Origin of the sequence: Variovorax stachyos (assembly GCF_051400855.1) — a bacterium.
GTDB lineage: Bacteria > Pseudomonadota > Gammaproteobacteria > Burkholderiales > Burkholderiaceae_C > Variovorax.
Genome location: NZ_JBLFFN010000002.1, coordinates 500,574 through 555,816 on the forward strand (window position 1 = coordinate 500,574; position 55,243 = coordinate 555,816).

Genomic DNA, 55,243 nt, shown 5'->3' on the forward strand with positions numbered 1-55,243 from the left:
AGGTGGCGCACGATGTTCTCGACCTCCACGATCGCGTCGTCCACCAGGATGCCCACCACCAGCGAGAGCGCCAGCAGCGTGACGACGTTGATGGAGAAGCCCAGCAAGTACATGCCGACGAAGGCCGGGATCGCCGACATCGGCAGCGCGACGGCCGAAACGAAGGTGGCGCGCCAGTCGCGCAGGAACAACCAGACCACGATCACCGCCAGCAGGGCGCCTTCGTAGAGCAGGTGCAGCGAGCCGTCGTATTCCTCCTGCACCGGCTCGACGAAGTTAAAGGCCTCGGTGAGCTGGATGTCGGGGTGCCTGTCGCGCAGCTCGGCGAGCGCCTTCTGCACCGCGCCGCCGACCTCCACCTCGCTGGCACCGCGGCTGCGCGCGACCTCGAAGCCGACCACCGGCTTGCCGTCGAGCAGGGCGGCGGCGCGCGGCTCGGCAATGGTGTCGGAGACGCGCGCCACCTGGTCGAGGCGGATGCTGCGGCCGTCCGACAGCGGGATCTGCATGTCGCGCAGCTCATCGGCCGAGCGCACGGTAGCGAGCGTGCGCACCGGCTGCTCGCTGCCGCCCAGGTCGGTGCGCCCGCCGGCGCTCTCGGTCTGCACCTGGCGCAGCTGGCGCGAGATGTCGGCCGCGGTGGCCCCCAGCGACTGGAGCCGGCCGGGGTCGAGGTCGACATGGACCTGGCGCGTGACGCCGCCCACCCGATTGACCGCGCCGACGCCGCTGATGGCCAGCAGCTTCTTGGTGACGGTGTCGTCGACGAACCAGCTGAGCGCCTCCAGGTCCATGCGCGAGGAGGCGATGGTGAAGGCCAGCACCGGCTGCGCCGCGAAGTCCAGCTTGTTGATGACCGGATCGCGCACGTCCGCCGGCAGGTCGGCGCGCACGCGCTGCACCGCCGAGCGCACATCGTCGACCGCTTCCTGCACCGGCTTCTCGAGCCGGAACTCGACGATCATCGTGGCCGCGCCGTCCTGCACCTTGGTCGTGATGTGCTTGAGGCCCTGCACCGTGGCGATCGAGTTCTCGATCTTGCGCGCCACGTCGTTCTCCAGCTGCGAGGGCGCCGCGCCGGGCAGCGAGACCGAGACGGTCACCGTGGGCAGGTCGATGTCGGGGAAGTTCTGCACCTTCATCGCGTTGAAGGACAGCAGCCCGGCGAAGGTGAGCAGCACGAACAGCATCACCGCCGGGATGGGGTTGCGGATGGACCAGGCCGAGACGTTCATCATGGGGCACTCCGCTTCGCCGGCAGCGCATCCACCACCCGCACCAGGTCGCCGTCGTTCAGGAAGCCGGCGCCCTGGACCACGATGCGTGCGTCGTCCGGCAGCTTGGTGGTGATCTCGACGCGGTCGCCCACGCGGCGGCCGGTTTCGACCTTCAGTTGCGCGACGCGGTTGTCGGGCTGCAGCACGAGCAGGTGGTTGAAGCCGTCGCGCGGCACGACGGCCGCCTGCGGCACCGTCAGCGCGCTGCTGCGGCCGAGCTGGAACTCGCCGCGCGCGAACATGCCGGCCTTGACGGCGCTCGTCTGCTGCACGCCGGGGATGTCGACGTAGACCAGCGCATTGCGCGTCTGCGGATCCACGGTCGGCGCAATGCTGCGCACCTTGCCATCGACCTGGGCGCCGCTGGCGCTGGTGATCACGGCCGGGGTGCCGACGGCGACGCGAGCGAGCTCTGCCGAGGTCACCTCGGCGCGCCACTCGAGGCGGCCCTGCCGGATCAGCCGGAACAGCTCGGTGCCGGCGCCGAGCACGCTGCCTACGGTGGCAGTGCGCGACGAGATCACGCCGTCGTCGGGCGCCAGCACCTGGGTGTTGCGGCCGCGCACCTGCTGCGCGGCCAGCATGGCCTCGGCCGCCTCGACGCGTGCCTTGGCGGTCTGCTCCGCCGTCTGGTACTGGTTGATCTGCTGCTGGCTCAAGGCGCCGGTCGCCTGCAAGGTGCGGGCGCGCGCGGCGTTCGCGGCGGCGTCGGCAGCGGTCGCCCTGGCCTCGGCCAGCGAGGCGCGGGCCTGGGCCACGTCGGCTTGCACCGTCTCTTGCGAGAAGGTGGCGAGCACCTGGCCCTTCTTCACCGCATCGCCCACGTTGACGCGGACTTCGGCCAGGCGCAGGCCGTTGGATTCGGAGCCGATGCTCGCTTCCTGCCATGCGGCAACGTTGCCGTTGGCAGCCAGCGTGATGGTGAGCTCGCTGGCCTCGGGCTTGGCCACCGTGACCGTCAGCGCGGGCCTCGGCTGGGCGGCGGCTTCCTTCGGCTTGCCGGCGGCCTGCTCGGCCGGCTTGCCGCGCGAGAACAGGAAGGCGGCAGCCGCAAGCAGCGCCAACACGGCCGCGATGATGAGGAGGGTGGAACGCTTCATTCTTGTCATAAGAGCTACTTCGCTGACTTCGCGATCGAAGAGGTGCTTGTCGTTTCGGTGCCCGGCCGCGACCAGCCGCCGCCGGTTGTGCGGTAGAGCGCAACCCAGGCCTCGGCGCGCTCGCGTTGCAGCGAGACGCGCGCGGTCTGCGCCGCGAACAGCGTGCGCCGCGAGTCTTCCAGCTCGAACAGGCTGGCCAGCCCGCTCTGATAGCGCGCGCTGGTGGCGTCGAAGGAGGCCTGGTAGTTCTGCACTGCGGCGTCGGCATCGCCGGCGCGCTGGTCGGTGCTCTGGAGGTTGATCAGGGCCTCCTCGACCTCGCGCACCGCCTGGCGCACGTTGCCTCGGTAGACCGCGACGGCTTCGTCGTAGCGGGCCCGCGCGGCGTCCACATTGGCGGCCAGGGTGCCGCCGTCGAAGATCGGCACGGTCAGCGCCACCGGTCCGATGCTCCAGGTGTCCACCGTCTCGCGGAAGCCGCTGGTGCGGAACTGCAGCCGCCCGATGGAGCCCTGCAGGGTCAGCCGCGGGAAGCGCTGCGCCAGCGCGAAGCCGGCTTCGGCGCTGGCGGCGGCCACGCCGAGCTCGGCCGCATACACGTCGGGCCGCTGGGCCAGCACCTCGGCGGGGACGCTGCCGACCGGGTGAACGGCGGGCAACGTGCGCTCGACCGGCGCGGCATCGAGCCGGGCCTGCAGCGTGGGCGCATCGAAGCCGGTGAGCGCGACCAGCGCTTGCTGCAGCAGGGCGCACTGGGCACGTTGCTGGGTCAGCCTGGCCGAGGCGTCCGAGGCGCCGGCGCGCGCCAGCGCGGCGTCGGCCGGCGCGGTGAAGCCGGCGCGCGCCGAAAGCTCGTTGAGGCGCGCGGTCTCGGCCCGCGACCGGGTGTCGTCGGTGGCCACGGCGAGCTGGCGCCGGCAGGCGCGCTCCGCGAAATAGGCGTTGGCCGTCTCGGCCGCAACGGACACCCGCGCCTCGTGCCACCTGGCATCGGCGCTGTCGAGCCGGGCCTGGTTGGCGTCCCGGGTGGCGCGCAGGCCGCCGAACAGGTCGACCTCCCAGTTCGACTGCAGGCCGGCCTGCAGCGTGGTGATCGCCGGGATCGAGGTGCTCGCCGCGCCGGTGCCCGTGCCGCCGGTGCCGCCCAGGCCGCTGAAGCCGCTGGTGGGCGAGTTGCTGCGGCTGGCCGAAGCATTGGCGCTGAGGTTGGGCGCCATCGCCGCACCGGCCGCCACGCGCGAGGCCCGTGCCTCGGCGATGCGCGCGGCGGCGCTGGCCACGTTGGGGCTGGCGGCCTGGGCCGCGTCGATCAGCTCGACCAGGAGCGGATCGTCGAGCTGGCGCCACCAGTCGGCGAGCACGGGCAACGAGCCGCCATGGGGCAGGGGCGTGCTCCACTGGACGGGCGTGGGTGCCGTGACCTTCTCGGGCGGGCGCGGGAGCGTGCAGGCCGAGAACGCCAAAGGGAGTGCAAAAGGAAGCGCGAAGCAGAGCGCGCGAAGCCGGGAGTTCCTCATGAGGTTCCGCAAAAAGTGGCGTGGCTGGCGATCGGGTGGATCGCGTTGCTGGCCGGATGCAGCCGGGTGGGCCTGGCAAGCCGCGCAGCATAGCAAGACTGCGCGCGCCGGCATTCAAGCCCCTACTGCAAATTGAAAAACCCTGCATCGTAGCCAGTCGCGAAAGTGCGATTGATGACGTTCGAAGCGTCTATTGATGCACAGAGGCTACGATTCCGCCATGTCTGCCAGCACCGCGCCCACCGCCGCACTGCCGCTCGATGCCGAAGGCATCCTGGCGCTGGCAGCACGCTCGATGTTTCACCTTTTCTCCAGCATCAGCCAGGGCATGTTCCTGGTCGATCGCAGCGGGCGCATCGTCTGGGTCAACGAGGGCTATCGCCGCTTCCTGCCGGCCCTGGGCTTCTCGTCCATCGACCAGTTCCTCGGCCACCCGGTGGAGGAGGTGGTGCCCAACACGCTGATGCATCGCGTGCTGGAGACCGGCGAGCCGATCCTGATCGACCTGCTCACCAACAAGGCCGGCACCTTCGTGGTCAGCCGCATCCCGCTGCGCGAGGAGCGCGAGGACGGTGCGGCCGGCGCGGTGATCGGCGCCATCGGCATCGTGCTCTTCGACCACCCCGAGGACACGCTGCAGCCGCTGATCAGCAAGTTCGCGCTGCTGCAGCGCGACCTGGACGACGCTCGGCGCGAGCTCGCGAGCCAGCGCAACAACCCGCTATGGCAGCAGTCGGCCGATGGCCAGAGGCGCTCCAAGTACACCTTTGCCAGCTTCATCGGCGCCAGCCCGGCGGCGGTGGAGGTCAAGCGCCATGCGCGGCGCGCGGCGCAGTCGTCCAGCCCGGTGCTGCTGCTGGGCGAGACCGGCACCGGCAAGGAACTGCTAGCGCACGCGATCCACGCCGCCTCGGCGCGGGCGCGCAACGCCTTCGTCAGCGTGAACATCGCGGCCGTGCCCGACACGCTGCTGGAGGCCGAGTTCTTCGGCGTCTCCCCAGGCGCCTACACCGGCGCCGACCGCAAGGCACGCGAGGGCAAGTTCAAGCTGGCCGACGGCGGCACGCTCTTCCTCGACGAGATCGGCGACATGCCGTTGCCGCTGCAGGCCAAGCTGCTGCGCGCGCTGCAGGAGGGCGAGATCGAGCCGCTGGGCTCCAACAAACTGGTGCCCTTCGACGCGCGCGTGATCGCCGCCACTTCGCGTGACCTGCCGGCGCTGGTAAGGGAAGGGCGCTTCCGCGAAGACCTGTTCTACCGGCTCAACGTGCTGCCGGTGCGCGTGCCGCCGCTGCGCGAGCGGCGCGCCGACATTCCCGCGCTGGTCGAAGCCTTGGGCGAGGACATGGCGCTACGCAGCGGCGAAGCACCGCCGGAGCTGATGCCCGACGCGCTGGCGCTGCTGGCAGCGCAGCACTGGCGCGGCAACATCCGCGAGCTGCGCAACGTGCTGGAGCAGGTCACCATGCGCAGCGACTCGCAGCGCATCGACGCGGCGCAGCTGGAGCGCATCCTGCGCGAGACCGGGCAGGAGAAGATCGCCGCGCCCGACCCGCTGCAACCGGCGCCGGGGACAGCCGCGGGCGACGACAAGGCCCTGCTGCTGCGCCCGCTGGCCGAGCAGGTCGCCGAGCTGGAGCGCAAGGCCATTGCGGCTGCGATGGCGGCGACCGGGGGCAACAAGCTGGCGGCCTCGCGGCTGCTGAAGATCTCGCGGGCGACGCTCTACGAGCGGCTGGACAGCGGGGACTGAGTGTTGCGAGCCCTTATGCACGGGCTTCGCGTCCGAGCATGAAAGGCTGCTATGCGTGGGTGATGCGTTCCACCGCCTTCCCGGGCTCATCGCAGCTTGCGTTGTACCTGCAAAGACAATGGCGAGTCTCTGGAAAACCCTGACTGAAAATCATGCATTTGCCTGAACGTCGGGCAAATCGAATGTCCTGATTTCAGCCTTTTCATTCGAAACGTGAGGGAAAGTCCTTGGCGGTCAACGCGATTGCAGTTGGCACGAACTGTGCAATATTCAGTCATCCATTTCAGGAGACAAAGAATGCACCGTCGCCACCTGGTCGCCCTCGCGGCCATCGCCACCTTGGGCGCCTCCGCGCTGAGCACCCCCGCGCTGGCCCAGTCCAACGAGATCCGCATCGCGCATATCTACAGCAAGACCGGCCCGCTGGAAGCCTATGGCAAGCAGACCCAGACCGGCCTCATGATGGGCCTCGAGTACGCCACCGGCGGCACCATGGCCGTCAACGGCAAGAAGATCGTCGTCATCGAGAAGGACGACCAGGGCAAGCCGGATCTCGGCAAGTCGCTGCTGGCCGCGGCCTATGCGGACGACAAGGCGGCATTGGCGGTGGGGCCCACCTCCTCGGGCGTGGCGCTGGCGATGCTGCCGGTGGCCGAGGAGTACAAGAAGATCCTGCTGGTCGAGCCCGCCGTGGCCGACTCGATCACCGGCGACAAGTGGAACAAGTACATCTTCCGCACCGGCCGCAACTCGAGCCAGGACGCGATCAGCAACGCGGTCGCGCTGGACAAGCCGGGCGTCACCATCGCGACGCTGGCGCAGGACTACGCCTTCGGCCGCGACGGCGTGAAGGCCTTCAAGGACGCGATCAAGCAGGCCAAGATCGTCCATGAGGAATACCTGCCGCAGAACACCACCGACTTCACCGCCGGCGCGCAGCGGCTGATCGACAAGCTCAAGGATCAGCCGGGCCGCAAGGTGATCTGGGTCGTGTGGGCCGGCGCAGGCAACCCCTTCAAGATCGCCGACCTCGACCTCAAGCGCTACGGCATCGAGATCGCCACCGGCGGCAACATCCTGCCCGCGATGGCCAGCTACAAGCAGTTGCCGGGCATGGAAGGCGCAACGTACTACTACTTCGGCATCCCGAAGAATCCGGTGAACGAGGCCCTGGTCGCGGCGCACTACAAGGAATTCAAGACGCCGCCGGACTTCTTCACCGCCGGCGGCTTCAGCGCGGCGATGGCGGTGGTGACGGCGCTCAAGAAGACGGGCGGCGACACCAGCACCAACAAGCTCATCTCGACGATGGAAGGCATGACCTTCGACACGCCCAAGGGCCCGATGACCTTCCGCAAGGAAGACCACCAGGCGCTGCAGAGCATGTACCACTTCAAGATCAAGGCCGACCCGGCCTTCGCCTGGGGCGTGCCGGAGCTGGTGCGCGAGATCAAGGCGTCCGAGATGGACATTCCGATCAAGAACAAGCGCTGAGCAAAAACGGACGCCGGACGCAGTGGATGCACTGCGTCCGGTACCCGCATCCTTCTTTCCTCCATCCCATGCTCGAAACCAAGGATCTGACGATCCGCTTTGGTGGCCATGTCGCGGTCAACGCGGTGAGCTGCGCCTTCGCACCCGGCACGCTGACCGCGATCGTCGGTCCGAACGGTGCGGGCAAGACCACCTATTTCAATCTCATCTCGGGGCAGCTCAAGGCGAGCGCCGGAACGGTGTCGCTCGACGGGCAGGTGCTCTCGGGCCTGAGCACCTCGGCGCGCACGCGCGCGGGACTGGGCCGGGCCTTTCAGCTGACCAACCTCTTTCCCAATCTGACGGTGCTGGAGAACGTGCGGCTCGCGGTGCAGGCCACGCGCGAGGGGCCGCACCGGCGCGGGCTCAACCTGTGGAGCATCTGGAGCGACCACCGCGAGCTCACCGAAAGGGCCGACCAGATCCTGGCGGCGGTCGCGCTCAAGGCCAAGGAGCATGCGACCGTGGCCAGCCTGCCGCACGGTGACCAGCGCAAGCTGGAGGTGGCGCTGCTGATGGCGCTGGAACCCAAGGTGTTCATGTTCGACGAGCCGACGGCGGGCATGAACACGGCCGAGGCGCCGGTGATCCTGGACCTGATCCGCGCGCTCAAGAAGGACCGCAGCAAGACCATCCTGCTGGTGGAGCACAAGATGGACGTGGTGCGCGAGCTGGCCGATCGCATCATCGTGCTGCACAACGGGCAGCTGGTGGCGGACGGGGAGCCGGCGGAGGTGATTGCCTCGCCGGTGGTGCAGGAGGCGTACCTCGGCTTGCCTGCGGCTGGCGCCGAGGACGCTTCGCAGCATGTGACCGCCCCCATCCCGGCCTTCCCCCGCACGGCGGAAGGAGAAATACGATGAGCCATCCAGCCTTGCTGCAACTCGAAGGCGTCCACACCCACATCGGCGCCTACCACATCCTTCATGGCGTCGATCTCGCCGTGCCCCGCGGCCAGCTCACCATGCTGCTGGGGCGCAACGGCGCCGGCAAGACCACCACGCTGCGGACCATCATGGGCCTGTGGCATGCCTCGCAAGGCCGCGTGCGCTTCGGCGAGCGCGACATCACGGCAATGCACACGCCGCAGATCGCCGAGCTCGGCATCGCCTACGTGCCCGAGAACATGGGCATCTTCTCGGACCTCACCGTCAAGGAGAACATGCTGCTCGCAGCGCGCGGCGCGAAGAATGCCGAGCAGATGGACGATGCACGCCTGAAGTGGATCTTCGAGCTCTTCCCCGCGGTCCAGAAGTTCTGGAACCACCCGGCGGGCAAGCTCTCCGGCGGGCAGAAGCAGATGCTCGCCGTCGCGCGCGCGATCGTCGAGCCGCGCGAACTGCTGATCGTCGACGAGCCCAGCAAGGGCCTGGCGCCCGCCATCATCAACAACATGATCGAAGCCTTCGGCGCGCTGAAGAAGAGCGGCGTGACGATCCTGCTGGTCGAGCAGAACCTCCATTTCGCGCAGCGGCTCGGGGATACGGTCGCGGTCATGGACAACGGCCGCGTGGTGCACGGCGGCAGCATGGCGGCCTTCTCGGCCGACGAGGAATTGCAGCGGTCGCTGCTGGGGTTGGCCATATGAAACTCGACTTCGACTGGAAGCCGCTGCTGCTGGTCCCCGTGCTCGCGCTCGTCGCGCTGCCGCTGACCGGCTCCTTCTCCACCTGGCTCACGCTCACCGTCGCGGGTCTCGCCATGGGCATGATCATCTTCATCATCGCCTCGGGCCTGACGCTGGTGTTCGGCCTGATGGACGTGCTGAACTTCGGCCACGGCGTGTTCATCGCGCTGGGTGCCTTCGTCGCCAGCACGGTGCTCGGCGGCATGGGCGACTGGACCGGCTCGCAAGAGGTCTGGCGCAACCTGGTGGCGGTGTTCCCCGCGATGCTGGTGGCGATGGCCGTGGCCGGCGCGATCGGCCTGGCCTTCGAGCGCTTCATCGTGCGGCCGGTGTACGGGCAGCATCTCAAGCAGATCCTGATCACGATGGGCGGCATGATCATCGGCGAGGAGCTGATCAAGGTGATCTGGGGGCCGGGGCAGATCCCGCTGCCGCTGCCCGATGGGCTGCGCGGCTCGCTGCTGGTCGGCGATGCGGCGATCAGCAAGTACCGCCTGGTCGCGGTGGCAGTCGGGCTCGTCGTCTTCGGGGTGCTGGCCTGGACGCTCGCGCGCACCAAGATCGGCCTGCTGATCCGTGCCGGCGTGCAGGACCGCGAGATGGTCGAGTCGCTGGGCTACCGCATCGGACGGCTCTTCATCGGCGTCTTCGTGGTCGGCAGCGCGCTGGCCGGCCTGGGCGGCGTGATGTGGGGGCTGTTCCAGCAGAACCTGATCCCGCAGATGGGTGCGCAGGTCAACGTGCTGATCTTCATCGTGATCATCATCGGCGGCCTGGGCTCGACCACCGGCGCGCTGATCGGCGCGCTGCTGGTCGGCTTGCTCACCAACTACACCGGCTTCCTTCTGCCGGTGGCCACCCAATTCGCCAGCATCGCGCTGATGGTGGCGGTGCTGCTGTGGCGCCCACAAGGCGTGTATCCGGTGGCGAGCAGCCGTTGAAGAGGGCGACATGATGCTGAAACGTCTTCTCTCCAACGACCTTCCGCGCAGCCGTGTCCTGGCCGTGCTGCTGGTGCTGCTGCTGGTCGGGCTCGCCTTTGCGCCCTTCATCTTCCCCGGCGTCAAGGCGCTGAGCGTGGCGGCCAAGGTGCTGGTGTTCATCGTGCTGGTCGCGAGCTTCGACCTTCTGCTGGGCTACACAGGCATCGTGAGCTTCGCCCACACCATGTTCTTCGGCATCGGCGCCTATGGCATCGCGATCTCCGCGACCCGGCTGGGGCCGGGCTGGGACGCGTTGCTGCTCGGCCTGGGTGCGGCACTCGTCGTGTCGCTGCTGCTGTCGCTCGCCATTGGGCTGTTCTCGCTGCGCGTGCGTGCCATCTTCTTCGCGATGATCACGCTGGCGGTGGCCGCCGCCTTCCAGACGCTGGCGTCGCAGCTGTCGGACTTCACCGGCGGCGAGGACGGGCTGACCTTCAAGTTGCCGGAGCTGATCTCGCCGTCCTTCGAATTCGCGGAGGAGCCCTTTCTCGGCGTCTCGCTCGACGGTCGCCTGCTGTGCTACTACCTGCTCTTCGTCGCCGCGGTGGTGCTGGTGCTGGCGCTGCTGCGCATCGTCAACTCGCCGTTCGGCCGCGTGCTGCAGGCCATCCGCGAGAACGAGTTCCGCGCCGAGGCCATCGGCTACCGGGTGGTGGTCTACCGCACCACCGCGTCGGTGCTGTCGGCACTGTTCGCCACGCTGGCCGGCGCCATGCTGGCGATCTGGCTGCGCTACAACGGGCCGGACACCTCGCTGTCCTTCGAGATCATGATCGACGTGCTGCTGATCGTGGTGATCGGCGGCATGGGCACCATGTACGGCGCGGCCATCGGCGCCGCGCTCTTCGTGGTGGCGCAGAGCTATCTGCAGGACCTGCTGCGCCTCGGCAGCGATGCGGCGAGCGGCGTCTCCTGGCTGGCGGCGCTGCTGTCGCCGGACCGCTGGCTGCTCTGGCTGGGCGTGCTCTTCGTGCTCTCTGTCTATTACTTCCCGACCGGCATCGTCGGCCGGCTTCGCGCGAGGGCCCAGCGATGAATGCACCGACATCGAACTACCTGCAGATCGCCGGCCGCGAGATCCACTGGATGGACTGGGGCGGGCAGGGCGATCCGGTGGTCGTCGCCTGGCATGGCCTGGCGCGCACCTGCCGCGACATGGACGAACTGGCCGGGCATTTCGCCGAACGCGGCTTTCGCGTGATCTGCCCCGACACCCTCGGCCGCGGGTTGAGCCAGTGGAGCCCGGCGCCCGACGATGAATACCAGCTGGCCTTCTACGCGCGCCTCGCGGCGGGCCTGTGCGATGCGCTGTCGCTCGAGCGGGTGCACTGGGTCGGCACCTCGATGGGCGGCGCGATCGGCATGGTCTGCGCAGGCGGCCTGGTCGAGCCGCGCATGAAGGCGCGCATCGCCAGCCTGGTGCTCAACGACAACGCGCCGCAGATCGCGGACGCGGCAGTCGAGCGCATCCGCTCCTATGCCGGGCAGCCGCCGGCCTTCGAGACGGTGACCGAGCTCGAGGCCTTCTTCCGCACGGTCTACAAGCCTTACGGGTGGCTCAGCGATGCGCAATGGCGGCGCCTCACCGAGACCTCGACGCGGCGCCTGCCCGACGGCCGCGTGACGCCGCACTACGACCCGGCCATGGTGCGGCAGTTCGTCGTTCATCCGGAAGACTATGTGCTGTGGACGCACTACGACGCGATCGAGGTGCCGCTGCTGTGCCTGCGCGGCGAGGACTCCGACCTGGTGCTGCCCGAAACGCTGGCCGAGATGCGCCGCCGCGGGCCCGGCGCGGCAGGGCGCCTGCAGATCATCGAGGTGCCGGGCTGCGGCCATGCGCCGGCGCTCAACGTACCCGCCCATCTGGAGCCGATCGAGGCCTTTGTGCGCGCTGCCGGCACGTAAGGAGCAAGCTCGCCACAATCGGACCCCGAATCAACTCGGAGTCATCCATGGCGCTCTCGTTCTACGACATCTCGGTCCCGGTCTTTCTCCGCGGACTCGGCCAGCTTTCGCATCTGCTCGACAAGGGGCTTGCGCATGCGCAGGCTTCAGGCATCGACCCGACGGTGCTGGTCAATGCTCGGCTCGCGCCCGACATGTACACGCTTGCGGGCCAGATCCAGAGCGCGAGCGACGCCTCCAAGCTGGGCACCGCACGGATCGCCGGCCTCACGGCGCCGAGCTTTCCTGACACCGAGACCACTTATCCGGAATTGCAGGCCCGCGTCGCGAAGACGGTCGACTATCTGCAGAGCGTGGACCGCGCATTGGTCGACGGCTTCGAAGACCGACCCGTCACGATGAAGGCGCGCGGCAACGAGCTGAACTTCACCGCGCAGCGCTACCTGCTGCAGTTCGCGCTGCCCAACTTCTTTTTCCACGTGACCACCGCGTACGACGTGCTTCGGCACAGCGGCGTGCCGTTGGGAAAGATGGACTATCTGGGACGGTTCTGAGGAAGACGGGATCTCAAGCCCGGGTCGGCCACCCGCTCAGATGGCGCTCGGCAATGGCTGCCAGCGCCGTGATCCAGTCGCCCCGGTCGTTGAGGCATGGGATGTAGTGAAACTCCTTGCCGCCCGCCTGCAGGAAGGCGTCGCGGCCTTCCATTGCGATCTCTTCCAGCGTCTCCAGACAGTCGGCCGGGAAGCCCGGGCACAGCACGTCGACGCGCGCAACGCCGGACGCGCCCAGCTCGCGCAGCGTGGGCTCGGTGTAGGGCTCCAGCCATTTCGCTCGGCCGAAGCGTGACTGGAAGGTGACGCGGTACTCCGACTCTGCGAGCTTCAGGCGTTCGGCAAGCAGGCCCGCGGTCGCCAGGCATTGAGCCTGGTAGGGGTCGCCGAGCCGGATGTTGCGTTCCGGAATGCCGTGAAAGCTCATCAGCAGGCGGTCGGGCCGGCCGTGATGCTTCCAGTGCTCCTCGACGCTGCGGGCCAGCGCGTCGATGTAGAGCGGCTCGCCGTGGTAGTCGTTGACGAAGCGGAACTCCGGCACGCGGCGCACGCGGGCGCTCCATGCATTGACGGCGTCGATCACGCTGGCCGTGGTGGTGCCCGAGTACTGGGGGTAGGCTTGAAGCACCAGCACCCGCGTCGCACCCTCGGCCTTGAGGGCATCGAGCTGCGCAGCGATGGAAGGCTGGCCGTAGCGCATGGCCTCGCGCACCGTCACCCGGTGCCCGCGCTCGCCCAGCCATCCGGCCAGGAACCTGGCCTGCTTCTGCGTCCAGACCTTCAGCGGCGCGCCCTCGGGCATCCATACGCTGGCGTACTTGGCAGCCGACTTCGCAGGCCGGGTGCGCAGGATGATGCCGTGCAGGATCGGCGCCCACAGCGCCTTCGGAATCTCGACCACGCGCGGGTCGCCGAGGAAGTCGGCCAGGTAGGGCCGGACCGCGCGCGCGGTGGGTTCATCGGGCGAGCCGAGGTTGCACCAGAGCACGGCGATGCGCTCCTGGTCTGTTGCGGCGGCAGGAGCTTCGGGGCGAAAAGGCATGCGCTATTCTCGGCCATGGCCCTTGCGACCCCTGATTCATCCACGCTCGACGTGAAGCGCATTGCCGCAATCTCGCTCGACCTCGACGACACGCTCTGGCCCATCTGGCCCACCATCGAACGCGCCGAGCGCGCGCTTCATGACTGGCTGTTGCGGGAGGCCCCCAAGACCGCGAACCTGCTCATCACGCCCGGCGTGCTGCGCGAGCTGCGCGAAGCCACCGAGAAGGAGCGCTCCGACCTGGCGCACGACCTGAGCGCGCTGCGCCGCGAATCCATCCGCACCGCGCTCAAGCGCGCGCACGAGGATCCGGCGCTGGCAGATCCGGCGTTCGAGGTCTTCTTCGCCGAGCGCCAGCGCGTGACGCTTTACGACGACGCCTTGCCCGCGCTCGAGTGGCTCAGCGAGCGCTACCCGCTGGTGGCCGTCTCCAACGGCAATGCCGACATTCACCTGGCAGGCGTGGGGCGCTGGTTCCGCGCCGCATTCAGTGCGCGCGAGTTCGGCAGCGGCAAGCCGCACCCGGCCATCTTCCGCGCCGCCGCCGCTTCGGTCGGGCTGCCGCCCGAAAGCATGCTGCACGTAGGCGACGATGCGGCGCTGGACGTGGTGGGCGCCCTCGACGCCGGCATGCAGGCCGCGTGGCTGGTGCGCGAGGAACGGCCGTGGGAGCACGGCGCGCGGCCGCAGCTGATCGTGCCCGACTTGCATGCGCTGTGCAGGGCACTGGATTCGCCCAGCAGCTGAGGCCGCTTCAGCGCCCCGCGGCGGAGCGGTTCAGCGCGTCGCTCAGCGTGTTCTGGATGTTGAGGTTCTTGATCATGCCCATCGCGTTGCTGCGGGCATCGATCACGGTCCGGTTCACGATTTGCTGGTTGTTCAGCGTGTTCTGGATGATCGTGCCCGTGCCGTTTGCCAGCACGTCCGGCGCGACGCTGTTGCCCGGCCCGACCTGGACCAGGTTAAGCGCTGCCATCTGCCTGGCAAGCTGCGTGGCCTGCGCCGGCGTGAGGTCGGCGACGCGGCCGAAGTCGAGCGAAGTCTGCGTCACCAGGTCGCCGTTGACATAGACGGCGCGCGTGATGCCGAAGCTCACCAGCAGCCCGCCGCCGACGTCGAAGCCGCCGCGCTGGCTGTCCAGCGTGCGGTTGCTGACCGCCTGCCAGATGGCGTCCGCCCGCGCCGGCAGGGCTGGCGCGACGCCGAGCAGGGCGGCGAGCAACAGTGGCGCCGCGCGTCTCATCAGAATTCCCCCGGCCCGAGCTTGGGCAGCGTGATGCCCGCCATGCCGTCGCGATTGACGCCGTTGCCCAGCGGCGCCCGTGGCGCCACCCGCCAATCGGCGGCGAGATTGAAGCGGGCCATCTCCATCCGGTTGTGGATCACGAACAGAAGCCCGTTCTTCCAGATCGCCTCGAAGGCCTCGCGACGCATCGCGCGCGTGCCCTGGGCCGGGTCGCCGATCAGCACCCGGTCGCGCTGCACGCCCTTGATGACGACGAAGTGGTGATAGCCGTTTTCGTTGATCAGCACGATGGCCGGAACGCGCGCCTCGTTGAGCTTGTCCAGCGGCTGCTCGAAGCCGTCGGCCTGGAAGCCGTGCGCCGCCAGGAAGTTCTTCATGTCGAGCAGCGAGAAGCCTTCGCGATGGATCTTCTGCCGGTTGCCGCGCGCGTACATCTGTTCGAACACCACCTGCTCCGTCACCGGATAGCCGTAGTGATGGGTGAGCAAGGTCGCGACCGCCGCCGATCCGCAGGAGAAGTCGTACTTCTGCAGCAGCGTGCCGGCCAGCCGCGCCTGGCGCATGCTGGTGACCGGCATGATGACGTCGCCCGAGCCCATGGCCGGCAGGTGCGCGAGCTGGGCCGCCGCCGGGCCCGGGGCGGCGCAGAGGGTGAGGGCGAGGGTGAGCAGCAGGCTGCGCATCGCCGCTTCCTCAGTTCATCTGCAGGTGCAGGATGACCGCGTTCTGGATCAGCACGTTGGCGCCGGTGTTCTGGATCACCACGGGCAGGCCGTTCATGTTGGCGAACGAGCCGGAGCTGATGGCGTTGCTGCCGGTCGTGACGTTGTGCGCCGCGTTGCCGGCGGTGACGCCGCTCAGTTCCATCTCGTTGCTGACCACCTGCCCGCCGCGGTACTTGTCCAGCGCCTTGGCGTCGACCGGCTTCCACGGCGCACCTGTCTCCTTCGGCGCCACCGATGTCTGCGCCGTGGCAGCAGCCGCGAGCACAAGGGCGAGCAGGAAAGCGCCCGCGGATCGGGAGGGTGCGATGGATCTCATGGTGTCTCTCCGGTGGACGAGCGGCAAACGTCCGCGCGACCGCAGCATCGCTGCAAGCCGCGCGGAAGTCCTCCGCTCTCTCCCCTTGCTAACGTCCCACGGACAGGTTGGCCTGCACATTCACGCTCTGCTGGACCAGCGACGAGAGGCCGCTGTTCTGGTTCGCGATCATGATGCCGGCCGCCGACTGCCCGACGCTGGTCATGGTGTTGGACATGTTGAAGGTGCCCGCGTTGACCGTGTTGGTCCCGCCCGCACCGCCCGTGCCACCTTCACCCACGCCGCCGGTGCCGCCTTGCGCGGTGTTCGTGCCGCCGTTGCCTGCGCCGCCCGCTCCACCGGTGCCGCTGCCGCCCGAGCCGCCGCTGCCTGCGGTGTTGTTGCCGTTGCTGGCGCTGCCATTGGTGGCGCTGCCGTTGGTTGCCGAGCCGCCGGCGCCGCCGGTGCCCGCACCGGCCGTGCGGCTGCCGCTGTTGGTGCTGGTCGCCGTCCCGCCCGCGCCGCCTGCGCCGCCCGCGCCGGCCGAGGCCGATGCCGCCGCATTGCCCGCGCCGCCCGCGCCGCCCGCGCCAGTGGTGCCACCGGTGCCGTCCGCCGTGCCGCTGGTGCCGCCGCCGCCGCCCGCACGGCCGCTGGAGCCGCCGGTGCCGTTGGCGTTGCCCGACGAGCCGCCGTAGCCGCCGCTGCCGCCCGCCGCCGCCGCGTCGGCAGCCCCGTCGCCGCCACTGGCGCCGTTCGCCCGCACGAAGCCGCTGGCATTCAGGCCATTGGCGCCGCCGCCGTCGCCCCAGCCGCCGTTGCCGGCGCGGGCGCTGCCGTTCGTCGCGCTGCCATGGTTGATCGCGCCATTGGACGCCGTGCCGCCCACCGCGCCGACTGCGCCGTTGCCAACAGCGCCGTTGCCGCCCTGGCCGCTTCCATTGGCTGTGCCGCCGCGGCCCACGCCGCCATAGCCGCCCTTGGCGTCGCCGCCTGCGGCCGAGCCGAGGTTGACAGCCTGGTTGCCGATGCCGTAGATGCTGTTGCCGCTCACCGTGCCGCTGAGATTGATGCTTGCCGTGGCCTTCGTCACGTTGAAGGCATTGCTGAAGGTGCCGGTGGAGCCGTTGTTGAGCGCCGCCGAGCGCGTCGCGTTCGCATAGGCATCGCCCGAGTCCTTGTTCGTGCTGCTGTCGGTACGCGTGTTCGTGCGCGTGCTGGTGCTCGTGGTGGTGTTGGTGTTCGTGCTCGTGTTATCGCCTTCGCGGGCCAACTGGAGTCCAAGTTGGCCTGTGTCGTTGGCAAGCGCCGTACCGCTGAAGCCGAACGCAACTGTCAGGGCCGAGGCCAGGATTGTCTTCTTCATAGGGTCTCCAACTTGTTGATGGACAAAGCTCAGGATGAATTGCGTGGCCGCAATCGAGCGGGGCTCGTGCAACTTCGATGCCAGCGCACCCGGGCAGGGCGGGGGCGCTTGCGTTCTCCGAGCGGAGGTGCGTGGGCAGCGGCATCTGCAACGGGATGGGACACCGGTGCCGCAATGCCGGCGAAGTGACTATCTGTCACGGCGCGTTGACGGTGGCCGCGCCGGCGCCCCAGGCGGTGTTGCGGGTTTGACTCGGCGGCGCGAAACGGCTGCCGATCGCGCTACTCCCTTCGGCCGTCTCGTCGATGTGACGTGCTTTCCGGGCGCAATCGCAGCCGGCCTCGCGCCGTTTCCCTCGTATCGCGAGCTGCCAGCTCGCGGGCGCACGTCTGGAGCCCGGTCAACGAGTGCCCGCAGAGTGCATCAGATCTGCGACACCTCGCTGACAGCGCCGCCTCCAGCATTACCTTTGTTTTCAACTTGCATCTTGCAGCGCTTTGAAATGTGCGTTTACGCTCCCATGCGACATCACCCACGAACAGCAACAAGGGGAGGGTCACATGGAGACGAATCATCCGCACAGGACGCTGGCGTTCCTGGCTTGTTCCTCGATGATCATGTCCGGGGCGCTTGCGCAGGCGCAAGGCGGCGCGGCCGGCCGAACGCAGAGCACCGGTAAGCGCATCGAGGCCTTGCAGCAGCAGTTGCGAGAACAGGGCCGGCAGATCGAGTCGCTGCGCCAGCAGGCGCAGGAGCAGGAGTCCCGCTACCGCGAGCTGCAGGAACGCCTGCAGACGCAGGAGGCGCGCAGTGCACCGCCGGCACGGCCGGAGGTGCCGCTCCCCACCACCCCCCCGGCCGCCACGGCACAGGCGCCCGACACCGGAACGCGGCCCGTGCGCGTCGGCGTGGCTCCCAGTGCCGAGGGGCCCGCGGTTCCGGAGGTCGCACCGCTGTTCGACCAGCCGGGCATCCTCACGCCGCGCGGCAAGTTCGTCTTCGAGCCGTCGCTGCAGTACGCGTACTCGTCGAACAATCGCGTCGCCCTGGTGGGCTACACCGTGATCCCCGCCTTGCTGATCGGCCTGGTCGACGTGCGGGAGGTCAAGCGCAACACGGTGACGGCGGCGGTCACCGGGCGCTGGGGCGTCACCAACCGGCTCGAGCTCGAGGCCAAGATCCCCTACGTCCACCGTTCCGATTCGACCATCAGCCGCGAGATCTTCACCGGCTCGGCCAACGAGCGCGTGTTCGACACGCGCGGCAACTCGATCGGCGATGTCGAGCTGGCAGCGCGCTACCAGCTCAACGAGGGCAAGGGCAACTGGCCCTACATGATCGGCTCGCTGCGTTTCAAGACCCGTACCGGCAAGGACCCCTTCGAGGTGGTCACCGACTGCGTCACGCGCTGCATCGGGAACACCACCGGCACCGGCCTGCCGTTGGACTTGCCGACCGGCTCCGGCTTCTATTCGCTGCAGGCGGGGCTGACCTGGTTGCTGCCTTCCGACCCGGCCGTGTTCTTCGGCAGCTTCACCTACACCTACAACGCCGGGCGCGACAACCTGAGCCGGGTGGTGCTCAACGGCGAGCGCGAGTTCATCGGCAACGTCAAGCCGGGCAACGTCTTCGGCGTCAACTTCGGCATGGGGCTGGCGCTCAACGAGCGTTCCTCCTTCAGCGTCGGCGTGGACCTGAACTCCATCGGCAAGACCACGCAGAACGGCTTGCCGGTCGTCACCTCGGTGCGCACGCAGCTGGCGTCGCTCCAGCTGGGCTATGCCTATCGCATCAGCGACAAGACCTCGTTGAACGTGACCGTGGGGGCCGGGCTGACGCGCGACACGCCCGACCTCACGCTGACCGTTCGGCTGCCGATGTCCTTCTAGCAATCAAGCACGCCATGCAGCACCTCACCCTCCTGTACGTCGCACTCGGCGGCGATTCACGCGAGCTGCGCGAGTCGCTGCTTGCCGGCGGCTGGGAAATCGCGCAGGCCTCGGACCTGGCAGCCGCGAGCCGGCTGCAGGCGCATCGGCGCTTCCCGGCCGCACTGCTGGCCATTGGCGATTCGCTGCCGGTCCCGGAGGCCGAGATCGAGGCCTGCGTCAGTGCCTCGACAGGCACGGAGTGGGTGGTGGTGTGCGAGCCGTCCGCGTTGGAGTCGCATGGCTTTCGCGAGCTGGTGCTGAGTTGCTTCTTCGACCACGCGTCGCTGCCGCTGGACGCTCGCGAGCTGACGATGATGCTGGAGCATGCCGCTCGCCGCGGACTGCTGCGGCGCCGGCAAGAGAACCGGATGCATGCGGCCGACGCGTTGGGCATGGTGGGGCAGGGCCCCGCCATCACGCGCTTGCGCAAGCAGATCCGCCGCGTGGCCGCCACCGATGCGCCGGTGCTGATCGGCGGCGAGAGCGGCAGCGGCAAGGAGCTGGCGGCGCGCGCCATCCACCAATGCTCGCAGCGCTCGTCGGGGCCTTTCGTGGCGGTCAACTGCGGCGCCATCTCGCCCTCGCTGATCCAGTCGGAACTGTTCGGCCACGAGCGCGGTGCGTTCACCGGCGCTTCGTCGGAGCGCCGCGGGCTGATCGAGGCTGCCAATGGCGGCACCATCTTCCTCGACGAGATCGGCGACCTGCCGCTGGAGCTGCAGACCAACCTGCTGCGCTTCCTGCAGGAGAAGACCATCAGCCGCGTGGGCGGCGTGCGCAGCCTGCGCGTGGACGTGCGGGTGGTCGCGGCCTCGCATGTGGACCTGGCGGAGGCAGTGGCCGTGGGTCGATTCCGCGACGACCTGTTCTACCGGCTCAACGTGCTGTCCCTCGAGCTGACGCCGCTGCGCCGCCGGATGGAGGACGTGCCGATGCTCGCGGAGCACTTCTTCCGGTGTTGCGCGGCCGCGGGCAAGACGCGGGTGCAGGGCTTCAGCAGGCAGGCGCTGTCGGCCATGATGGCGCATGGCTGGCCGGGTAATGTGCGCGAGCTCTACAACCGCGTGCAGCGGGCGGTGGTGATGAGCGAGCAGCGGCTGATCGGCCCGGCCGACCTCGGGCTGGCCGAGGTCGAAAGCCCCGCGAGCCTGGAACTGGACGCCGCCCGCACGCTGGCCGAGCGCGACGCCATCCGCATGACGCTGACGCGCGTGGGGCGCAACGTCACGCGGGCGGCGCGCGAGCTCGGCGTGTCGCGCATGACCCTGTACCGCCTGATGGAGAAGCACAGCATCGCGCTGGGTGCGTCGCACGCCCCTTACGCGGGCTCGACGCCGCCCGCGGCCTTGCCGCTGCGCACCGCGCCTTCGATCGTCGCCGGGTACGGACCTTCGACATAGTCGCCGCACGCCAGGAGGCCCGCCGCAATGCGCGCGGGCGGACGCTCTAGCCCCGGCGTGCAGGCGAAGGTGGCGCGCTTCTCGACCACTGTCAGCAGCGGCTGCAGATTGGCGAGCCCAAGCTGCTCGCGGGCCTGCGCCAGGACCTGCTGCTGCAGCAGCTCGCGGTCCGCGCTGCTGGCGCTGACCACGAACGCCAGCAGGCCCTGCGGTCCGCCGAGCTGGCCGCGATCGAAGACGAACTGGGCGGGCGAACCCGCGGACGATCGCAGCGCGAGCAGCGGAGCAGAGAGCGCCGCGCCGCCGGTGACGTAGACGGTGGCAATGGCTTCATGCTCCAGCGCCTGGGCCGATCGCGACCAGCCGGAGGCCTCGAGCAGGCCTGCGCTTTCGGCAAGGCGAGCGGCTTCCCAGGGCGGGCAGGCGAGCACCACGCGGTCGAAGTGCTCGCCGTCGACCTGCCAGCCCCTGGAGTCGCGGCCGATGGCTTGCACGCGCGCGCCGGCGTGCAGCCGCGTACCGTGCTGCGCCAGCCACCGCGCCGCGGCGTCGGGCAGCAGCGCGCCCAGGTCGACGCGAGGCAGCAGCAGGTCGGCGCCGCCGCGTTCGGTGAAGAGGGCGTCGTGCAGCACGCGCAGGAAGACTTGTCCGCTGGCGCGCTCGAGGGGCGTGTTGAGGGCCGAGATGCACAGAGGCTCGACCAGCTCGCGCCGCACGCGCGGCGTTAGGCCGGTGCAGAGCTGGCCGACGGAGGTCTGCGGATCGCACAGAAAGTTTGCCGAGCGCCAGGCGAGGGCGCGGCGCACCAGCGCAGCCTTGTCACGCCACGACCAGCCGCGGGCGCCGAGGATACCGGCCAGCAGATCCAGCGGCGGCGGCACGCCGGGCGGCACGGCGAGGCCGCTGCCGTCGGCGAAGCGCAGCCGCAGCGGCAGCCGTTGCAGCACCGCTTCCGGATCGATGCCGAGCTCCCGCATCAGGCTCAAGGTCGCGCTGTAGGCGCCGATGAGGATGTGCTGGCCGTTGTCGAGCATGACCGGCTCGCCGCCCGGCAACTGCGCGGGCAGGGCGCGTGCGCGGCCACCGAGGGCGCGCGCGGCCTCGAACACGGTCACCGCGTGGCCGGCGCGCGTGGCCTCGATGGCGCAGGCCAGGCCGGCCCAGCCCGCGCCGATCACGGCGATGTTTTTCGTCACAGCCTGCCGAGGGCCTGCACACGCCAGGCCAGCCAGAACTTGCGCAGCGGTGTCAGGCTCACGCGCTGGTCCAGCACCTTGAAGTCGTCACGCTCGATCTCGCGCAGCAGGGTGCGGTAGATGCTGGCCATCATCAGGCCCGGCTTCTGGGCTCGCCGGTCGGCCGCGGGCAGCAATGCGAGGGCCTCCTCGTAGGCCGCGTGGGCGCGCTCGGCCTGGAACTTCATCAGGGCGACGAAGCGCTCCGAATGCACGCGGTTGAGCACCTCGTGCGCCTTGACGTCGAACTGCTGCAGCTCGTTGACGGGCAGGTAGATGCGCCCGCGCAGCGCGTCCTCGCCGACGTCGCGGATGATGTTGGTGAGCTGCAGCGCCAGGCCGAGCTTGTGGGCATAGGCCGTGGTCTGCGCATCGGTCTGGCCGAAGATGCGCGCCGCGCCTTCGCCCACCACGCCGGCCACGAGATGGCAGTAGCGCTTCAGGGCCGCGAAGTCGAGATAGCGGGTCTGGTCCAGGTCCATCTGGCAGCCGTCGATCACCTCGTGCAGCTGGCGCGCCTCGATGCCGTAGACGCCGGCGTGCGGCATCAGCGCCTGCATCACCGGATGCTGCGGATGGCCGTCGAAAGCCTGCGCGACCTCCTTGCGCCACCAGGCCAGCTTGGTGGCCGCGACACCGGGGTCGCTGACCTCGTCGACCACGTCGTCGATTTCCCGGCAGAAGGCGTAGAAGGCGGTGATGGCGGCACGCCGCGGCTTGGGGAGGAACAGGAACGCGTAGTAGAAGCTGCTGCCCGAGGCGGCAGCCTTGTCCTGGACGTACTGCTCGGGCGTCATCTTGGAAAACTCGTCATCGCGGGGGATTGTCTCCGCATCCGCAGGGCGCGCCAGGCCAGGAGCGGTGCATCGGCCTTGCCGATGGTCGGGCGCTGCGACCAGGTGTCGAAGCCCAGGGCCTCGATCTTGTCGAGGATGCGCAGGCCGCCTTGTACGACGAAGCGCAGCTCCCAGCCGGCGCGGCCTGGCAGGCGGTGCACCAGCGGCGCGCCCTCGTTCATCAGCTCGCGGGCCCAGGCCACCTGGGCCGCGATCAGCGCGATGGCCGAAGGCGGCGGCGTCTGCGGTGCCAGCGGCCTGAAGGTGCGGAAGTCCTCGAACGCAAGACCGTGCGATGCGATCTCGGCCGCCGGCAGGTAATAGCGGCCGCGCGGCAGGTCGACGCTCAGGTCCTGCCAGAAGTTGATCAGTTGCAGGGCGCTGCAGATGGCGTCGCTCTGCGCTAGCGCCCGGGCGTCGTCCACGCCGTAGAGATGCAGCAGCAGCCTGCCGACCGGATTGGCCGAGCGGCGGCAATAGTCGAGCAGCTCCGCGCGGTCGGCATAGCCGGCCTGATCGCGGGTCTTCTCGATGTCCTGCATGAAGGCCGAGAGCAGGTCGGCCAGCAGGGGCTCGGGCAGTGCGAAATCGCGCATGGCATGGGCCAGCGGGCCGAAGACCTCGGGCCAGCGCGCCGAAGGCACAGCACCGCGCGCGGCGGCCGCGAGCTCGGCGCGGAAGGTGCGCAGATCGTCCAGCCGCTGGGCCGCGTCGGCGTCGCCCTCGTCGGCGATGTCGTCGGCCGTGCGGGCGAAGGCGTAGATGGCCGCGATGGGCGGGCGCAAACGCGGCGGGCACAGCCAGGACGCGACGGGGAAATTCTCGTAGTGGGCGGGCGCCGCGGCGACGAGGGGGTGGGGCGTGGAAGGCACGCGCCGGATTGTCGTTGACACCGGTTCTCGTTTACCCTAGATTACTAACCGGCTGGTCATTAATGACCCCGATCTTCTGCCAAGGGTGTTCCCCATGACCGCGTCATCCGCTTCCGCCGTCCGCCGTTGCGCCGGCCTCCTGCTTGTCACTGCCGTGGCGCTCGCGGGCTGTTCCCGTCCTCAGCCGGCCGAGGAGCCGCTGCGCGCGGTCAAGGTGATGGCGGTCGGCACCAGCGCCTACGACACCGAACCCGAGTTCTCCGGCGAGGTGCGCGCCCGGATCGAATCGCGGCTCGGTTTTCGGGTGGCGGGCAAGATCACCCGCCGCCAGGCCGAGCTCGGCCAGCATGTGAAGGCCGGGCAGGTGCTGGCGCAGCTCGATCCTCAGGACTACCGGCTCGCCGTCGAGGCGGCGCGGGCCCAGCACGCTGCCGCGCTCACCAACCGCGACCTGGCCGAGGCTGATCTCAAGCGCTACCGTGGGCTGCGCGAGCAGAACTTCATCAGCGCCGCCGAGCTGGAGCGGCGCGAGAGCACCTACAAGGCGGCGCAGGCGCAGCTCGAGCAGGCGCAGGCGCAGATGTCCTCGCAAGGCAACCAGGCGCAGTACACGACGCTGGTGGCCGACGTGCCGGGCATCGTCACTGCGGTCGAGGCGGAGCCGGGTCAGGTGGTGACCGCCGGCGCGCCTGTCGTGCGGATCGCGCAGGACGGCGCGCGCGACGTGGTGTTCTCGGTGCCGGAAGACCGTGCCGGGCTGGTGAAGCCGGGCTCGGCGGTCCTCGTGCGCGGCTGGTCGGACGGCAAGGAGATGGAAGGCAAGGTGCGCGAGGTGGCGGCCAGCGCCGACGCGGTGACGCGGACCTACACCGTCAAGGTTGCCATCGACGCCGCCTCGGCGCCGGCACTGGGTTCCACCGTCTATGCCCGACCGCAGGCGCTCTCGCGCAGCGGCACGCCGGTGCTGAAGCTGCCCACCAGCGCCCTTCGCCAGGAAGGCAAGGGCAGCGCTGTTTGGGTGCTCGACAAGGACAGCATGACCGTGCGCTCGCAACCGGTGCAGGTGGCGACGGCGGACGGCAACGAGGCCGTGATCGGCAGCGGCCTTGCGCCGGGAACACTGGTGGTGGTGGCCGGCGTGCACGTGCTGTCGCCGGGCCAGAAGGTGTCGATCTACCGCGAGAAGACTGCTGCGCCCGCCGCCGCCACCCAGGAAGCGGTGAAGGCGCCCGGCCAGGTCACTCCGGTTTCCTCCACCCGCTGAGGACGGTGGGATGACGTCCGAGACCACCGCTTCCGGTGCCGGCAAGGCCGGCTTCAATCTCTCGAAATGGGCGCTGGACCATCCGGCGCTCACCCGCTACCTGATGCTGGTGCTGATGTTGCTGGGCTTTGCGGCCTACTTCCAGCTGGGCCAGGACGAGGACCCGCCCTTCACCTTCCGCGCGATGGTGGTGCGCACCTACTGGCCCGGCGCCACGGCCCAGCAGGTGGCCGAGCAGGTGACCGACAAGCTCGAGCGCACGCTGCAGGAGGCGCCCTACGCCGACAAGATCCGCAGCTATTCCAAGCCCGGCGAATCGCAGATCATCTTCCAGATCAAGGACTCGTCGAAGCCCGGCGATGTCGCCAACGTCTGGTACACGGTGCGCAAGAAGATCGGCGACATCCGCGGCACGCTGCCGGCGGGCATCCAGGGGCCCTTCTTCAACGACGAGTTCGGCGATGTCTACGGCGTGATCTACGCGCTCGAGAGCGACGGCTTCAGCTATGCCGAACTGAAGACCTTCGCCGACGACGTGCGCCAGCAGCTGCTGCGCGTGAAGGACGTGGCCAAGGTCGAGCAGTTCGGCGTGCAGGACGAGAAGGTCTTCGTCGAGGTCTCGCAGAAGCGTCTGGCGCAGCTGGGGCTGGACTTCAACGCGGTGCTGTCGCAGCTCGGGCAGCAGAACGCCGTCGAGAGCGCCGGCACGATCCAGGCACCGCAGGACGTGCTGCAGGTGCGGGTGGCCGGCCAGTTCACCAACGTGGAGCAACTGCGCGCGATGCCGATCCGCGGCAGCTCGGGCAGCCAGATCCGGTTGGGCGACATCGCGGAGATCCGGCGCGCCTACGTCGATCCGCCACAGGTCAAGGTGCGGCACCAGGGCAAGGAGGTGATTGCGCTGGGCATCTCCATGGCCAAGGGCGGCGACATCATCGAGCTGGGCAAGTCGCTGCGCGCGGCCACCGCCGACATCGACAAGCGCCTGCCCGCTGGCGTGAAGCTGGCGCAGGTGCAGGACCAGCCGGTGGCGGTATCGACTTCGGTCAACGAGTTCGTGCGCGTGCTGATCGAGGCGGTGGCGATCGTGCTGGCGGTGAGCTTCATCGCGCTCGGGCTGCACAAGGGCGGGCGCTTCGGGTACTACATCGACATCCGTCCGGGATTGGTCGTGGCGATCACCATCCCGCTGGTGCTGGCCGTGACCTTCCTGGCGATGAACTACTTCGGCATCGGCTTGCACAAGATCTCGCTGGGCTCGCTGATCATCGCGCTCGGCCTGCTGGTGGACGACGCGATCATCGCGGTCGAGATGATGGTGCGCAAGATGGAGGAGGGCTACGACAAGGTGCGCGCCGCCACCTTCGCCTACGACGTCACCGCCAAGCCGATGCTGACCGGCACGCTGATCACCGCTGCGGGCTTTCTTCCGATCGGCATCGCCAAGTCGGTGACCGGCGAGTACACCTTCGCGATCTTCGCGGTGACGGTGATCGCGCTGGTGCTGAGCTGGTTGGTGTCCGTGTACTTCGTGCCCTACCTCGGCACCCTGCTGCTCAAGGTGAAGCCGCACGACCCGGAGGAGCCGCCGCACGAGCTGTTCGACTCCCCGTTCTACAACACCTTCCGGCGCACGGTGAACTGGTGCGTCGAGCACCGGTGGCTGACGATCGGCGCGACGCTGCTGACCTTCGCACTCGGCATCGTCGGCATGGGCAAGGTGCAGCAGCAGTTCTTCCCCGACTCCAGCCGGCCCGAGATCATGGTCGAGCTTTGGTTCCCCGAAGGCACCTCGTTCGCGGCCAACGAAGAAGTGACGAAGCGGGTCGAGCAGCGGCTGCTGAAGGAGGAGGGCATCACCACCGTCAGCACCTGGGTCGGCTCCGGCGTGCCGCGCTTCTACCTGCCGCTGGACCAGGTGTTCCCACAGACCAACGTCTCGCAGCTGATCCTGCTGTCCCAGGACCTCAAGTACCGCGAGTCGCTGCGGCTCAAGCTGCCGGGGCTGCTGGCCCAGGAGTTCCCCGAGGTCCGGGAGCGCGTCAAGCTGCTGCCCAACGGGCCGCCGGTGGCGTATCCGGTGCAGTTCCGCGTGATCGGCACCGAGCCGCATCAACTGCGCGTGCATGCCGACGAGGTCAAGGCAATCATGCGCGAGAACGCGAACATGCGCGGCGTCAACGACAACTGGAACGAGTCGGTCAAGGTGATCCGGCTCGAGGTGGACCAGGACAAGGCGCGCGCCCTCGGCGTCACCAGCCAGGCCATCGCGCAGGCGTCGCGCACCATGTACAGCGGCACCAACATCGGACAGTATCGCGAGAACGACTTGCTGATCGACATCGTGCTGCGCCAGCAGCCCGACGAGCGCGAGGCGATCTCGGACATCGGCAACGCCTACTTGCCGACCGCCTCGGGCCGCTCGATTCCGCTGACCCAGATCGCCCGGCCGGTGTTCGGCTGGGAGCCGGGCGTGATGTGGCGCGAGAACCGCGACTACGCGATCACCGTGCAGGGCGACATCGTCGAGGGACTGCAGGGCGCCACCGTCACCGAGCAGCTGCTGCCGGCGCTGCGCAAGCTGGAGGCGAAGTGGCATGCCGAAGGGCAGGGCGCCTATCGCATCGAGGTGGCTGGCGCGGTGGAGGAGAGCAGCAAGGGCTCGTCCTCGATCGTGGCCGGCGTGCCGATCATGCTGTTCGTGGTCTTCACGCTGCTGATGCTGCAGCTGCACAGCTTCAGCCGCTCGATGTTGGTCTTCCTGACCGGGCCGCTCGGCATCGCCGGCGTGGCCGGCGCGCTGCTGGTGTCGAACCGGCCCTTCGGCTTCGTGGCGCTGCTGGGCGTGATCGCGCTGATGGGGATGATCCAGCGCAACGCGGTGATCCTGATCGACCAGATCGAGCACGACCGCGCTGCCGGGGTGCCCACCTGGGACGCGATCGTCGAATCGGCGGTGCGCCGGCTGCGACCGATCGTGCTGACCGCGGCGGCGGCGGTGCTGGCGATGATCCCGCTGTCGCGCAGCGTGTTCTGGGGGCCGATGGCGATCTCGATCATGGGCGGCCTTATCGTTGCGACCGTCCTGACGCTGCTGGCCTTGCCGGCGATGTACGCGGCCTGGTTCCGAGTCCGGCGGGATGAGCACAACCCGGCCAAGGAGGCCGAAGAGGCCCTCGTTCGCGCTTAAAATACGCGGTTGACCGATTTCAGGCGGTCGGCTTTCCGGCCGGCTGCTTCTCGAATGCGCAGGCGGCCTCCGGGCCGCCTTCCGTATTCATCACCTGAAAAACTGGAACCGCGCGGGTGGCGAAATTGGTAGACGCACCAGGTTTAGGTCCTGACGTTCGCAAGAACGTGCCGGTTCGAGTCCGGCCCCGCGCACCAGAACAAGACCCTCTCAAGGAAGACACAAATGACCGTGAACGTTGAAACCCTCGACAAGCTCGAGCGCAAGATCACGCTGACCTTGCCCGTCGGCACCATCCAGTCCGAGGTCGATTCACGCCTCAAGAAGCTGGCCCGCACCGTCAAGATGGACGGCTTCCGTCCCGGCAAGGTGCCGATGACGGTGGTGGCGCAGCGCTACGGCTATTCGGTGCACTACGAGGTCATGAACGACAAGGTCGGCGAGGCTTTCTCGCAGGCCGCCAACGAGGCCAAGCTGCGCGTGGCGGGCCAGCCGCGCATCACCGAGAAGGAAGAGGCGCCTGAGGGCCAACTCGCCTTCGACGCGGTCTTCGAGGTCTTCCCCGACGTCAAGATCAACGACCTGTCCAACGCCGAGGTCGAGAAGCTCAGCGCCGAGGTGGGCGACGACGCGATCGACAAGACGCTCGAGATCCTGCGCAAGCAGCGCCGCACCTTCGCCCAGCGCGCCCAGGACGCAACGGTGCAGGACGGCGACCGCGTGACGGTCGACTTCGAGGGCAAGATCGACGGCGAGACCTTCCAGGGCGGCAAGGCGGACGACTTCCAGTTCATCGTCGGCGAAGGCCAGATGCTCAAGGAGTTCGAAGACGCCGTGCGCGGCCTGAAGGCCGGCGACAGCCGCACCTTCCCCCTGTCGTTCCCGGCCGACTACCACGGCAAGGACGTGGCGGGCAAGCAAGCGGACTTCATGGTCACGGTGAAGAAGATCGAAGCCTCGCACCTGCCCGAAGTCAACGAGCAACTGGCCAAGTCGCTCGGCATCGCCGAGGCCACGGTCGAGGGCCTGCGCGCCGACATCAAGCGCAACCTCGAGCGCGAGGTCAAGTTCCGCCTGCTGGCGCGCAACAAGAACGCGGTGATGGACGCGCTGATCGCCAATGCCGAGCTGGACCTGCCCAAGTCCAGCGTGCAGGCGGAGGTCGACCGCATGGTTGAAGGCGCCCGCGCCGAGCTCAAGCAGCGCGGCATCAAGGACGCCGACAAGGCACCGATCCCCGACGACGTGTTCCGCCCGCAGGCCGAACGCCGCGTGCGCCTGGGGCTGGTCGTGGCCGAGCTGGTGCGCGCCAACAACCTGCAGGCCAAGCCCGAACAGATCAAGGCCCACATCGACGAGCTGGCCGCGAGCTACGAAAAGCCGGCCGACGTGGTGCGCTGGTATTTCAGCGACAACCGCCGCCTCGCCGAGGTCGAGGCTGTTGTGATCGAGAACAACGTGACCGATTTCGTGCTGAGCAAGGCCAAGGTCAATACCAAGTCGGTCTCCTTCGACGAACTGATGGCGCAGCAGGGCTGATCGCGGCCGGCCGTCGCCCGGGGGCTTGTGCTTTCCAGGCGCGGGCCCCATGTCGTCTGGGTACAGTAAAACCTCTCTGGAGAGCACACATGAGCGCACAGGAAATTAAAGGCCTCGGCATGATCCCGATGGTCATCGAGCAATCGGGCCGCGGCGAGCGTTCCTACGACATCTATTCGCGGCTGCTGAAGGAGCGGGTGATCTTTTTGGTGGGCGAGGTCAACGACCAGACTGCCAACCTGGTGGTGGCGCAACTGCTGTTCCTGGAGAGCGAGAACCCCGACAAGGACATTTCGTTCTACATCAACTCGCCCGGTGGCAGCGTGAGCGCCGGAATGGCGATCTACGACACCATGCAGTTCATCAAGCCGGCCGTGTCGACCCTGTGCGTTGGCTTCGCGGCCAGCATGGGCGCCTTCCTGTTGGCAGCGGGCGAGAAGGGCAAGCGCTTTTCGCTGCCCAACTCCAAGATCATGATCCACCAGGTGCTGGGCGGCGCCCGCGGCCAGGCCACCGACATCGAGATCCACGCCCGCGACATCCTGAAGACGCGCGAGCAGATGAACCGCATCCTCGCCGAGCGTACCGGCCAGCCCCTGGAGAAGATCGCCCGCGACACCGAGCGCGACTACTTCCTGACGGCCGACGAGGCCAAGGACTACGGCCTGGTCGACCAGGTGATCGCCAAGCGCAGCTGACGCGTACAGCGCTGCGGCGTCCCCGCGACAAACGGCGTTTTCCGCACGGAAAACGCCGTTTTTGTTCGGATCGGGGATGGGCCGAGGGTCTTCCTTCTTCGCTATCATTGTTAAACCCCCGTTACGAGGCAACTGTCCATGGCCGAGAAAAAAGGCTCTTCCAGCGAAAAAACGCTCTATTGCTCGTTCTGCGGGAAGAGCCAGCACGAGGTCAAGAAGCTGATCGCCGGTCCGTCGGTTTTCATCTGCGACGAGTGCATCGATCTCTGCAACGAGATCATCCGCGACGAACTGCCCGCGGGCGACGAATCGCGGGAAGCGCGCAGCGACCTGCCCACGCCCCTTGAGATCAAGGCCAACCTCGACAACTACGTGATCGGTCAGGAGCCTGCCAAGCGCATGCTCTCGGTGGCGGTCTACAACCATTACAAGCGCCTGCGCCACAAGGACAAGGCCAAGGGTGAGGACGTCGAGCTCAGCAAGAGCAACATCCTGCTGATCGGCCCGACCGGCTCGGGCAAGACCCTGTTGGCCCAGACCCTGGCGCGCATGCTCGACGTGCCCTTCGTGATGGCCGACGCCACCACGCTGACCGAGGCCGGCTACGTGGGCGAGGACGTCGAGAACATCATCCAGAAGCTGCTGCAGAGCTGCAACTACGAGGTGGAGCGCGCCCAGCGCGGAATCGTCTACATCGACGAGATCGACAAGATCTCCCGCAAATCCGACAACCCCTCGATCACCCGCGACGTCTCGGGCGAGGGCGTGCAGCAAGCACTGCTGAAGCTGATCGAAGGCACCATGGCCAGCGTGCCGCCGCAGGGCGGGCGCAAGCACCCCAACCAGGACTTCCTGCAGATCGACACGACCAACATCCTGTTCATCTGCGGCGGCGCCTTTGCCGGGCTCGAGAAGGTGATCGAGAACCGCACCGAGGCTTCCGGCATCGGTTTCGGAGCCTCGGTCAAGAGCAAGCAGCAGCGCAGCCTGACCGAGGTGTTCCGCGAGGTGGAGCCGGAGGACCTGATCAAGTTCGGCCTGATTCCGGAGCTGGTCGGCCGCATGCCGGTCGTTGCCTCGCTTGCCGAACTCAGCGAGGACGCACTGGTGCAGATCCTGACCGAGCCGAAGAACGCGGTGGTCAAGCAATTCACCAAGCTGCTGCAGATGGAGGGGGTCGACCTGGAAATTCGTCCGGCGGCCCTCAAGGCGATCGCGCGCAAGGCGCTGGCCCGCAAGACCGGTGCCCGCGGATTGCGCTCGATCCTGGAGCAATCGCTGATCGACACCATGTTCGAGCTGCCGAATGCCACCAATGTCGACAAGGTCGTGGTCGAAGAATCCACAATCGACGAAAACAAGCCACCGCTCCTCGTGTACCGCGAGGCGGCCAAGAAGGCCTGACTGAGTGACTTTCAGGCCGGCCCCTCCAGTACCGGCGACCGGCGTCTTCGGCGATTACCGTGCCCGCGGGCTTGAAAAGCGCGCGCGGCCGACCATCTTTCCATGATCAACCAAAGGATTTCCATGTCCGGTCATACCCCCCTGCCTGCCACCGAGATCGACCTGCCGCTGCTGCCGCTGCGGGACGTGGTCGTCTTCCCCCACATGGTGATCCCGCTCTTCGTCGGCCGTCCCAAGAGCATCAAGGCGCTCGAGCTCGCGATGGAAGCGGAGCGCCGGATCATGCTGGTGGCCCAGAAAGCTGCCGCCAAGGACGAGCCCTCGGTCGAGGACATGTTCGAAGTAGGCTGCATCTCGACCATCCTGCAGATGCTGAAGCTGCCCGACGGCACCGTGAAGGTGCTGGTCGAAGGCCAGCAGCGCGCGCGTGTCAACCGCATCGACGACGGCGAGACCCATTTCTCGGCCAACGTGACGCCGGTCGAGGCGCCCGAAGCCACGGCGCAGAAGGGCACCGAGGTCGAGGCGTTGCGCCGCGCGGTCATGCAGCAGTTCGACCAGTACGTCAAGCTCAACAAGAAGATCCCGCCCGAGATCCTGACCTCGATCTCGAGCATCGACGACCCCGGCCGTTTGGCCGACACCATTGCCGCGCACCTGCCGCTCAAGCTCGACAACAAGCAGGCGGTGCTCGACCTGGACGACATCAAGTCGCGGCTTGAGAACCTATACGGTCAGTTGGAGCGCGAGGTCGACATCCTCAACGTCGACAAGAAGATCCGTGGCCGCGTGAAGCGCCAGATGGAGAAGAACCAGCGCGACTTCTACCTGAACGAGCAGGTCAAGGCGATCCAGAAGGAACTGGGCGAAGGCGAAGAAGGCGCGGACATCGAGGAGATCGAGAAGAAGATCAAGCTCGCCAAGATGCCCAAGGAAGCGCTCAAGAAGGCCGAGGGCGAGCTCAAGAAGCTCAAGCTGATGTCGCCGATGTCGGCCGAGGCCACGGTGGTGCGCAACTACATCGACGTGCTGATCGGCCTGCCCTGGAGCAAGAGGACCAAGATCAAGCACGACCTCGCGCATGCCGAAGAGGTCCTCAACGAGGATCACTATGGGCTCGAGAAGGTCAAGGACCGCATCCTCGAATATCTTGCGGTGCAGCAGCGCGTCGACAAGGTGAAGGCGCCGATCCTTTGCCTCGTGGGCCCGCCGGGCGTGGGCAAGACCTCGCTGGGCCAGTCGATTGCGAAGGCGACCGGCCGCAAGTACACCCGCATGGCGCTGGGCGGCATGCGCGACGAGGCCGAGATCCGCGGGCACCGCCGCACCTACATCGGCGCTCTGCCGGGCAAGGTGCTGCAGAGCCTGAACAAGGTGGGCACGCGCAATCCGCTGTTCCTGCTCGACGAGATCGACAAGCTGGGCACCGACTTCCGCGGCGATCCGTCGAGCGCGCTGCTGGAGGTGCTGGACCCCGAGCAGAACCACACCTTCGGCGACCACTACGTCGAGGTCGACTTCGACCTCTCCGACGTGATGTTCGTCGCTACCTCGAACTCGATGAACATCCCGCCGGCGCTGCTGGACCGGATGGAAGTGATCCGCCTGGCGGGCTACACAGAGGACGAGAAGACGCACATTGCGCTCAAGTATCTGCTGCCCAAGCAGATGAAGAACAACGGCGTGAAGGAGGACGAGCTCCTGATCACCGAAGAGGCCGTTCGCGACATCGTGCGCTACTACACCCGCGAGGCTGGCGTGCGTTCGCTCGAGCGCGAGCTTTCCAAGATCTGCCGCAAGACGGTCAAGGGCCTGCTGCTGAAGAAGATGACGCCCAAGGTGGTGGTGGAGGGAAAGAACCTCAACGACTTCCTCGGTGTGCGCAAGTACACCTTCGGTCTGGCCGAGAAGCAGAACCAGGTGGGCCAGGTGGTGGGCCTCGCGTGGACCGAGGTGGGCGGCGACCTGCTCACGATCGAGGCGGTGACCATGCCCGGCAAGGGCGTGATCAGCCGTACCGGTTCCCTTGGCGACGTGATGAAGGAGTCGGTCGAGGCCGCACGCACGGTCGTGCGCAGCCGCGCGCGACGGCTCGGCATCAAGGACGAGGTGTTCGAGAAGCGCGACATCCACATCCACGTGCCCGATGGCGCCACGCCCAAGGACGGCCCGAGCGCGGGCGCCGCAATGACCACTGCATTCGTATCCGCGCTTACCGGGATCCCGGTGCGTGCCGACGTTGCCATGACCGGCGAGATCACGCTGCGCGGCGAAGTGACGGCGATCGGCGGCCTGAAGGAGAAGCTGCTGGCTGCCCTGCGCGGCGGCATCAAGACCGTGCTGATCCCGGAAGAGAACGCCAAGGACCTGCAGGACATTCCCGAGAACGTGAAGAACGGACTCGAGATCGTGCCGGTGAAGTGGATCGACAAGGTGCTCGAGATTGCGCTTGAGAAGCAGCCCACGCCGTTGTCCGACGAGGAGGTCGCTGCCTCCGCGGCGGCCATGGCCGAGCAGGCGAAGCAGCGCGCATCGCAGCCTGCGGAAGGTTCGATCAAGCATTGAGCGGGAGTCTTGCGAGACGCCCGGAAATTGCTCTATAATCGAAGGCTTGAAACGCGGGAATAGCTCAGTTGGTAGAGCGCAACCTTGCCAAGGTTGAGGTCGAGAGTTCGAGACTCTTTTCCCGCTCCAGTTTTCAAAAGGGAAGCTTCAAGCTTCCCTTTTTTTCGCGAGTTCTGACCAAGAAGAAACGTAGATTGGACGCATGGCGCGATAGCAAAGCGGTTATGCAACGGATTGCAAATCCGTCTAGCCCGGTTCGACTCCGGGTCGCGCCTCCACCCTCCAGCCTTATCGATCGAACAGCCCCTCCAACCGTCGTTGTCGGGGCTGTTTTCGTTTCGGGTATCGTCCATATCGACCCGGACGCCCGGATGGTGAAATTGGTAGACACATCGGACTTAAAATCCGCCGCTTCCTGCATAAGGGGCATACCGGTTCGATCCCGGTTCCGGGCACCACCACATCACAAGGGAGCATGACATGCCTCGCTACAACGCTCCGTTCGAAATCCACGTCCACGGCGATGTGTCGCTTCGCTCCGATGTGAGCTTCGAGCAAATTCAGGAAGCTCTGAAACCCCTCTGGAAATATGCTGGTGCCCGCTCGCTGGCCGATGGCGCGAACAGCGTCTACGAAGAAGAGCCAGGAATCCGCTTCGAGCAGAAGGACCACATGCTCCAGATCTGCTGGACCGTGGCCGGCGATGAGGATTTCCGACAGGCCCTCGACGAAATGTGCATGGCTCTCAACGAGCTGGCCGAGCAAGGCGCCGCGATCGAGGTCACCTTCTACGACACCGACTTCGACGAGGAAGAGGGTGATCCCGAGGAAGAGTCCCGCGATGACTTCCTCATGCTCTTCATCGGCCCCAACCCGGCCGCGATCATGCAGGTGCAGCGCGACCTCCTGGTCGAGGACGTGGTGAACCTCATGGAGCGCCACTTCGATGGCGCCGAGCTCGGCGGCGTTGTGGCCGAGATCGACAAGCTCTTCGGCGACCGCTTCGACGCGCTGGTGAACTCCCTCGAGATCGGCAAACGGCCGCGCGGCGGCACCGGCGGCCCAGGCAGCGGCAGCCACGGCGGCGGACGCCGCCCGCGCCACCTGCACTGATCCGAGGCGCTGGAGTGTCCAGCCACGGAGCGGTCAAGCCGCTCCGCTATGCTCGGCGACCTTCTGTTCGAGGAGAGTCGCTTGGCCTTTTTCTCCCAGTCTGCCCTTCGTCCCGGCGTGCGCAAGCGCGAAGTCTTCGGCTGGGCCATGTACGACTTCGCCAACTCAGGCTACACGACCGTCGTGATCACGGCGGTGTTCGCTGCCTACTTCGTCGGCGGAATCGCCAAGGGGGCTCCCTGGGGCCCGTTCGCCTGGACGGTGGCCTTGAGCATCTCCTACGCGATCGTGATGGTGAGCATGCCGGCCATCGGCGCGTGGGCCGATCTCCATGCGGCGAAGAAAAAGGCGCTGGCGATCGTCACTGCCGGCTGTGTGCTCGGCACCGTGGCGCTGGCGATCACGCCCCGGTTCAGCGGCCCCTTCGCGGTCGCGCTGGCAATGGCCTTGGTTGTCCTTTCGAACACCTTCTACTCCTACGGCGAGTCGCTGACCGGCGCCTTCCTGCCGGAGCTCGCGACGGCCGAGGGCATGGGCAAGGTCAGTGGCTGGGGCTGGGCCTTCGGCTACATCGGCGGCATGCTCGCACTCGGGCTGTGCCTGGCCTACGTGCTGTCGGCCCAGGCGAAAGGGCTGCCCGCTGCGCACTTCGTCCCGGTCACGATACTGATCACGGCGGCGATCTATGGTCTCGCCGCCTGCGCCACCTTCGCACTGCTGCCTGAGCGCGCGCTGCCACAGGCAGCCGGCGACAGGCGCAGCGCCTGGCAGCAGCTGAGCGACACCTTCCACAAGGCGCGCGCCTACCGAGACTTCATGTGGCTGCTGGCCTGCACCGTCTGCTATCAAGGCGGCGTGGCGGTGGCGATCACGCTGGCGGCGATCTATGCGGAGCAGGTGATCGGCTTCGTCGCGAGCGAGACGATGGTGCTGATCTTCGTGCTCAACATCGCGGCGGCGCTCGGGGCCTTCGGTTTCGGCTATCTGCAGGACCGCATCGGCCACCGGCGCGCGCTTTCCGGCGCGCTGCTGGCCTGGATCGCGGTGTGCGTCATCGCCGCCTCGGTTACGACCAAGGGCGGGTTCTGGTGGGCGGCGACCATCGCCGGGCTGGCTATGGGCTCGAGCCAGTCGGCCGGGCGCGCGATGACGGGCGTGCTCGCGCCGCCGCGACAGCTGGCGGAGTTCTTCGGGCTGTGGAGCTTTGCCACGCGGCTGGCCGCGATCATCGGCCCGCTGAGCTACGGCGCCATCACCTGGGCGACCGGCGGGAACCAGCGCATCGCGATCCTGGCGACGAGCGTGCTGTTCATCGGTGGCCTGCTCCTGTTGCTGCCGATCGACATGCGGCGCGGCCGGGCGGCGGCGCTGCGAGGGGAGGCGCCTCAGTCGGAGGGCGGGCCCTTGGCAGCACGGTAGGCCGACCCGTCGTACCGCAGCAACTGCGACGAGAACTTCACCGGCCGCTCCTGGGTGACGCATTCGTCTCCCAGCGCGCTTGAGCGGGTCTGGGTGCGGGTCTGGCGCAGCAGCAGGTCGGCGTGGCCGTTGCTCGTGCTGCGAGCGATCGACAAGCTGCCGCGCACGGTCTCGAAATTGCCGGCGCAGTTGGCGTCCCACTCGCCGCGCTCCAGCGTCAGCTCGAGTCCGTCGAGCACCTTGGCAAGCTTGGGTCCGCGCGGAACGTACAGCGTCAGCGTCTCGTTCGAGTAGGGATTCACGCGCGACGAACCCTGGCGGACGATGCGCAGGCCGAATGCGCGCGCGTCGCTCGCGAGCGTGTAGCGGGCCGTGTCGATCTTGATCTCGCTGATGCGGATGGCATCCTCGCTCAGGGCCGAGGGCTCGAACAACCGGCTGATGACGGTGGCGCGCTCGGTATTGCCGTTGTCGGCCTGCTGCACCACCAGCACGTCGAGATCGAACTGTGTGACGCCAGGCCCCGTGGAGGGGCGCGGTAGCGGCAGCACGACGACGAAGCGTCCCGCAAAGCCGCGCCAGGGTTGGCACACGGCACGTTCGTGGTCCAGCACCTGCTTGGAGTGCAGCTTGGCGTGCATGCGCTCCGCGAGGCCGGTGTCGCAGGCCGCGTAGCTGGACGCGCTCAGCAGCCCAAAGAGCAAGCCGATGAGTAGTTGTCGAGGCATGCGCCAGCCAGCGGGAGTCAGGCGGAGGCCAGGGCTGCAGGCACGGCCGGCCGCGCGAGCCAGCGTGCCGCCGCGGCATCGAGCGCGTCGGGCGCGGCACTGCTCAGGAGCGTCACGGCGCCTTCGCCTTGCGCGGCCAGCTGCCCGGCCTGCGCCAGCAGCCGCCGCGTCTGCGACGCGACCGGTGCGCCGGTGTCGATGAAGCGCACCGCCTCGCCGCAATGGCGACGCAGCTCGGCCGCTATGAAGGGGTAGTGCGTGCAGCCCAGCACCAGCGTGTCGATCTGGCCGGGCGCGGTGCCGAAGCTGCCAGCCTGACGCAGATAGCGCTCGCTCAAGGCCGCGATGCCGGCGCCGTCGCCGCGCTCGATGGCGCCCGCCAGGCCGTCGCACGGGACGATGCGGAAGTCCGCCTGTCCGGCCAGCGAGGCGTGCAGCCCCTCGAACTTGCGGCTCTCCACCGTGACGCGGGTCGCGAGCACGGCAATGTGGCCGGTTCTGCTGGCGGCCACTGCGGGCTTGAGGGCCGGCTCGACGCCGACCACCGGGAGGCTCGGGTGCTCGGCCCGCAGTTCGTGAATGGCGGCTGCGGTCGCGCTGTTGCAGGCGACCACCAGCGCCTTGATGCCATGCCGTTCGCGCAGGTAGCGCGCCACCATGCCGGTGCGCTGCGCGACGTAGGCATCGCCGCGTTCTCCGTACGGCGCATGGGCCGTGTCGGCGAAATACGCGAAGCGTTCGTGTGGCAATGCCTCGCGCAGCGCGTTGAGCACGCTGAGCCCTCCGATGCCGCTGTCGAAGACGCCGATCGGGCGATCGGCAAGAGCACCCGAAATGCTCAAGCCGCTTCCATCATGATGGTCTTGAACTCGCCGCTGGCGATGCGTTTTTGCCACTCGGCGGGGCCGGTGATGTGGGCGCTGGTGCCGCCGGCGTCGACCGCCACCGTCACCGGCATGTCGACCACGTCGAACTCGTAGATCGCTTCCATGCCGAGGTCGGCGAAGCCCACCACCTTGGCGGTCTTGATCGCCTTGCTCACCAGGTACGCGGCGCCGCCCACGGCCATCAGGTAGGCGCTCTTGTGCTTCTGGATGGCCTCGATGGCGACCGGACCGCGCTCGGCCTTGCCGATCATCGCGATCAGCCCGGTCTTCGCGAGCATCATTTCGGTGAAGCCGTCCATGCGCGTGGCGGTGGTCGGGCCGGCCGGGCCCACGGCCTCGTCCTTGACCGGATCGACGGGGCCCACGTAGTAGATCACCCGGTTGGTGAAGTCCACCGGCAGCTTCTCGCCCTTGGCCAGCATGTCGGCGATGCGCTTGTGCGCCGCGTCGCGGCCGGTCAGCATCTTGCCGTTGAGCAGCAGCGTGTCGCCCGGCTTCCAGCTCGCGACCTCGGCCGGCGTGAGCTTGTCGAGGTCCACGCGCTTGCTCTTGTTGTAGTCGGGCGCCCACTCGATCTTGGGCCAAAGGTCCAGCGAAGGGGCCTCCAGGTAGACCGGCCCCGAGCCGTCGAGCACGAAATGCGCGTGGCGCGTGGCCGCGCAGTTCGGGATCATCGCTACAGGCTTGCTGGCCGCGTGCGTGGGGTACATCTTGATCTTGACGTCGAGCACCGTGGCCAGGCCGCCCAGTCCCTGCGCGCCGATGCCCAGTGCATTGACCTTCTCATAGAGCTCCACGCGCAGCGCCTCCACCTTGCTGAACTCGGCGCCCGCGCGCTTCCTGGCCAGCAGCTCGTGCATGTCCAAGTCGTCCATCAGGCTTTCCTTGGCGAGCAGCGCGGCCTTTTCGGCGGTGCCGCCGATGCCGATGCCCAGCATGCCCGGCGGGCACCAGCCGGCGCCCATGGTCGGCACGGTCTTGAGCACCCAGTCGACCACGCTGTCGCCGGGATTCAGCATCACGAGCTTGCTCTTGTTCTCGCTCCCGCCGCCCTTGGCGGCCACCGTGACCTCGAGGGTGTTGCCGGGCACGATCTCGGTGAAGATCACGGCCGGCGTGTTGTCCTTGGTGTTCTTGCGGTCGAACTGCGGATCGGCCACCACCGAGGCGCGCAGCATGTTGTCGGGGTGGTTGTAGCCGCGGCGCACGCCTTCGTTGATGGCCTCATGGAGGCTGCCGGTGCCGAAGCCGCCCCAGCGCACGTCCATGCCGACCTTGAGGAACACGTTGACGATGCCCGTGTCCTGGCAGATGGGCCGCTGGCCGGTGGCGCTCATCTTGCTGTTGGTGAGGATCTGCGCCATCGCGTCCTTGGCCGCGGGGCTCTGCTCGCGCTCGTAGGCGCGAGCCAGGTGAGCGATGTAGTCGGTCGGGTGGTAGTAGCTGATGTACTGGAGCGCGGCGGCAACCGACTCGATCAGGTCGGCTTGCTGGATGATGGTCATGGCTGTGTCCGTGGGAGGGGAAAGCACTCGCTCAATGCGAGCCATTCTTGTTTGCGACGATACTGGGCGGATGCCCTGGTGCGCCAGGCGCGCCCTCCATTTTGACAGCGGAGCTTTTTTCATGGCGATATCCACCCCCGGCCGTATCGAACGCGACACCTTCGGCCCCATCGAGGTGCCGGCAGACAAGCTGTGGGGTGCGCAGACGCAGCGCTCGCTGCAGAACTTCGACATTTCGGGCGAGCGGCAGCCGCGCGAGATCATCAAGGCGTTGGCACAGGTCAAGCGCGCCTCGGCCGTGGTGAACCATGCGTTGGGCCTGCAGGACGAGAAGAAGACGCAGGCCATCGTCGCCGCGGCCGACGAGGTCATCGCGGGCAAGCACCTGGACGAGTTTCCGCTGGTCGTGTGGCAGACCGGCTCGGGCACGCAGACCAACATGAACGTCAACGAAGTGTTGGCCAACCGCGCCAGCGAGCTGCTGGGAGGCGAGCGCGGCGAAGGGCGGCTGGTGCACCCCAACGACGACGTGAACCGCAGCCAGTCATCCAACGACGTTTTCCCGACTGCCATGCACGTGGCGGCGGTCGAGGCGCTCACGCATCGGCTGCTGCCGGCCATTGCACAACTGCGCGGGACTCTGCAGAAGAAGGCCGAGGCGTTCGCCGACATCGTGAAGATCGGCCGCACCCACCTGCAGGACGCGACGCCGCTCACGCTGGGCCAGGAGTTCTCGGGCTACGTGGCCCAGCTGGCCCATGGTGAAGCCCATGTGCAGGCCGCGCTGCCGCATCTGTGCGAGCTGGCGCTGGGCGGCACCGCGGTCGGCACCGGACTCAATGCGCCCGGGGGCTATGCCGAGCAGGTGGCCGCCGAGCTCGCGAAGCTGACCGGCCTGCCTTTCGTCACCGCGCCCAACAAGTTCGAGGCCATGGCTTCCGTCGATGCCCTGGTGCACGCGCACGGGGCGCTCAAGACGCTGGCGGCGAGCATGACCAAGATCGCCAACGACGTGCGTTGGCTCGCCAGCGGACCACGCAGCGGCATCGGCGAACTGAGCATCCCCGAGAACGAGCCGGGCTCGTCCATCATGCCCGGCAAGGTCAACCCGACGCAGAGCGAGGCGGTCACCATGCTGGCTGCGCAAGTGCTCGGCAACGATGTCGCGATCAACATCGGCGGCGCTTCGGGCAACTTCGAGCTCAATGTGTTCCGGCCGATGGTGGCGCACAACTTCCTGCAGAGCGTGCGGCTCCTGGCCGATGGCATGCGCAGCTTCAACGACCACTGCGCGGTGGGCATAGAGCCGAATCGCGAGCGGATCACGGAGCTCGTGCAGCGTTCGCTGATGCTGGTGACGGCACTCAACACCCACATCGGCTACGACAAGGCGGCCTTCATCGCGAAGAAGGCGCACAAGGAAGGCAGCAGCCTGCGCGAGGCGGCGATTGCCTCGGGCTATCTCACGGCCGAGCAGTTCGACCAGTGGGTGGTGCCGGAGAAGATGACCGGCCGCTAGGGATCAGTGGCCGGCAGACGGCGGCGGCGCCATCAGGCGGTCGGTGAACGCGATCGCCATCGCCGACAGCAGGAAGGCGATGTGGATCGCCGTCTGCGCGATCAGCACGCGATCGGTGTAGTTGTCCGCGTTGATGAAGGTCTTGAGCAGGTGGATCGAGCTGATGCCGATGATGGCGGTCGCCAGCTTGACCTTCAGCACCGACGCGTTCACGTGACTCAGCCACTCGGGCTGGTCGCGGTGCCCCTCGAGGTTCATGCGGCTCACGAAGGTCTCGTAGCCGCCGACGATCACCATGATGAGCAGGTTGGAGATCATGACCACGTCGATCAGCGCCAGCACCACCAGCATGATCACCGTCTCGTTGAGCGTGGTGACCGGTGCCGTGGTCTTGTAGCCGATGCTGGTGATCAGCGACTTCAGCGCTTCCTCGCTGCCGAAGGCCGCTTCCACGAGATGGAGCAGTTCGACCAGGAAGTGCACCACGTACACGCCTTGCGCAACGATCAGGCCCAGGTACAGCGGCAACTGCAGCCATCGGCTGGCGAAGATCAGGTTGGGCAGGGGGCGCAGCGGAGAGGCCTTGCCGGCGTGTTTCTGGAAGGTGGGGTCGAGATTGGACATCTGGGGAGGGCAGGCCGGTGGGTGAGGCGGGAAACGCGCGATTCTAGAGTGCTGTCGAGGCGCCGACGTGTCACGATGCAGCCGCTAACATGGAGCGTCAGTCGTCCGTAAGTGCGGACGCTGACAGTAGCGCCCGTCAGACCCAGCTACATACCGGAGGCAAAAATGAGCAGCACGATCGAGTCCTTTCTCGTCGAGAACCGTGTGTTCCCGCCCGATGCCCGCGCCGTGAAGGGCGCACGCATCGACAGCATGGCCGCCTACGAGGCCCTGTGCAAGGAGGCCGCCGACGACTTCGAGGGCTTCTGGGCCCGGCAGGCCAAGGGCAACGTCGTGTGGACCAAGCCCTTCACGCGCACGCTCGACGAATCCAACGCGCCTTTCTACAAGTGGTTCGACGACGGCGAGCTCAACGCCTCGGCCAACTGCCTGGACAAGCACATCGGCACCCCGGTCGAGAACAAGACCGCCATCGTGTTCGAAGCCGACGACGGTGCGGTCACCCAGGTCACGTACAAGGAACTGCTGGCGCGCGTCTCGCAGTTCGCCAACGCGCTGAAGGCGCAGGGCATCCGCAAGGGCGACCGCGTCATCATCTACATGCCCATGACCATCGAGGGCGTGGTCGCGATGCAGGCCTGCGCCCGCATCGGCGCGACGCACAGCGTGGTGTTCGGCGGCTTCTCGGCCAAGGCGCTGCAGGAGCGCATCATCGACGCCGGCGCGGTGGCGGTGATCACCTCCAACTTCCAGCTCCGCGGCGGCAAGGAGCTGCCGCTCAAGGGAATCGTCGACGATGCCATCGCGCTCGGCGGCTGCGAGGCGACGCTCAAGACCGTGCTGGTCTACCAGCGCACCGCGACCGCCTGCAACATGGTTGCGGGCCGCGACAAGACCTTCGACGAGGTGCTCAAGGGGCAGGGCAGCGAGTGCCCGCCGGAGCCGGTGGGTGCCGAGCACCCGCTCTTCATCCTCTACACCTCGGGCTCGACCGGCAAGCCCAAGGGCGTGCAGCATGCCACCGGCGGATACCTGCTGTGGGCCAAGCTCACCATGGACTGGACCTTCGACATCCGTCCGGAGGACACGTTCTGGTGCACCGCCGACATCGGCTGGATCACCGGCCACACCTATGTCGCATACGGGCCACTGGCTGCCGGCGCGACGCAGGTGGTGTTCGAGGGCATCCCGACCTTCCCGCATGCGGGCCGCTTCTGGCAGATGATCGAGAAGCACAAGGTCACTGTCTTCTACACCGCGCCGACGGCCATCCGTTCGCTCATCAAGGCCGCGGAAAGCGACGAGAAGGTGCATCCGAAGAACTGGGATCTTTCATCGCTGCGCATCCTCGGCACCGTGGGCGAGCCGATCAATCCCGAGGCCTGGATGTGGTACCACCGGCACGTGGGCGGCGAGAAGTGCCCCATCGTCGACACCTTCTGGCAGACCGAGACCGGCGGCCATGTCATCACGCCGCTGCCCGGCGCGACGCCGCTGGTGCCCGGCTCCTGCACGCTGCCGCTGCCCGGCATCATGGCGGCAGTCGTGGACGAGACTGGCAAGGACATCCCCAACGGCGGGGGCGGCATGTTGGTGATCAAGCGGCCCTGGCCCTCGATGATCCGCACCATCTGGAACGACCCCGAGCGGTTCAAGAAAAGCTACTTTCCCGAGGAGATGGGCGGCACCATCTACCTCGCCGGCGACGGCGCAGTGCGCAGCCCCGACCGCGGCTACTTCCGCATCACCGGTCGCATCGACGACGTGCTCAACGTCTCGGGCCATCGGCTCGGCACGATGGAAATCGAGTCGGCGCTGGTTGCGAAGACCGACCTGGTGGCGGAAGCCGCGGTGGTCGGCCGTCCCGACGACATGACGGGCGAGGCGGTCTGCGCCTTCGTCGTGCTCAAGCGCGGCCGTCCGAGCGGCGACGAGGCCAGGCAGATCGCAACCGAGCTGCGCAACTGGGTGGCCAAGGAGATCGGGCCGATCGCCAAGCCCAAGGACATCCGCTTCGGCGAGAACCTGCCCAAGACCCGCAGCGGCAAGATCATGCGGCGCCTGCTGCGCAGCATCGCCAAGGGCGAAGCCATCACGCAGGACACCTCCACCCTCGAGAACCCTGCCATCCTGGAGCAACTGGGGCAGGCCTACTAGCCCTGCCGCGCCAGCCGTGCCCGGCGGCGCCCGCGCCCCCGTCCGACAGGGGCGGGGCGCCGGATGCGTTACAACCAGCCCATCGAATGTCGAGGGGATACTTTCATGGGACTGAGAACGGGCGTGCTGCTGGTCGTGGTGCTGCTGATCGCGGCGCTGGCGGCTTTGAACTGGAGCGTGCTCGCCACGCCCACCGCGATGTCGATCGGCTTCATGCAGGTAACGGCGCCGCTCGGGTTGATCATGCTGGGTCTCACCGCGCTCCTGGGCATCTTCTTCGTGGCCTACGTGGTTTACCTGCAGACCACGGTGCTGCTCGAGACGCGGCGCCACACGAAGGAGATGCAGGCCCAGCGCGACCTGGCCGACCGCGCCGAGGCCTCGCGCTTCACCGAGCTGCGCAACTTCCTGGAAGCCCAGGAGAACGCTCACATGGCGCGCAACGCCGAGCGACACGCGGCGCTGCTGGCGCGCGTGGAGCAGTTGGAGACCCTGATCAAGGTACGGTCCGACCAGACCGACAACACGCTGGCAGCCCACATCGGCCAGCTCGAGGACCGCTTCGACCGGAGGTCGCCGACGGCGATGACGCCTGGCGGCGGCATGCCGCCACCCGTCTGAAGAAGCCGGGCGCCGCTACTTCGTCGACAGGACCCAGGCAGCGAGCTTCTTGGCGTCGGCCTCGCTGACCTGGTTGTTGGCGGGCATCGGCACCGCGCCCCAGACGCCGGAGCCGCCCTTCACGATCTTGGTCGCCAGCATGTCCGCGGCGCCCTTGTTGTCCTTGTACTTGGCCGCGATCTCCTTGAAGGAGGGGCCGAGGACCTTGCGGTCGACGGCATGGCAGCTCATGCAGTTCTTGGAGGTGGCCAGTGCGAGGTCGGCCAGGGCGGGGGATGTTGCGGCCAGGCCAAGGACGGCGATGAGAAGCGTTCTTTTCATGGGGTTCGATGACGTGGGTGCGTTAAAGTCCGATCCAACGCGATTGTAGATAGCGCGGTGCACGGTCCCATTCTGATGGGGCCGGACGATCGGAGGGGTTCTCTCATGTGGTTTCTTTTCCTCGGCCTGCTCGGCGTGGCCCTCAAGTTCTTCGAGGTCGGCTTCGTCGCGCAATGGAGCTGGTGGGTGGTGCTCATCCCCTTTGCACTGGCCGCTGCCTGGTGGGCCTGGGCCGACGCTTCCGGCTACACCAAGCGCAAGGTGGTCGAGCGAGAAAACGCACGCCGCCAGGCTCGCATCGACCGGCAACGCAGCCAGATGGGCTTGCTGACCAGCCGCTCCAACCGGAACCGCCGCGGGCGCTGACCCGGGTCTAGGCGCGCAGGCTGTCGCGCGCGACGAGCGGCGCGATGAATCGCCGGCCCAGCTGGTGGAGCGACCAGAATGCCGCAGTGATGGCACACGCGAGCAACAAGCCGGCCAGGATGTCGAAAGGGAAATGCACGCCCACATAGATGCGGGCCCAGCCCGTCAGGACTGCGATGCCCAGGATCGCAAGCCCGATCTTCAGGAGCGCCGGCCGCAGGCAGAACAACAGGCCCACGGTGAACATCACCGTTGCATGCGCACTCGGCAGCGAACCGCGGGGGCCATGCTCGATATGCGCGGGGCTCAGGCCCAGGACGAAGGGGCGCGGCATGGCGAAGGCCTCCGCCAGCTCATGGGCCAGCAGGGAGGCGGCGCCGGCCGCGACCAGCACCGCCAGCGCATACAGCCGCTGGGCGGGCGACCGCCAGGCCGCCCATGCCATGAGGGCCACGCACACCCAGGAAGCCTCCTCCGCCACGTTGCCGGCAAACCGGAGAAGCGGTGAATCAGGCACATGGCCGGCGCCGAGCAATTGGAAAAGTTCGATGTTCAGCGCCTGCATCCGGTCATGATAGAGCCGCGTTACGGCGATTTGATGAACGAAGCCTTCATGCTTCGTTCAGGATCGTCTCGGAAAGTACCGCGGGCTCAGGCCACGCCCAGCAGCTGGTGCAAGCGCGTACTGGTGGTGGTGTACTGCAGGGGCACGGCCCTGCCGGGGAACACGATGCCGGTCGCGCCCCAGGCCGCCAGCGTGGCCTCGTGGAAGCCGCAGACGATCAGCTTCTTCTTGCCTGGGTAGGTGTTAATGTCGCCCACCGCGAACACCCCCGCCTCGCGCGTCTGGAAGCGCTCGGTGTCGACCGGCACCTGCTTGCGCACGAGGTCCAGCCCCCAGTCGGCAATGGGCCCGAGGCGTGGCGAGATGCCGAGGCAGGCGATGAGCGCATCGAGCGGCAGCGTCAAGGTCTGCGCATCGGGTGTCGAGATCTGCAGCGCCCGGCCGTCGAAAGCCGCGGGCTGGCCGACTGCGAAGCGCATCGCGCCTTCGGCCACCGTCGTCCGCATTCGCGCCACCAACGCTTCATCGGCCTGGAAGCCGTCGCGCCGATGCACCAGCGTCACTTCGCGGGCCCGGCCCAGGAGTGCCAGCGCAGTGGCCAGCGCCGCGTCGTCGCCGCCATTGACGACCACCGCCTGGCCGTCGAAGCGCTCCAGCGATTCCGGGTGGTAGAAAAGCGTCGATCCCTCGAAGCGCTGGATGTCCTCGAGCGCGATGCGCTTGGGGACGAAGGCGCCGACGCCCGCCGCTATGAAGACCGTCCTGGCGAGAAAGCCCGTGCCCGTGGTGGTGCGAAGCAGCAGGCGCTGGTCCGGCTGGCGCTCCAGCGTGGCGACCTGCTGCTCGAAATGGAAGGTGGGCTTCAGCGGCGCCAATTGCTCCAGCAGCGCCGCCGCCAGGCCGCGGCCGCTGGTCGCCGGAATGCCCGGGATGTCGTAGATGGGCTTGTCGCCGTACAGCTGCACGCACTGGCCGCCCGCGGCGGGCAGCGCGTCGACGATGTGGCAGGAGATCTCGAGCAGGCCCAGCTGGAAGGCCTGGAACAGCCCGACCGGGCCGGCGCCGATGACCAGCGCGTCGGTTTCGATAGGCGCGGGGAGCGTGCTCAGCGCACCAGCTCCCCGATCTTGTCGGTCTTGTCTTTCCACTCGTCGGCATCCGGCAGCGGCGGCTTGCGCTTGGTGATGCTTTTCCACCCGTCGGCCTGGGCCAGCTCGGCGTTGAGCTTGATGAAGGCGAGCTGGTTCGGCGGCAGGTCTTCTTCGGCGTAGATGGCGTTGACCGGGCACTCGGGGATGCAGACCGCGCAGTCGATGCACTCGTCCGGGTCGATCACCAGCATGTTGGGGCCTTCACGGAAGCAGTCCACGGGACACACATCGACGCAATCGGTGTACTTGCAGCGGATACAGGATTCGGAGACGACGTGGGTCATGGCTGGGCTTGGGAGCGGTCGGGGAAAACCAGGAATTTTAGGCGCTTGCCGGCGAGGGCTGCACGAGCACGGCCGCAGAAGTGCGATGGGAGGCGGTGTCGACCAGCACCAGCGAACCCAGCGCGCGCGATTGCGCGAAGGGCAGCACGGCAAGCGGCTGCTGCAGCGAGAGCACCACGTCGCCGATGGCGTTGGGCTCCAGCCGGTCGGCGGGCTCGGACTCCAGCGTCGTGATGTTGACGCGGTCGATGATGCGCGCGACCTTGGCCTTGACCCAGCGGTGGCCCTGCAGCGCCCAGTAGACGCGGCCCGCGAGCAGCGGCTCGTCATCGAGCCAGGCGATGGTGGCCGTGATCTCGCGCACCGGCTCGAAGGCCCCAGGCGCCAGCAGCCAGTCGCCGCGAGAGACATCCAGCTCGCGGTCGAGCACGATGCCGGCACTGTGGCCCGCATGCACGGTCTTGGGCTGGCGGGTGTGGCTCAGCACCTGCGCCACCGTGGCTGTCTGGTTGCCCGGCAGCACGGCGACACGCTGGCCCGGTTCCACATGGCCGCTTGCGACGCGGCCCCAGAACACCCGGCGGCCCTTGGAGGTATCGGCCGAGCCGGAGAACTTCTCGACCCATTGCACCGGGAAGGCGAAGGGCACGGCCTCGTCCTGCTGGGTGACGGGCAGGTCCTCGAGCAGCTCGATGAGGCTCGGGCCTTCGTAGCCGCACCAGTCGCCGTGGCGCGAGGCAACGTTCCAGCCCTTCAACGCCGAGATCGGCACGGTGGCGGCAACCCGCACGCCGGCGGCTTCGGCGAAGCTCGCGAGCGCAGTGGAGATGCGCTCGAAGGCAAGCCCGGCATCGGCAATCGCATCCAGCTTGTTGACCGCGAACACGATCGACTGCACGCGCAGCAGGTGGCACAGCAGCGTGTGGCGGCGCGTCTGCGGGAGCAGCTCGCGGCGCACTACCTCTCCATCCTCGACCTCGGCGGCCCAGTCCAGCTTCGTCGCGTCGATCAGCACCACGGCGGCGTCCGCGCCGGAAGCCGCAGTGACCATGTTGCGCGTGTACTGCTCATGGCCCGGTGCGTCGCCGATGATGAACTTGCGCCGCGCCGTGGAGAAGTAGCGGTAGGCCACGTCGATGGTGATGCCTTGTTCGCGCTCGGCCGAGAGGCCGTCGGTCAGGAGCGCCAGGTCGGTCTCGCCGCCGCGCTGCACGCCGGCCAGCTGGTCCTGCAGCACGGTCTTGCTGTCCACCAGCAGGCGGCCGATCAGCGTGCTCTTGCCGTCGTCGACGCTGCCGCAGGTGATGAAGCGCAGGGCGGGGCCGGTGTCACCGTGCAGGGTCTCGGGCGCGGAGAAAGTGGTGGTCGTCGCAGTCATCAGAAGTAGCCGTCTTTCTTGCGCTTTTCCATCGAAGCTTCGGAAGTCTTGTCGTCCATGCGCGTCGCGCCGCGCTCGCTGACCTCGGCGGCCAGCGTCTCGACCACCACGTCGGCCGCATCGGCCGCCAGGCTGTCCACGGGGCAGGTGCAGGTGATGTCGCCCACGGTGCGGAAGCGCACGTCGCGGACCTCGACTGTTTCACCGTCGCGCGGCGGCGTGAGCTCGGTTACCGGCACCAGGAGGCCGCGGCGCTCGACCACCTCGCGCTTGTGCGTGTAGTAGATCGAGGGCAGGGCGATCTTCTCGCGCTCGATGTATTGCCAGACGTCCAGCTCGGTCCAGTTCGAGATCGGGAACACGCGGAAATGCTCGCCGGGTGCGAGGCGGGTGTTGAACAGGGTCCAGAGCTCGGGCCGCTGGTCCTTGGGCTGCCATTGGCCGAAGGCGTCGCGGTGCGAGAAGATGCGCTCCTTGGCGCGGGCCTTCTCCTCGTCGCGGCGCGCGCCGCCGATGAGCGCATCGAAGCGGAATTCCTCGATTGCTTCGAGCAGCGTCACCGACTGGTGCACATTGCGCGACTCGCCCGGATGGGCCAGGCGCACGGTGCCGCGCGCCATCGAGTCCTCGACGCTGCGCACGATCAGCTCGGCGCCAAGTTCCTGCGCGCGGTGATCGCGGAAGGCCGTCACCTCGGGAAAGTTGTGGCCGGTGTCGATCATCAGCAGCGGGTAGGGCAGGCGCCCGGCGCCGAAAGCCTTCTCGGCGCACTTCAGCAGCACCAGCGAGTCCTTGCCGCCCGAGAACAGCAGGGTCGGACGCTCGAAGGAGGCGGCGACCTCGCGCAGGATGAAGATGGCTTCTTCCTCCAGCGCATCGAGCTGCGTGTTGGACAGGCGGGCTGGCGTGGTCGCGGTCTGCAGCAGCAGGTCGTGTTCGGTTCTGGCGTTCATCGGGTGGAGTGCTCAGTGCGGGAAATCAGTGAAAGCTTGGGCAGCTCAATGCGAGAGATGCAATCCGCACTCGCGGTTCTCTTCGCCCTTGGTCGGGTCCACGTAGTCGAAATTGTTGGGCAGGCCATGCGCTTCGCAGTAGGCATGCAGGTCCTTGGACGACCAGTGCAGCAGCGGGGCCACCTTGATCAGGCCATCCGGATTGACGCTGACCGCGTCCATCTGCGCGCGCACGGCCGTGTCGGTGGCCCGAAGTGCGGTGAACCAGACCTTTGGTGCCGTCTCGCGCAGCGCACGGGCAAAGGGCTCCAGCTTCACTTCTTCCGTGAAAGCGGCATGGCGCGGATCGTCGAGCGCCGGCGTCGGGCCCTCCACGGCTTCGCGATGCGCACGCGAGCGGCGCGGCAGGTAGATGCGCAGATCCAGGCCCAGCAGCTTCGTCACCGCGTCGGCATACCGGTAGGTGGCCTCGGTGTTGTAGCCGTTGTCCATCCAGACCACGGGAACATCGGCCTTGGCGCGCGTCACCATGTGCAGGATCACGGCCTCGAACGGTCGGAAGTTCGTGGTGACGATTGCAGGCTGGCCCAGGCCGATCGCCCAGTCCACCAGGCCCTCCGCGTTGTGGCCGAGCTCGGAGTTGATGCGTGCGAGGTCGATGCTCATGTCGAGCGTTCTCATGCGGGCTCGGATCGCGCCTGCGCGAAGTGAGGCGTGGGCTGCACCGCATCGCCCTGGTAGTAGGTCGCGAAGCGGTCGAACTGGCGCTGGGCCGCCGAGGCGTCCACGCCTTCCTTGAGCACCGCGCTGGAGAAGCCGGTGCGCTGCATCTGCACCAGCTGGTCGATCAGCACATCGCCGGTGGCGCGGATGTCGCCCTTGAAGCCCAGGCGGCGACGCAGCAGGAAGGCCTGGCTGTAGGCGCGCCCGTCGGTGAATTTCGGGAAGTGCAGGTCGATGCGGTCCACGTCGTCGAGGCAGACCTCGATCGCCAATGGGTCGGCATCGTTGGCGAGCTGAAGTACGTTCGGCTCGCCGTCATCGACGTGCTCTTCCGGCGAAAGGATGCGAAGCGTCTTGTTCATAGGGCCCCCACGCTCGGCACTGTCGTGTCCTCGCTGCCCCCAAAGGGGACGCGAGCTTGCTTGAAGCGGTTCTGCGCTGCGCTCATGCCGCCTCCTCCACCTTGAAGCGCGCACCGTTGGCCGCGGCCTTGAAGGGCTCGATGCCCACGCGGCGCAGCGCGTCGATGAAGGTCTCGCCGGCCTCGCGGGTGTCGCGGTAGGTGTTGAGCACCGCCTCGATCACCTCAGGCACCTCGGCCGCCGAGAAAGAGGGTCCGACCACCTTGCCCGGCTGCGCCGCACCGGAGAGCGCGGAGCCGTCGGAGCCGCCCAGCGTGACCTGGTACCACTCCTTGCCGTCCTTGTCGACGCCCAGGATGCCGATGTGCCCGCTGTGGTGATGCCCGCAGGAGTTGATGCAGCCGCTGATGTGCAGGTCGATCTCACCCAGGTCGTCGAGCTCGTCCAGGTCCTGGTAGCGCTCTGTGATGGCTTCGGCGATCGGGATCGAGCGCGCGTTGGCGAGCGCGCAGAAATCGCCGCCGGGGCAGGCGATCATGTCGGTCAGCAGGTGCACGTTGGCGCTGGCGAAGCCGGCCTCGCGCGCGGCGAGCCACAGCGCATGCAGGTCCTCGGCGTGCACCCAGGGCAGGAGCAGGTTCTGGTCGTGCGTGACACGCGCCTCGCCGGCCGAGAAGCGGTCGGCCAGCCGGGCGGCGGTGTCGAGCTGGTCGGCCGAGGCGTCGCCGGGGGCCTGGCCGATGCGCTTGAAGGACAGCGTGACCGCGCGCAGCGCCGGGTTCTTGTGCGGCGCCACGTTGCGCTGCAGCCAGCGCGCGAACATCACGTCGTCGGCCGCCTGCGCGCGCAGCTCTGCATCGGTCTGCTCTGCGCTCTGGAACACGCGGGTCGCCAGCGTCGGCGGCACGAAGGAAGCGGCCACGCGGTCGAACTCGGCCTGCGTGATGGTGTGCGGTGCGCCGTCGTGCTCGAGGATCTGCTTGTACTCGGCCTCGACATCGTCGATGTAGCGCTGGCCCTCGGCCTTCACCAGGATCTTGATGCGCGCCTTGTACATGTTGTCGCGCCGGCCGTAGCGGTTGTAGACCCGCACCACGGCTTCGAGGTAATTCATGATCTGGTTCCAGGGCAGGAACTCGCGCAGCACAGTGCCCACGATGGGCGTGCGACCCATGCCACCGCCCACCTGCACGCGGAAGCCCAGCTCCCCGGCCTCGTTCTTCAGCAGCTTCAGGCCGACGTCGTGCCAGCCGGTGGCGGCGCGGTCTTCCGCGGCGCCGGTGATCGCGATCTTGAACTTGCGTGGCAGGAAGGCGAATTCCGGATGCAGCGTGCTCCACTGCCGCATGATCTCGGCGAAGGGGCGCGGATCGGCGACCTCGTCGACCGCGATTCCGGCGCGCTCGTCGCTGGTGATGTTGCGGATGCAATTGCCGCTGGTCTGGATGCCGTGCATGTCGACGGAGGCCAGGAGGTCCATCACGTCGGCCGATTTCGACAGCGGAATCCAGTTGTACTGCACGTTCTGGCGCGTGGTGAAGTGGCCGTAGTGCGTGGGCAGCTTGTGGGTGCCGAGCAGGCCCTGGGTCTTCTGAGCGTTCCTGTAGACCTCGGCCTCGGGCTCGTCGTACTCGCGCGCAATGCGCGCCAGCACGCGCAGCTGGGCACTCGAGAGTTCGCCGTAGGGCACCGCCACGCGCAGCATTGGCGCATAGCGCTGCACATACCAGCCGTTCTGCAGGCGCAGCGGCCGGAACTCGTCCTCGGAAAGTTTGCCGGCCTGCCAGCGTTCCAGCTGGTCCCGGAATTGCGCCGCGCGCTGGTGCACGAACTGGCGATCGAAGTCTGTGTATTGGTACATCGTGTTTTCTTTGCTGCTGGAAGGCGTGCGTCCACGGCCCGTCAACGCGAGCCCGGACTTTAGAAGTGCGCCTTATGGAACCAAACTATTTTTTGGTTCGTGTCTTATGCGGATAAGCTTATTCGCCAGTCTGCATGCGGCCTGCAGGCCGATGGAATGCTTATTCCGGATAAGGCCCGATCGGGTGGCGGGCCCGGGCCCGGTGTTTCTGTGCCCCCCGTGAAGGCTAGGAAGAAGTCCCACCCAGCGCCTGCTGGATGTCCTCCAACCCGCGGCCCCGTGTCTCGATCCCGCTGCGCATGAGCATCAGCGCGGCCACCGCCATCGGCAGCGCGATCAGCAGGGCCGAGGCGGCGAAATGGCCGAACACGCCCAGCACGCCGAAGCCCGCGCCGAGGATGCCCCCGAACTTGGAGCCCGCCGCCACCACGCCCGAGCCGGTGCCGCGCAGGTGGACGGGATAGATCTCCGCCGCATAAGGGATGAGCATCGCGATCACCCCGCTCGAGCTCACCAGCAGCAGGGCGGTGGTCAGCACCATTGCGAGGTCCGATTGCACCCGCGCCACACCGAGGCCGAAGAACAGCAGCAGCGTCGCCGCGGTCAGCGCGATGAACAGCACCAGCGCCTTGATGCTGCTCCAGCGGTGGTAGAGCCAGATCACGATCGCGATGCCCGGCAGCGCCAGCAATGCTGATCGGGCCAGCAGCGCGCTGGCGGCGGTTGCGTCCATGCCCATGCTGCCGAGGTTGGTGGGCAGCCACAGCAGGAAGCCGAAGTTCACGAGGCCCCACGCCACGCCGCAGACCAGCAGGCCCCAGGTGATGCGCGCGTGGCTGCCGCGCAGCAACTGCCTGATCCCGCCGGGCGGCGGCTCCTCTTCAGCCACGACGGCAGCGGCGTTCGCCGGCCCGGTGCTCGCCGCCTTCTTTCCGGCAAAGCGCGCGAGCACCGCGCGCGCTTGGTCGTCGAGTCCGACGTTGGCGAGGAAGCGTGGCGACTCGGGGATGTAGCGGCCCAGGAAGACGATCACGAGCCCGGTCGGCAGGCCCAGCAGCCACAGGGCGCGCCAGCTGAACTCCGGCACCAGCAGCGCTGCCGATCCGGCCGCCAGCAGGTAGCCGGCGGAGGTGCCTACGCCGCCCAGCGCCACCAGCAGCCAGCCGCGGTGCGCAGCCGGCACGGTCTCGGCCATCAGCGTGAAGGTGATGGGCAGCAGGCCGCCGGCCGAGGCGCCCATCAGGAAGCACATCGCGAGGTTCCAGCCGAATGCCGGCATCGCGCCGCAGATCGCGGTGCCGATGAACATCAGCGCCGACAGCAGGATCGCCGCGCGGCGGCCGAACACGTCGGCCAGCCGGCCCCACAGCACCGAGCCCACCGTGGTCCCGGTGAGCGCCACCAGCGCGAGCACGCCGGCGGTCTGCTTGCTGATCTCGTATTCCTTCGTCATGCCGGGCATCACGAAGCCGAGGGTGGCGGGCTTGAGCACGTCGACCGCCAGGGCGATCACCAGCACGATCACCAGCTTCCAATGCTCGCCGTTCAGCGGCACGCCGTCGGCCACGTGGAACTGCAGGTGGCGGTCGGCATGCAGGCTCTTCTTCATCTGGGCGATGCGCGGCATCAGGCCGTACATGGCCAGCAGCACGCCCAGCGGGATCATGGCCATGCCGGCGAGCATGGTGGCGTCCATCTCCATGCCGACCATCTGGTAGCCGGTGTGGCGGCCCATCATGAACATCGGCACATGGGCCAGTACGCCGCCGATGATGGCGATGCAGCCGAGCCAGAAGGCGATGGGGTGGTGAAAGGCGAAGTTGTTGGGTTTCATGCGGTCTCTTGCGGCCGCACATGTTAGCGAAGCGCTCAGCGGCAGAAGCCCCAGCCCCCCACTTCGAGATGGAAGTGGTCCGCATGCAGCGCGTTGTAGTCGGGGCCCAGTACGCCCTCGAAGAAGCGGCAGGCGCCGGCATGGGCATCGCGCAGGAACAGCGCGTCGGCATCGTCGCCGCCCCAATCGCGACGCACGGTGATGCGCCTGCGGTCCTCGCGCACGAAGCCGGCGATGTCGATCGCGTCCGCGGTCGCATGGCGGCTGCGTCGCCCGTCGCGCGTGCTGCCTTCGCCGGTGTTGACGTTGCGGCAGGCGTAGCTGCCCAGGTGCTCCACGGCGGCGATGGGGCCGCCCAGCCGCTGCGACGCGGCCGGTTGCAGGGTGTGCCGCTCCCACATCGCGAAGGACAGCGCCGCGCGGCAGCTCAACAGCGTCGGCGAGGACAGCGAGACGCTGCGGCCGCCGCGCAGGCGCAGGGCGGCCGTCAGGCCACAGCCGGGCCCGGTGCTGCGGTCGGCGACCGGCTCGTACTGCAGGCCTGACGGCTCGAGCGCGGCGAAGCAGCGCGCGGGGTCGGATCTCGCGCGGCGCAGCTTGAGGCCGGTCAGCAGGTTCGGCTCCGCGGCCACGTCCAGTGGCGCCCAAGGGTTGAAGCGATCGGGAAGCTCGAGCATGCCGAAGCGGAGCGCCGCGGCGAGCAGCGCCGCCAGGGCCATCAGAAAAGCGAGGAACAGGCCATGCCGTGAAATCGGGCGCACACCCCGACTACAACACGAAGTGCGCCACCGTCACATAGTGGCTGGCCGATCCCGCCAGCACGAACAGGTGCCAGGTGCCGTGCGCATGGCGCCAGCCCAGCGGGTTGCGATAGAACACTGTGCCGGCCGAGTACCACAGCGCGCCCGCCAGCAGCCAGGCCAGCCCGGCGCCGTCGAGCCGCTCCACCAGTGGCACGGCTGCCAGCACGCCCAGCCAGCCCATGCCCAGGTACAACGCCAGCGAGGGCGCC

Annotated in this window: 50 protein-coding genes and 4 tRNA genes (2 of these 54 only partly in view); 27 read left to right on the forward strand and 27 right to left on the reverse strand. The window is 67.8% G+C overall.

What is annotated here, in order from left to right:
* The 3 genes in view from ACMGEZ_RS05615 to ACMGEZ_RS05625 are tightly spaced (at most 5 nt apart) and all read right to left on the reverse strand, a layout consistent with a single transcriptional unit that may run on beyond the window.
* A protein-coding gene (locus ACMGEZ_RS05615; protein WP_436821372.1) for an efflux RND transporter permease subunit crosses the window boundary here: on the reverse strand, positions 1-1,235 show its 5' portion. Its footprint begins 1,897 nt before the window's first position; 1,235 of the gene's 3,132 nt are visible here — the first part of the coding sequence; it begins with the start codon at positions 1,233-1,235; its stop codon lies off the left edge, out of view.
* Complete coding sequence (locus tag ACMGEZ_RS05620; protein WP_436821258.1) at positions 1,235-2,386, reverse strand: efflux RND transporter periplasmic adaptor subunit; 1,152 nt, start codon at positions 2,384-2,386, stop codon at positions 1,235-1,237. Before ACMGEZ_RS05620 ends, ACMGEZ_RS05615 begins: the two co-directional genes overlap by 1 nt.
* 5 nt (positions 2,387-2,391) lie before the next feature.
* Complete coding sequence (locus tag ACMGEZ_RS05625; protein WP_436821259.1) at positions 2,392-3,894, reverse strand: efflux transporter outer membrane subunit; 1,503 nt, start codon at positions 3,892-3,894, stop codon at positions 2,392-2,394.
* Positions 3,895-4,114: 220 nt separating this feature from the next.
* Between ACMGEZ_RS05625 and ACMGEZ_RS05630 the strand changes: the two genes are divergently transcribed.
* The 8 genes from ACMGEZ_RS05630 to ACMGEZ_RS05665 all read left to right on the forward strand — a co-directional run bounded on the left by ACMGEZ_RS05630 (position 4,115) and on the right by ACMGEZ_RS05665 (position 12,252).
* Complete coding sequence (locus ACMGEZ_RS05630; RefSeq protein ID WP_436821260.1) at positions 4,115-5,647, forward strand: sigma-54 interaction domain-containing protein; 1,533 nt, start codon at positions 4,115-4,117, stop codon at positions 5,645-5,647.
* Positions 5,648-5,944: 297 nt separating this feature from the next.
* Complete coding sequence (locus ACMGEZ_RS05635) at positions 5,945-7,141, forward strand: substrate-binding domain-containing protein (RefSeq protein WP_436821261.1); 1,197 nt, start codon at positions 5,945-5,947, stop codon at positions 7,139-7,141.
* Positions 7,142-7,209: 68 nt separating this feature from the next.
* The gene (locus ACMGEZ_RS05640) at positions 7,210-8,043 is read left to right on the forward strand and encodes an ABC transporter ATP-binding protein (protein ID WP_436821262.1); all 834 of its coding nucleotides are present in this window, start codon (positions 7,210-7,212) and stop codon (positions 8,041-8,043) included.
* Positions 8,040-8,768 (forward strand): ABC transporter ATP-binding protein, encoded by a 729-nt coding sequence (locus ACMGEZ_RS05645; RefSeq protein ID WP_436821263.1) that lies wholly within the window; start codon positions 8,040-8,042, stop codon positions 8,766-8,768. The genes ACMGEZ_RS05640 and ACMGEZ_RS05645 overlap by 4 nt, the downstream gene beginning before the upstream one ends.
* The gene (locus tag ACMGEZ_RS05650) at positions 8,765-9,748 is read left to right on the forward strand and encodes a branched-chain amino acid ABC transporter permease (RefSeq protein ID WP_436821264.1); all 984 of its coding nucleotides are present in this window, start codon (positions 8,765-8,767) and stop codon (positions 9,746-9,748) included. Before ACMGEZ_RS05645 ends, ACMGEZ_RS05650 begins: the two co-directional genes overlap by 4 nt.
* 13 nt (positions 9,749-9,761) lie before the next feature.
* Positions 9,762-10,826, forward strand: coding sequence for a branched-chain amino acid ABC transporter permease (locus tag ACMGEZ_RS05655; RefSeq protein ID WP_436821265.1), 1,065 nt, complete (start codon positions 9,762-9,764; stop codon positions 10,824-10,826).
* Entirely contained in the window at positions 10,823-11,698 is an 876-nt protein-coding gene (locus ACMGEZ_RS05660; RefSeq protein ID WP_436821266.1) for an alpha/beta fold hydrolase, read from the forward strand. Before ACMGEZ_RS05655 ends, ACMGEZ_RS05660 begins: the two co-directional genes overlap by 4 nt.
* A 47-nt stretch (positions 11,699-11,745) precedes the next feature.
* Positions 11,746-12,252, forward strand: coding sequence for a DUF1993 domain-containing protein (locus ACMGEZ_RS05665; RefSeq protein WP_436821267.1), 507 nt, complete (start codon positions 11,746-11,748; stop codon positions 12,250-12,252).
* Between the two features lie 13 nt (positions 12,253-12,265).
* On the opposite strand, the gene hemH is transcribed toward ACMGEZ_RS05665, so the two are convergent.
* A complete protein-coding gene (gene hemH, locus ACMGEZ_RS05670; protein WP_436821268.1) occupies positions 12,266-13,294 on the reverse strand; it encodes a ferrochelatase in 1,029 nt (342 codons plus the stop codon).
* A 15-nt stretch (positions 13,295-13,309) separates the two neighbouring features.
* Here hemH and ACMGEZ_RS05675 point away from each other — a divergent pair, with 15 nt between their 5' ends.
* Positions 13,310-14,041 (forward strand): HAD family hydrolase, encoded by a 732-nt coding sequence (locus ACMGEZ_RS05675; protein ID WP_436821269.1) that lies wholly within the window; start codon positions 13,310-13,312, stop codon positions 14,039-14,041.
* A gap of 7 nt (positions 14,042-14,048) precedes the next feature.
* Here the strand turns inward: ACMGEZ_RS05675 and ACMGEZ_RS05680 are convergent, their stop codons facing one another.
* The 4 genes from ACMGEZ_RS05680 to ACMGEZ_RS05695 form a co-directional block, all read right to left on the reverse strand.
* On the reverse strand, positions 14,049-14,537 hold the full coding sequence (locus tag ACMGEZ_RS05680; protein ID WP_436821270.1) for a hypothetical protein: 489 nt from the start codon (positions 14,535-14,537) through the stop codon (positions 14,049-14,051).
* Entirely contained in the window at positions 14,537-15,223 is a 687-nt protein-coding gene (locus ACMGEZ_RS05685; RefSeq protein WP_436821271.1) for a C39 family peptidase, read from the reverse strand. The genes ACMGEZ_RS05680 and ACMGEZ_RS05685 overlap by 1 nt, the downstream gene beginning before the upstream one ends.
* 10 nt (positions 15,224-15,233) lie before the next feature.
* Entirely contained in the window at positions 15,234-15,581 is a 348-nt protein-coding gene (locus tag ACMGEZ_RS05690; protein WP_436821272.1) for a hypothetical protein, read from the reverse strand.
* Between the two features lie 88 nt (positions 15,582-15,669).
* Entirely contained in the window at positions 15,670-16,926 is a 1,257-nt protein-coding gene (locus ACMGEZ_RS05695) for a hypothetical protein (protein ID WP_436821273.1), read from the reverse strand.
* A gap of 560 nt (positions 16,927-17,486) precedes the next feature.
* On the opposite strand from ACMGEZ_RS05695, the gene ACMGEZ_RS05700 reads away from it, so the two are divergent.
* Together ACMGEZ_RS05700 and ACMGEZ_RS05705 are read left to right on the forward strand one after the other, a co-directional pair.
* The gene (locus ACMGEZ_RS05700; protein ID WP_436821274.1) at positions 17,487-18,815 is read left to right on the forward strand and encodes a transporter; all 1,329 of its coding nucleotides are present in this window, start codon (positions 17,487-17,489) and stop codon (positions 18,813-18,815) included.
* Between the two features lie 14 nt (positions 18,816-18,829).
* Positions 18,830-20,257, forward strand: coding sequence for a sigma-54 interaction domain-containing protein (locus ACMGEZ_RS05705; protein ID WP_436821275.1), 1,428 nt, complete (start codon positions 18,830-18,832; stop codon positions 20,255-20,257).
* Here ACMGEZ_RS05705 and hpnE read toward each other — a convergent pair.
* From hpnE to hpnC, 3 genes are read right to left on the reverse strand one after another with little or no spacing between them, the layout of a single operon-like run.
* Positions 20,176-21,453 (reverse strand): hydroxysqualene dehydroxylase HpnE, encoded by a 1,278-nt coding sequence (hpnE, locus tag ACMGEZ_RS05710; protein WP_436821276.1) that lies wholly within the window; start codon positions 21,451-21,453, stop codon positions 20,176-20,178. The two genes, ACMGEZ_RS05705 and hpnE, sit on opposite strands and share 82 nt — an antisense overlap.
* Positions 21,450-22,289 carry a presqualene diphosphate synthase HpnD gene (gene hpnD, locus ACMGEZ_RS05715; RefSeq protein WP_436821277.1) on the reverse strand — a complete coding sequence of 280 codons (840 nt, stop codon included), beginning with the start codon at positions 22,287-22,289 and terminating at the stop codon, positions 21,450-21,452. The genes hpnE and hpnD overlap by 4 nt, the downstream gene beginning before the upstream one ends.
* Entirely contained in the window at positions 22,286-23,221 is a 936-nt protein-coding gene (hpnC, locus tag ACMGEZ_RS05720; protein ID WP_436821278.1) for a squalene synthase HpnC, read from the reverse strand. Before hpnC ends, hpnD begins: the two co-directional genes overlap by 4 nt.
* Before the next feature lie 73 nt (positions 23,222-23,294).
* Here hpnC and ACMGEZ_RS05725 point away from each other — a divergent pair, with 73 nt between their 5' ends.
* The 12 genes from ACMGEZ_RS05725 (at position 23,295) to ACMGEZ_RS05780 (ending at position 36,392) form a co-directional block, all read left to right on the forward strand.
* Positions 23,295-24,464, forward strand: coding sequence for an efflux RND transporter periplasmic adaptor subunit (locus tag ACMGEZ_RS05725; RefSeq protein WP_436821279.1), 1,170 nt, complete (start codon positions 23,295-23,297; stop codon positions 24,462-24,464).
* 10 nt (positions 24,465-24,474) lie between these two features.
* On the forward strand, positions 24,475-27,654 hold the full coding sequence (locus tag ACMGEZ_RS05730) for an efflux RND transporter permease subunit (RefSeq protein WP_436821280.1): 3,180 nt from the start codon (positions 24,475-24,477) through the stop codon (positions 27,652-27,654).
* A gap of 110 nt (positions 27,655-27,764) precedes the next feature.
* Positions 27,765-27,851 (forward strand) — tRNA-Leu (locus tag ACMGEZ_RS05735).
* Positions 27,852-27,879: 28 nt separating this feature from the next.
* Positions 27,880-29,193, forward strand: coding sequence for a trigger factor (gene tig, locus ACMGEZ_RS05740; protein WP_436821281.1), 1,314 nt, complete (start codon positions 27,880-27,882; stop codon positions 29,191-29,193).
* Positions 29,194-29,282: 89 nt separating this feature from the next.
* On the forward strand, positions 29,283-29,891 hold the full coding sequence (gene clpP / locus ACMGEZ_RS05745; protein WP_436821282.1) for an ATP-dependent Clp endopeptidase proteolytic subunit ClpP: 609 nt from the start codon (positions 29,283-29,285) through the stop codon (positions 29,889-29,891).
* A gap of 138 nt (positions 29,892-30,029) precedes the next feature.
* Positions 30,030-31,295 (forward strand): ATP-dependent Clp protease ATP-binding subunit ClpX, encoded by a 1,266-nt coding sequence (gene clpX, locus ACMGEZ_RS05750; protein WP_162574939.1) that lies wholly within the window; start codon positions 30,030-30,032, stop codon positions 31,293-31,295.
* Positions 31,296-31,418: 123 nt separating this feature from the next.
* The gene (gene lon, locus ACMGEZ_RS05755) at positions 31,419-33,860 is read left to right on the forward strand and encodes an endopeptidase La (protein ID WP_436821283.1); all 2,442 of its coding nucleotides are present in this window, start codon (positions 31,419-31,421) and stop codon (positions 33,858-33,860) included.
* 53 nt (positions 33,861-33,913) lie between these two features.
* A tRNA-Gly gene (locus ACMGEZ_RS05760) sits at positions 33,914-33,989 on the forward strand.
* Positions 33,990-34,064: 75 nt separating this feature from the next.
* Positions 34,065-34,138, forward strand: a tRNA-Cys gene (locus ACMGEZ_RS05765).
* A gap of 87 nt (positions 34,139-34,225) precedes the next feature.
* Positions 34,226-34,318 (forward strand) — tRNA-Leu (locus ACMGEZ_RS05770).
* Positions 34,319-34,340: 22 nt separating this feature from the next.
* A complete protein-coding gene (locus ACMGEZ_RS05775) occupies positions 34,341-34,973 on the forward strand; it encodes a DUF6806 family protein (protein WP_436821284.1) in 633 nt (210 codons plus the stop codon).
* 81 nt (positions 34,974-35,054) lie between these two features.
* Complete coding sequence (locus tag ACMGEZ_RS05780) at positions 35,055-36,392, forward strand: MFS transporter (RefSeq protein WP_436821285.1); 1,338 nt, start codon at positions 35,055-35,057, stop codon at positions 36,390-36,392.
* Here the strand turns inward: ACMGEZ_RS05780 and ACMGEZ_RS05785 are convergent.
* Genes ACMGEZ_RS05785 through ACMGEZ_RS05795 form a run of 3 tightly spaced genes read right to left on the reverse strand, consistent with a single transcriptional unit; the run spans position 36,359 to position 39,512 of the window.
* Entirely contained in the window at positions 36,359-37,120 is a 762-nt protein-coding gene (locus ACMGEZ_RS05785) for a PA3715 family protein (RefSeq protein ID WP_436821286.1), read from the reverse strand. The two genes, ACMGEZ_RS05780 and ACMGEZ_RS05785, sit on opposite strands and share 34 nt — an antisense overlap.
* A 17-nt stretch (positions 37,121-37,137) precedes the next feature.
* Positions 37,138-37,962 carry a glutamate racemase gene (gene murI / locus ACMGEZ_RS05790; RefSeq protein ID WP_436821287.1) on the reverse strand — a complete coding sequence of 275 codons (825 nt, stop codon included), beginning with the start codon at positions 37,960-37,962 and terminating at the stop codon, positions 37,138-37,140.
* On the reverse strand, positions 37,959-39,512 hold the full coding sequence (locus ACMGEZ_RS05795) for a fumarate hydratase (RefSeq protein ID WP_436821288.1): 1,554 nt from the start codon (positions 39,510-39,512) through the stop codon (positions 37,959-37,961). Before ACMGEZ_RS05795 ends, murI begins: the two co-directional genes overlap by 4 nt.
* Positions 39,513-39,633: 121 nt before the next feature.
* On the opposite strand from ACMGEZ_RS05795, the gene fumC reads away from it, so the two are divergent.
* Positions 39,634-41,031 carry a class II fumarate hydratase gene (fumC, locus tag ACMGEZ_RS05800; RefSeq protein WP_436821289.1) on the forward strand — a complete coding sequence of 466 codons (1,398 nt, stop codon included), beginning with the start codon at positions 39,634-39,636 and terminating at the stop codon, positions 41,029-41,031.
* A gap of 3 nt (positions 41,032-41,034) precedes the next feature.
* Here the strand turns inward: fumC and ACMGEZ_RS05805 are convergent, their stop codons facing one another.
* Complete coding sequence (locus tag ACMGEZ_RS05805) at positions 41,035-41,655, reverse strand: YqhA family protein (RefSeq protein WP_436821290.1); 621 nt, start codon at positions 41,653-41,655, stop codon at positions 41,035-41,037.
* A gap of 165 nt (positions 41,656-41,820) precedes the next feature.
* Between ACMGEZ_RS05805 and acs the strand changes: the two genes are divergently transcribed.
* On the forward strand, positions 41,821-43,812 hold the full coding sequence (acs, locus tag ACMGEZ_RS05810) for an acetate--CoA ligase (protein WP_436821291.1): 1,992 nt from the start codon (positions 41,821-41,823) through the stop codon (positions 43,810-43,812).
* A 105-nt stretch (positions 43,813-43,917) separates the two neighbouring features.
* Entirely contained in the window at positions 43,918-44,433 is a 516-nt protein-coding gene (locus tag ACMGEZ_RS05815) for a LapA family protein (protein ID WP_436821292.1), read from the forward strand.
* A gap of 15 nt (positions 44,434-44,448) precedes the next feature.
* Here the strand turns inward: ACMGEZ_RS05815 and ACMGEZ_RS05820 are convergent, their stop codons facing one another.
* Positions 44,449-44,754, reverse strand: coding sequence for a c-type cytochrome (locus ACMGEZ_RS05820; protein WP_436821293.1), 306 nt, complete (start codon positions 44,752-44,754; stop codon positions 44,449-44,451).
* A 105-nt stretch (positions 44,755-44,859) separates the two neighbouring features.
* On the opposite strand from ACMGEZ_RS05820, the gene ACMGEZ_RS05825 reads away from it, so the two are divergent.
* On the forward strand, positions 44,860-45,120 hold the full coding sequence (locus ACMGEZ_RS05825; RefSeq protein WP_436821294.1) for a TIGR04438 family Trp-rich protein: 261 nt from the start codon (positions 44,860-44,862) through the stop codon (positions 45,118-45,120).
* 7 nt (positions 45,121-45,127) lie between these two features.
* On the opposite strand, the gene ACMGEZ_RS05830 is transcribed toward ACMGEZ_RS05825, so the two are convergent.
* From ACMGEZ_RS05830 to trhA, 11 genes are all read right to left on the reverse strand, one after another.
* The gene (locus ACMGEZ_RS05830; protein ID WP_436821295.1) at positions 45,128-45,685 is read right to left on the reverse strand and encodes a phosphatase PAP2 family protein; all 558 of its coding nucleotides are present in this window, start codon (positions 45,683-45,685) and stop codon (positions 45,128-45,130) included.
* 86 nt (positions 45,686-45,771) lie between these two features.
* Positions 45,772-46,833 carry an NAD(P)/FAD-dependent oxidoreductase gene (locus ACMGEZ_RS05835; protein WP_436821296.1) on the reverse strand — a complete coding sequence of 354 codons (1,062 nt, stop codon included), beginning with the start codon at positions 46,831-46,833 and terminating at the stop codon, positions 45,772-45,774.
* The gene (fdxA, locus tag ACMGEZ_RS05840) at positions 46,791-47,120 is read right to left on the reverse strand and encodes a ferredoxin FdxA (protein ID WP_436821297.1); all 330 of its coding nucleotides are present in this window, start codon (positions 47,118-47,120) and stop codon (positions 46,791-46,793) included. The genes ACMGEZ_RS05835 and fdxA overlap by 43 nt, the downstream gene beginning before the upstream one ends.
* Before the next feature lie 37 nt (positions 47,121-47,157).
* Positions 47,158-48,498 carry a sulfate adenylyltransferase subunit 1 gene (locus ACMGEZ_RS05845; RefSeq protein ID WP_436821298.1) on the reverse strand — a complete coding sequence of 447 codons (1,341 nt, stop codon included), beginning with the start codon at positions 48,496-48,498 and terminating at the stop codon, positions 47,158-47,160.
* Positions 48,498-49,451: a sulfate adenylyltransferase subunit CysD gene (gene cysD, locus ACMGEZ_RS05850; protein ID WP_436821299.1), complete on the reverse strand. Its 954-nt coding sequence runs from the start codon at positions 49,449-49,451 to the stop codon at positions 48,498-48,500. The genes ACMGEZ_RS05845 and cysD overlap by 1 nt, the downstream gene beginning before the upstream one ends.
* Before the next feature lie 45 nt (positions 49,452-49,496).
* Entirely contained in the window at positions 49,497-50,117 is a 621-nt protein-coding gene (locus ACMGEZ_RS05855; RefSeq protein WP_436821373.1) for a phosphoadenosine phosphosulfate reductase domain-containing protein, read from the reverse strand.
* Between the two features lie 11 nt (positions 50,118-50,128).
* Positions 50,129-50,536 carry a DUF934 domain-containing protein gene (locus ACMGEZ_RS05860; protein ID WP_436821300.1) on the reverse strand — a complete coding sequence of 136 codons (408 nt, stop codon included), beginning with the start codon at positions 50,534-50,536 and terminating at the stop codon, positions 50,129-50,131.
* A gap of 82 nt (positions 50,537-50,618) precedes the next feature.
* On the reverse strand, positions 50,619-52,397 hold the full coding sequence (locus ACMGEZ_RS05865) for a nitrite/sulfite reductase (RefSeq protein ID WP_436821301.1): 1,779 nt from the start codon (positions 52,395-52,397) through the stop codon (positions 50,619-50,621).
* Positions 52,398-52,623: 226 nt separating this feature from the next.
* On the reverse strand, positions 52,624-54,231 hold the full coding sequence (locus ACMGEZ_RS05870) for an MFS transporter (RefSeq protein ID WP_436821302.1): 1,608 nt from the start codon (positions 54,229-54,231) through the stop codon (positions 52,624-52,626).
* 35 nt (positions 54,232-54,266) lie between these two features.
* Positions 54,267-54,950 (reverse strand): extensin-like domain-containing protein, encoded by a 684-nt coding sequence (locus ACMGEZ_RS05875; protein ID WP_436821303.1) that lies wholly within the window; start codon positions 54,948-54,950, stop codon positions 54,267-54,269.
* A 49-nt stretch (positions 54,951-54,999) separates the two neighbouring features.
* A protein-coding gene (trhA, locus tag ACMGEZ_RS05880; protein WP_436821304.1) for a PAQR family membrane homeostasis protein TrhA crosses the window boundary here: on the reverse strand, positions 55,000-55,243 show its end. It continues 371 nt past the right edge of the window; only the last 244 of its 615 coding nucleotides appear in the window; its start codon lies off the right edge, out of view — the gene reads right to left on this strand; its stop codon occupies positions 55,000-55,002.

What these genes read in the sequence shown, in the direction of transcription:
- ACMGEZ_RS05620 (WP_436821258.1), bottom strand. Translation starts at nt 2,386, where the DNA reads ATGACAAGAATGAAGCGTTCCACCCTCCTCATCATCGCGGCCGTGTTG.
- ACMGEZ_RS05625 (WP_436821259.1), bottom strand. Translation starts at nt 3,894, where the DNA reads ATGAGGAACTCCCGGCTTCGCGCGCTCTGCTTCGCGCTTCCTTTTGCA.
- ACMGEZ_RS05630 (WP_436821260.1), top strand. Translation starts at nt 4,115, where the DNA reads ATGTCTGCCAGCACCGCGCCCACCGCCGCACTGCCGCTCGATGCCGAA.
- ACMGEZ_RS05635 (WP_436821261.1), top strand. Translation starts at nt 5,945, where the DNA reads ATGCACCGTCGCCACCTGGTCGCCCTCGCGGCCATCGCCACCTTGGGC.
- ACMGEZ_RS05640 (WP_436821262.1), top strand. Translation starts at nt 7,210, where the DNA reads ATGCTCGAAACCAAGGATCTGACGATCCGCTTTGGTGGCCATGTCGCG.
- ACMGEZ_RS05645 (WP_436821263.1), top strand. Translation starts at nt 8,040, where the DNA reads ATGAGCCATCCAGCCTTGCTGCAACTCGAAGGCGTCCACACCCACATC.
- ACMGEZ_RS05650 (WP_436821264.1), top strand. Translation starts at nt 8,765, where the DNA reads ATGAAACTCGACTTCGACTGGAAGCCGCTGCTGCTGGTCCCCGTGCTC.
- ACMGEZ_RS05655 (WP_436821265.1), top strand. Translation starts at nt 9,762, where the DNA reads ATGCTGAAACGTCTTCTCTCCAACGACCTTCCGCGCAGCCGTGTCCTG.
- ACMGEZ_RS05660 (WP_436821266.1), top strand. Translation starts at nt 10,823, where the DNA reads ATGAATGCACCGACATCGAACTACCTGCAGATCGCCGGCCGCGAGATC.
- ACMGEZ_RS05665 (WP_436821267.1), top strand. Translation starts at nt 11,746, where the DNA reads ATGGCGCTCTCGTTCTACGACATCTCGGTCCCGGTCTTTCTCCGCGGA.
- hemH (WP_436821268.1), bottom strand. Translation starts at nt 13,294, where the DNA reads ATGCCTTTTCGCCCCGAAGCTCCTGCCGCCGCAACAGACCAGGAGCGC.
- ACMGEZ_RS05675 (WP_436821269.1), top strand. Translation starts at nt 13,310, where the DNA reads ATGGCCCTTGCGACCCCTGATTCATCCACGCTCGACGTGAAGCGCATT.
- ACMGEZ_RS05680 (WP_436821270.1), bottom strand. Translation starts at nt 14,537, where the DNA reads ATGAGACGCGCGGCGCCACTGTTGCTCGCCGCCCTGCTCGGCGTCGCG.
- ACMGEZ_RS05685 (WP_436821271.1), bottom strand. Translation starts at nt 15,223, where the DNA reads ATGCGCAGCCTGCTGCTCACCCTCGCCCTCACCCTCTGCGCCGCCCCG.
- ACMGEZ_RS05690 (WP_436821272.1), bottom strand. Translation starts at nt 15,581, where the DNA reads ATGAGATCCATCGCACCCTCCCGATCCGCGGGCGCTTTCCTGCTCGCC.
- ACMGEZ_RS05695 (WP_436821273.1), bottom strand. Translation starts at nt 16,926, where the DNA reads ATGAAGAAGACAATCCTGGCCTCGGCCCTGACAGTTGCGTTCGGCTTC.
- ACMGEZ_RS05700 (WP_436821274.1), top strand. Translation starts at nt 17,487, where the DNA reads ATGGAGACGAATCATCCGCACAGGACGCTGGCGTTCCTGGCTTGTTCC.
- ACMGEZ_RS05705 (WP_436821275.1), top strand. Translation starts at nt 18,830, where the DNA reads ATGCAGCACCTCACCCTCCTGTACGTCGCACTCGGCGGCGATTCACGC.
- hpnD (WP_436821277.1), bottom strand. Translation starts at nt 22,289, where the DNA reads ATGACGCCCGAGCAGTACGTCCAGGACAAGGCTGCCGCCTCGGGCAGC.
- ACMGEZ_RS05725 (WP_436821279.1), top strand. Translation starts at nt 23,295, where the DNA reads ATGACCGCGTCATCCGCTTCCGCCGTCCGCCGTTGCGCCGGCCTCCTG.
- ACMGEZ_RS05730 (WP_436821280.1), top strand. Translation starts at nt 24,475, where the DNA reads ATGACGTCCGAGACCACCGCTTCCGGTGCCGGCAAGGCCGGCTTCAAT.
- tig (WP_436821281.1), top strand. Translation starts at nt 27,880, where the DNA reads ATGACCGTGAACGTTGAAACCCTCGACAAGCTCGAGCGCAAGATCACG.
- clpP (WP_436821282.1), top strand. Translation starts at nt 29,283, where the DNA reads ATGAGCGCACAGGAAATTAAAGGCCTCGGCATGATCCCGATGGTCATC.
- clpX (WP_162574939.1), top strand. Translation starts at nt 30,030, where the DNA reads ATGGCCGAGAAAAAAGGCTCTTCCAGCGAAAAAACGCTCTATTGCTCG.
- lon (WP_436821283.1), top strand. Translation starts at nt 31,419, where the DNA reads ATGTCCGGTCATACCCCCCTGCCTGCCACCGAGATCGACCTGCCGCTG.
- ACMGEZ_RS05775 (WP_436821284.1), top strand. Translation starts at nt 34,341, where the DNA reads ATGCCTCGCTACAACGCTCCGTTCGAAATCCACGTCCACGGCGATGTG.
- ACMGEZ_RS05785 (WP_436821286.1), bottom strand. Translation starts at nt 37,120, where the DNA reads ATGCCTCGACAACTACTCATCGGCTTGCTCTTTGGGCTGCTGAGCGCG.
- ACMGEZ_RS05795 (WP_436821288.1), bottom strand. Translation starts at nt 39,512, where the DNA reads ATGACCATCATCCAGCAAGCCGACCTGATCGAGTCGGTTGCCGCCGCG.
- fumC (WP_436821289.1), top strand. Translation starts at nt 39,634, where the DNA reads ATGGCGATATCCACCCCCGGCCGTATCGAACGCGACACCTTCGGCCCC.
- ACMGEZ_RS05805 (WP_436821290.1), bottom strand. Translation starts at nt 41,655, where the DNA reads ATGTCCAATCTCGACCCCACCTTCCAGAAACACGCCGGCAAGGCCTCT.
- acs (WP_436821291.1), top strand. Translation starts at nt 41,821, where the DNA reads ATGAGCAGCACGATCGAGTCCTTTCTCGTCGAGAACCGTGTGTTCCCG.
- ACMGEZ_RS05815 (WP_436821292.1), top strand. Translation starts at nt 43,918, where the DNA reads ATGGGACTGAGAACGGGCGTGCTGCTGGTCGTGGTGCTGCTGATCGCG.
- ACMGEZ_RS05820 (WP_436821293.1), bottom strand. Translation starts at nt 44,754, where the DNA reads ATGAAAAGAACGCTTCTCATCGCCGTCCTTGGCCTGGCCGCAACATCC.
- ACMGEZ_RS05825 (WP_436821294.1), top strand. Translation starts at nt 44,860, where the DNA reads ATGTGGTTTCTTTTCCTCGGCCTGCTCGGCGTGGCCCTCAAGTTCTTC.
- ACMGEZ_RS05830 (WP_436821295.1), bottom strand. Translation starts at nt 45,685, where the DNA reads ATGCAGGCGCTGAACATCGAACTTTTCCAATTGCTCGGCGCCGGCCAT.
- fdxA (WP_436821297.1), bottom strand. Translation starts at nt 47,120, where the DNA reads ATGACCCACGTCGTCTCCGAATCCTGTATCCGCTGCAAGTACACCGAT.
- ACMGEZ_RS05845 (WP_436821298.1), bottom strand. Translation starts at nt 48,498, where the DNA reads ATGACTGCGACGACCACCACTTTCTCCGCGCCCGAGACCCTGCACGGT.
- cysD (WP_436821299.1), bottom strand. Translation starts at nt 49,451, where the DNA reads ATGAACGCCAGAACCGAACACGACCTGCTGCTGCAGACCGCGACCACG.
- ACMGEZ_RS05855 (WP_436821373.1), bottom strand. Translation starts at nt 50,117, where the DNA reads ATGAGCATCGACCTCGCACGCATCAACTCCGAGCTCGGCCACAACGCG.
- ACMGEZ_RS05860 (WP_436821300.1), bottom strand. Translation starts at nt 50,536, where the DNA reads ATGAACAAGACGCTTCGCATCCTTTCGCCGGAAGAGCACGTCGATGAC.
- ACMGEZ_RS05865 (WP_436821301.1), bottom strand. Translation starts at nt 52,397, where the DNA reads ATGTACCAATACACAGACTTCGATCGCCAGTTCGTGCACCAGCGCGCG.
- ACMGEZ_RS05870 (WP_436821302.1), bottom strand. Translation starts at nt 54,231, where the DNA reads ATGAAACCCAACAACTTCGCCTTTCACCACCCCATCGCCTTCTGGCTC.
- ACMGEZ_RS05875 (WP_436821303.1), bottom strand. Translation starts at nt 54,950, where the DNA reads ATGGCCCTGGCGGCGCTGCTCGCCGCGGCGCTCCGCTTCGGCATGCTC.